At 70.6% G+C, this 55,990-nt stretch carries 54 protein-coding genes (1 of these 54 running past the window's edge); 30 read left to right on the forward strand and 24 right to left on the reverse strand.

The window, feature by feature from the left end:
• Positions 1 to 188: 188 nt before the first annotated feature.
• The 7 genes from ACIHCX_RS00720 to ACIHCX_RS00750 all read left to right on the forward strand — a co-directional run bounded on the left by ACIHCX_RS00720 (position 189) and on the right by ACIHCX_RS00750 (position 8,535).
• On the forward strand, positions 189 to 542 hold the full coding sequence (locus ACIHCX_RS00720) for a histidine triad nucleotide-binding protein (RefSeq protein ID WP_400025263.1): 354 nt from the start codon (positions 189 to 191) through the stop codon (positions 540 to 542).
• Positions 543 to 548: 6 nt separating this feature from the next.
• Entirely contained in the window at positions 549 to 1,454 is a 906-nt protein-coding gene (locus ACIHCX_RS00725) for a ribonuclease Z (RefSeq protein ID WP_400025264.1), read from the forward strand.
• A 20-nt stretch (positions 1,455 to 1,474) separates the two neighbouring features.
• Entirely contained in the window at positions 1,475 to 2,467 is a 993-nt protein-coding gene (locus ACIHCX_RS00730) for an adenosine deaminase (RefSeq protein WP_400025266.1), read from the forward strand.
• Positions 2,468 to 2,661: 194 nt separating this feature from the next.
• Positions 2,662 to 3,627 carry a 5-dehydro-4-deoxyglucarate dehydratase gene (locus ACIHCX_RS00735; protein ID WP_400026554.1) on the forward strand — a complete coding sequence of 322 codons (966 nt, stop codon included), beginning with the start codon at positions 2,662 to 2,664 and terminating at the stop codon, positions 3,625 to 3,627.
• Positions 3,624 to 4,913 carry a glucarate dehydratase family protein gene (locus ACIHCX_RS00740; RefSeq protein WP_400025267.1) on the forward strand — a complete coding sequence of 430 codons (1,290 nt, stop codon included), beginning with the start codon at positions 3,624 to 3,626 and terminating at the stop codon, positions 4,911 to 4,913. Before ACIHCX_RS00735 ends, ACIHCX_RS00740 begins: the two co-directional genes overlap by 4 nt.
• 168 nt (positions 4,914 to 5,081) lie before the next feature.
• A complete protein-coding gene (locus tag ACIHCX_RS00745) occupies positions 5,082 to 6,203 on the forward strand; it encodes a carbohydrate kinase family protein (protein ID WP_400026556.1) in 1,122 nt (373 codons plus the stop codon).
• A 226-nt stretch (positions 6,204 to 6,429) separates the two neighbouring features.
• The gene (locus tag ACIHCX_RS00750) at positions 6,430 to 8,535 is read left to right on the forward strand and encodes a glycoside hydrolase family 31 protein (RefSeq protein WP_400025268.1); all 2,106 of its coding nucleotides are present in this window, start codon (positions 6,430 to 6,432) and stop codon (positions 8,533 to 8,535) included.
• 57 nt (positions 8,536 to 8,592) lie between these two features.
• Here the strand turns inward: ACIHCX_RS00750 and era are convergent, their stop codons facing one another.
• The 9 genes from era to ACIHCX_RS00795 form a co-directional block, all read right to left on the reverse strand.
• Positions 8,593 to 9,546 (reverse strand): GTPase Era, encoded by a 954-nt coding sequence (gene era / locus ACIHCX_RS00755; RefSeq protein WP_400025270.1) that lies wholly within the window; start codon positions 9,544 to 9,546, stop codon positions 8,593 to 8,595.
• Between the two features lie 143 nt (positions 9,547 to 9,689).
• The gene (locus ACIHCX_RS00760; RefSeq protein ID WP_400025272.1) at positions 9,690 to 11,378 is read right to left on the reverse strand and encodes an LCP family protein; all 1,689 of its coding nucleotides are present in this window, start codon (positions 11,376 to 11,378) and stop codon (positions 9,690 to 9,692) included.
• Positions 11,379 to 11,673: 295 nt separating this feature from the next.
• Positions 11,674 to 12,036 (reverse strand): cytidine deaminase, encoded by a 363-nt coding sequence (locus ACIHCX_RS00765; RefSeq protein WP_400025274.1) that lies wholly within the window; start codon positions 12,034 to 12,036, stop codon positions 11,674 to 11,676.
• Positions 12,037 to 12,169: 133 nt separating this feature from the next.
• On the reverse strand, positions 12,170 to 13,480 hold the full coding sequence (locus tag ACIHCX_RS00770; protein ID WP_400025275.1) for a hemolysin family protein: 1,311 nt from the start codon (positions 13,478 to 13,480) through the stop codon (positions 12,170 to 12,172).
• An 8-nt stretch (positions 13,481 to 13,488) separates the two neighbouring features.
• On the reverse strand, positions 13,489 to 13,986 hold the full coding sequence (ybeY, locus tag ACIHCX_RS00775; protein ID WP_400025276.1) for an rRNA maturation RNase YbeY: 498 nt from the start codon (positions 13,984 to 13,986) through the stop codon (positions 13,489 to 13,491).
• Positions 13,987 to 13,998: 12 nt separating this feature from the next.
• The gene (locus tag ACIHCX_RS00780) at positions 13,999 to 15,090 is read right to left on the reverse strand and encodes a PhoH family protein (RefSeq protein WP_400025278.1); all 1,092 of its coding nucleotides are present in this window, start codon (positions 15,088 to 15,090) and stop codon (positions 13,999 to 14,001) included.
• 144 nt (positions 15,091 to 15,234) lie between these two features.
• The gene (locus ACIHCX_RS00785) at positions 15,235 to 16,599 is read right to left on the reverse strand and encodes a GH1 family beta-glucosidase (protein WP_400025280.1); all 1,365 of its coding nucleotides are present in this window, start codon (positions 16,597 to 16,599) and stop codon (positions 15,235 to 15,237) included.
• Between the two features lie 47 nt (positions 16,600 to 16,646).
• Entirely contained in the window at positions 16,647 to 16,913 is a 267-nt protein-coding gene (locus ACIHCX_RS00790) for a protealysin inhibitor emfourin (protein WP_365775344.1), read from the reverse strand.
• A gap of 20 nt (positions 16,914 to 16,933) precedes the next feature.
• Positions 16,934 to 18,007, reverse strand: coding sequence for a M4 family metallopeptidase (locus ACIHCX_RS00795; RefSeq protein WP_400025282.1), 1,074 nt, complete (start codon positions 18,005 to 18,007; stop codon positions 16,934 to 16,936).
• Between the two features lie 310 nt (positions 18,008 to 18,317).
• Between ACIHCX_RS00795 and leuA the strand changes: the two genes are divergently transcribed.
• From leuA to ACIHCX_RS00815, 4 genes are all read left to right on the forward strand, one after another.
• Entirely contained in the window at positions 18,318 to 20,039 is a 1,722-nt protein-coding gene (gene leuA / locus ACIHCX_RS00800) for a 2-isopropylmalate synthase (protein ID WP_400025284.1), read from the forward strand.
• Positions 20,040 to 20,234: 195 nt separating this feature from the next.
• Positions 20,235 to 20,933: a TerB family tellurite resistance protein gene (locus ACIHCX_RS00805; RefSeq protein WP_400025286.1), complete on the forward strand. Its 699-nt coding sequence runs from the start codon at positions 20,235 to 20,237 to the stop codon at positions 20,931 to 20,933.
• 499 nt (positions 20,934 to 21,432) lie between these two features.
• On the forward strand, positions 21,433 to 21,759 hold the full coding sequence (locus ACIHCX_RS00810) for a helix-turn-helix domain-containing protein (RefSeq protein WP_400025288.1): 327 nt from the start codon (positions 21,433 to 21,435) through the stop codon (positions 21,757 to 21,759).
• A gap of 82 nt (positions 21,760 to 21,841) precedes the next feature.
• Positions 21,842 to 22,339 carry a protein phosphatase gene (locus tag ACIHCX_RS00815; protein ID WP_400025289.1) on the forward strand — a complete coding sequence of 166 codons (498 nt, stop codon included), beginning with the start codon at positions 21,842 to 21,844 and terminating at the stop codon, positions 22,337 to 22,339.
• On the opposite strand, the gene ACIHCX_RS00820 is transcribed toward ACIHCX_RS00815, so the two are convergent.
• Together ACIHCX_RS00820 and ACIHCX_RS00825 are read right to left on the reverse strand one after the other, a co-directional pair.
• Entirely contained in the window at positions 22,314 to 22,511 is a 198-nt protein-coding gene (locus ACIHCX_RS00820) for a DUF397 domain-containing protein (RefSeq protein ID WP_400025291.1), read from the reverse strand. The two genes, ACIHCX_RS00815 and ACIHCX_RS00820, sit on opposite strands and share 26 nt — an antisense overlap.
• A complete protein-coding gene (locus ACIHCX_RS00825; RefSeq protein ID WP_400025292.1) occupies positions 22,493 to 23,326 on the reverse strand; it encodes a helix-turn-helix domain-containing protein in 834 nt (277 codons plus the stop codon). Before ACIHCX_RS00825 ends, ACIHCX_RS00820 begins: the two co-directional genes overlap by 19 nt.
• Positions 23,327 to 23,434: 108 nt before the next feature.
• On the opposite strand from ACIHCX_RS00825, the gene ACIHCX_RS00830 reads away from it, so the two are divergent.
• Positions 23,435 to 24,397 carry an FAD-dependent oxidoreductase gene (locus ACIHCX_RS00830; RefSeq protein ID WP_400025294.1) on the forward strand — a complete coding sequence of 321 codons (963 nt, stop codon included), beginning with the start codon at positions 23,435 to 23,437 and terminating at the stop codon, positions 24,395 to 24,397.
• On the opposite strand, the gene ACIHCX_RS00835 is transcribed toward ACIHCX_RS00830, so the two are convergent.
• Entirely contained in the window at positions 24,387 to 25,604 is a 1,218-nt protein-coding gene (locus ACIHCX_RS00835) for a GNAT family N-acetyltransferase (protein ID WP_400025296.1), read from the reverse strand. The genes ACIHCX_RS00830 and ACIHCX_RS00835 overlap by 11 nt on opposite strands.
• A 197-nt stretch (positions 25,605 to 25,801) precedes the next feature.
• Here ACIHCX_RS00835 and ACIHCX_RS00840 point away from each other — a divergent pair, with 197 nt between their 5' ends.
• Positions 25,802 to 26,017: a hypothetical protein gene (locus ACIHCX_RS00840; RefSeq protein WP_400025298.1), complete on the forward strand. Its 216-nt coding sequence runs from the start codon at positions 25,802 to 25,804 to the stop codon at positions 26,015 to 26,017.
• On the forward strand, positions 26,014 to 26,238 hold the full coding sequence (locus ACIHCX_RS00845; protein WP_400026618.1) for a hypothetical protein: 225 nt from the start codon (positions 26,014 to 26,016) through the stop codon (positions 26,236 to 26,238). The genes ACIHCX_RS00840 and ACIHCX_RS00845 overlap by 4 nt, the downstream gene beginning before the upstream one ends.
• 9 nt (positions 26,239 to 26,247) lie before the next feature.
• Here ACIHCX_RS00845 and bla read toward each other — a convergent pair whose 3' ends face one another.
• The gene (gene bla, locus ACIHCX_RS00850) at positions 26,248 to 27,123 is read right to left on the reverse strand and encodes a class A beta-lactamase (RefSeq protein WP_400026558.1); all 876 of its coding nucleotides are present in this window, start codon (positions 27,121 to 27,123) and stop codon (positions 26,248 to 26,250) included.
• 182 nt (positions 27,124 to 27,305) lie between these two features.
• On the opposite strand from bla, the gene recO reads away from it, so the two are divergent.
• The 3 genes from recO to ACIHCX_RS00865 all read left to right on the forward strand — a co-directional run bounded on the left by recO (position 27,306) and on the right by ACIHCX_RS00865 (position 29,530).
• The gene (gene recO, locus ACIHCX_RS00855) at positions 27,306 to 28,052 is read left to right on the forward strand and encodes a DNA repair protein RecO (RefSeq protein ID WP_400025300.1); all 747 of its coding nucleotides are present in this window, start codon (positions 27,306 to 27,308) and stop codon (positions 28,050 to 28,052) included.
• 32 nt (positions 28,053 to 28,084) lie between these two features.
• Entirely contained in the window at positions 28,085 to 28,918 is an 834-nt protein-coding gene (locus ACIHCX_RS00860; protein ID WP_400025302.1) for an isoprenyl transferase, read from the forward strand.
• A 72-nt stretch (positions 28,919 to 28,990) separates the two neighbouring features.
• On the forward strand, positions 28,991 to 29,530 hold the full coding sequence (locus ACIHCX_RS00865) for a YcxB family protein (protein ID WP_400025304.1): 540 nt from the start codon (positions 28,991 to 28,993) through the stop codon (positions 29,528 to 29,530).
• Positions 29,531 to 29,536: 6 nt separating this feature from the next.
• On the opposite strand, the gene ACIHCX_RS00870 is transcribed toward ACIHCX_RS00865, so the two are convergent.
• Genes ACIHCX_RS00870 through ACIHCX_RS00885 form a run of 4 tightly spaced genes read right to left on the reverse strand, consistent with a single transcriptional unit; the run spans position 29,537 to position 32,677 of the window.
• On the reverse strand, positions 29,537 to 29,953 hold the full coding sequence (locus ACIHCX_RS00870; protein WP_400025306.1) for a Fur family transcriptional regulator: 417 nt from the start codon (positions 29,951 to 29,953) through the stop codon (positions 29,537 to 29,539).
• A 59-nt stretch (positions 29,954 to 30,012) separates the two neighbouring features.
• A complete protein-coding gene (locus tag ACIHCX_RS00875; RefSeq protein WP_400025307.1) occupies positions 30,013 to 30,915 on the reverse strand; it encodes a metal ABC transporter permease in 903 nt (300 codons plus the stop codon).
• Positions 30,915 to 31,697, reverse strand: coding sequence for a metal ABC transporter ATP-binding protein (locus ACIHCX_RS00880; RefSeq protein WP_400025309.1), 783 nt, complete (start codon positions 31,695 to 31,697; stop codon positions 30,915 to 30,917). Before ACIHCX_RS00880 ends, ACIHCX_RS00875 begins: the two co-directional genes overlap by 1 nt.
• Positions 31,698 to 31,714: 17 nt before the next feature.
• Positions 31,715 to 32,677, reverse strand: a complete 963-nt coding sequence (locus ACIHCX_RS00885; protein WP_400025311.1) for a metal ABC transporter substrate-binding protein — start codon at positions 32,675 to 32,677, stop codon at positions 31,715 to 31,717.
• Between the two features lie 173 nt (positions 32,678 to 32,850).
• On the opposite strand from ACIHCX_RS00885, the gene ACIHCX_RS00890 reads away from it, so the two are divergent.
• Complete coding sequence (locus tag ACIHCX_RS00890; RefSeq protein WP_400025313.1) at positions 32,851 to 34,233, forward strand: glycine--tRNA ligase; 1,383 nt, start codon at positions 32,851 to 32,853, stop codon at positions 34,231 to 34,233.
• A gap of 106 nt (positions 34,234 to 34,339) precedes the next feature.
• Here the strand turns inward: ACIHCX_RS00890 and ACIHCX_RS00895 are convergent, their stop codons facing one another.
• Complete coding sequence (locus ACIHCX_RS00895) at positions 34,340 to 35,392, reverse strand: chitinase (protein ID WP_400025314.1); 1,053 nt, start codon at positions 35,390 to 35,392, stop codon at positions 34,340 to 34,342.
• Between the two features lie 233 nt (positions 35,393 to 35,625).
• On the opposite strand from ACIHCX_RS00895, the gene ACIHCX_RS00900 reads away from it, so the two are divergent.
• Positions 35,626 to 36,642 (forward strand): aldo/keto reductase, encoded by a 1,017-nt coding sequence (locus ACIHCX_RS00900; RefSeq protein ID WP_400025316.1) that lies wholly within the window; start codon positions 35,626 to 35,628, stop codon positions 36,640 to 36,642.
• Positions 36,643 to 36,668: 26 nt separating this feature from the next.
• Positions 36,669 to 37,259, forward strand: a complete 591-nt coding sequence (locus tag ACIHCX_RS00905) for a TetR/AcrR family transcriptional regulator (RefSeq protein WP_400025318.1) — start codon at positions 36,669 to 36,671, stop codon at positions 37,257 to 37,259.
• 19 nt (positions 37,260 to 37,278) lie between these two features.
• Here ACIHCX_RS00905 and ACIHCX_RS00910 read toward each other — a convergent pair whose 3' ends face one another.
• Positions 37,279 to 37,698 carry a hypothetical protein gene (locus ACIHCX_RS00910; protein ID WP_400025320.1) on the reverse strand — a complete coding sequence of 140 codons (420 nt, stop codon included), beginning with the start codon at positions 37,696 to 37,698 and terminating at the stop codon, positions 37,279 to 37,281.
• A gap of 377 nt (positions 37,699 to 38,075) precedes the next feature.
• On the reverse strand, positions 38,076 to 39,521 hold the full coding sequence (locus ACIHCX_RS00915) for an MFS transporter (protein ID WP_400025322.1): 1,446 nt from the start codon (positions 39,519 to 39,521) through the stop codon (positions 38,076 to 38,078).
• A 118-nt stretch (positions 39,522 to 39,639) separates the two neighbouring features.
• On the opposite strand from ACIHCX_RS00915, the gene dusB reads away from it, so the two are divergent.
• Positions 39,640 to 40,779 (forward strand): tRNA dihydrouridine synthase DusB, encoded by a 1,140-nt coding sequence (dusB, locus tag ACIHCX_RS00920; RefSeq protein WP_400025324.1) that lies wholly within the window; start codon positions 39,640 to 39,642, stop codon positions 40,777 to 40,779.
• A gap of 130 nt (positions 40,780 to 40,909) precedes the next feature.
• Here the strand turns inward: dusB and ACIHCX_RS00925 are convergent, their stop codons facing one another.
• On the reverse strand, positions 40,910 to 42,541 hold the full coding sequence (locus tag ACIHCX_RS00925) for a CDP-alcohol phosphatidyltransferase (protein WP_400025325.1): 1,632 nt from the start codon (positions 42,539 to 42,541) through the stop codon (positions 40,910 to 40,912).
• A 1,043-nt stretch (positions 42,542 to 43,584) separates the two neighbouring features.
• On the opposite strand from ACIHCX_RS00925, the gene ppdK reads away from it, so the two are divergent.
• From ppdK to ACIHCX_RS00950, 5 genes are all read left to right on the forward strand, one after another.
• Positions 43,585 to 46,332: a pyruvate, phosphate dikinase gene (ppdK, locus tag ACIHCX_RS00930; protein ID WP_400025327.1), complete on the forward strand. Its 2,748-nt coding sequence runs from the start codon at positions 43,585 to 43,587 to the stop codon at positions 46,330 to 46,332.
• Between the two features lie 297 nt (positions 46,333 to 46,629).
• Positions 46,630 to 46,977 (forward strand): hypothetical protein, encoded by a 348-nt coding sequence (locus ACIHCX_RS00935; RefSeq protein ID WP_400025329.1) that lies wholly within the window; start codon positions 46,630 to 46,632, stop codon positions 46,975 to 46,977.
• A 642-nt stretch (positions 46,978 to 47,619) separates the two neighbouring features.
• Positions 47,620 to 48,072: a hypothetical protein gene (locus ACIHCX_RS00940; protein ID WP_400025331.1), complete on the forward strand. Its 453-nt coding sequence runs from the start codon at positions 47,620 to 47,622 to the stop codon at positions 48,070 to 48,072.
• A gap of 286 nt (positions 48,073 to 48,358) precedes the next feature.
• The gene (locus ACIHCX_RS00945) at positions 48,359 to 48,562 is read left to right on the forward strand and encodes a hypothetical protein (RefSeq protein ID WP_400025333.1); all 204 of its coding nucleotides are present in this window, start codon (positions 48,359 to 48,361) and stop codon (positions 48,560 to 48,562) included.
• 661 nt (positions 48,563 to 49,223) lie between these two features.
• Entirely contained in the window at positions 49,224 to 49,829 is a 606-nt protein-coding gene (locus ACIHCX_RS00950) for a dihydrofolate reductase family protein (RefSeq protein WP_400025335.1), read from the forward strand.
• Between the two features lie 328 nt (positions 49,830 to 50,157).
• Here the strand turns inward: ACIHCX_RS00950 and ACIHCX_RS00955 are convergent, their stop codons facing one another.
• Positions 50,158 to 50,829: a hypothetical protein gene (locus ACIHCX_RS00955; RefSeq protein ID WP_400025337.1), complete on the reverse strand. Its 672-nt coding sequence runs from the start codon at positions 50,827 to 50,829 to the stop codon at positions 50,158 to 50,160.
• Positions 50,830 to 51,073: 244 nt separating this feature from the next.
• On the opposite strand from ACIHCX_RS00955, the gene ACIHCX_RS00960 reads away from it, so the two are divergent.
• From ACIHCX_RS00960 to ACIHCX_RS00970, 3 genes are all read left to right on the forward strand, one after another.
• Positions 51,074 to 51,190, forward strand: a complete 117-nt coding sequence (locus ACIHCX_RS00960; RefSeq protein WP_400025339.1) for an integrase — start codon at positions 51,074 to 51,076, stop codon at positions 51,188 to 51,190.
• A 146-nt stretch (positions 51,191 to 51,336) separates the two neighbouring features.
• Entirely contained in the window at positions 51,337 to 52,260 is a 924-nt protein-coding gene (locus tag ACIHCX_RS00965) for an oxidoreductase (RefSeq protein ID WP_400025341.1), read from the forward strand.
• A gap of 117 nt (positions 52,261 to 52,377) precedes the next feature.
• A complete protein-coding gene (locus ACIHCX_RS00970; RefSeq protein ID WP_400025343.1) occupies positions 52,378 to 53,160 on the forward strand; it encodes a sulfite exporter TauE/SafE family protein in 783 nt (260 codons plus the stop codon).
• 35 nt (positions 53,161 to 53,195) lie between these two features.
• On the opposite strand, the gene ACIHCX_RS00975 is transcribed toward ACIHCX_RS00970, so the two are convergent.
• The gene (locus ACIHCX_RS00975; RefSeq protein ID WP_400025345.1) at positions 53,196 to 53,813 is read right to left on the reverse strand and encodes a class F sortase; all 618 of its coding nucleotides are present in this window, start codon (positions 53,811 to 53,813) and stop codon (positions 53,196 to 53,198) included.
• Positions 53,814 to 53,989: 176 nt separating this feature from the next.
• The gene (locus tag ACIHCX_RS00980; protein ID WP_400025347.1) at positions 53,990 to 54,538 is read right to left on the reverse strand and encodes a hypothetical protein; all 549 of its coding nucleotides are present in this window, start codon (positions 54,536 to 54,538) and stop codon (positions 53,990 to 53,992) included.
• Between the two features lie 726 nt (positions 54,539 to 55,264).
• On the opposite strand from ACIHCX_RS00980, the gene ACIHCX_RS00985 reads away from it, so the two are divergent.
• On the forward strand, positions 55,265 to 55,990 hold the 5' portion of the coding sequence (locus ACIHCX_RS00985; protein ID WP_400025349.1) for a ferric reductase-like transmembrane domain-containing protein. It continues 21 nt past the right edge of the window; the window shows 726 of its 747 coding nt (coding positions 1–726); it begins with the start codon at positions 55,265 to 55,267; its stop codon lies off the right edge, out of view.

Here is a 55,990-nt window from a genome sequence, read left to right on the forward strand (position 1 = left end):
GCCGTTTTGCGCTGCTCTGCCGCCCCCGGGGGGGGGGGGGCCCGCCGCCGGCCCCCCCCCCCCCCCCGGCGCCGCGCGGGGGCGGGGGGGGGGGGGGGGGGCGGCCCCCCCCCCCCCCACCCCGCTGGGTCTCGCCGCCCTGGATACCATGCCCCCGTACTCGACCAACCCGGCGTGAGGAGCACCGCATGGCAGGGGAACCCCAGGGCGACTGCCTGTTCTGCAAGATCGTCGCGGGACAGGTCCCGGCCACGATCGTCCGCGAGACGGAGACGACCGTCGCCTTCCGCGACATCAACCCCCAGGCGCCGACCCATGTCCTGGTGATCCCCAAGGCGCACTACAAGGACGCCGCCGCCCTCGCCGCCGAGGCCCCCGGGCTCGCCGCGGACGTCCTGCGCGAGACGCAGGCGATCGCCGACGAGGACAAGCTGGACAGCTACCGCATCGTGTTCAACACCGGTTCCGGCGCGGGCCAGACCGTCTGGCACGCCCATGCCCACGTGCTCGGCGGCCGCGGCCTCCAGTGGCCCCCCGGATAGCCCGCCGTGTCCGCCCGTGAACTGGTCGTCCTCGGTACCGCCAGCCAGGTGCCCACCCGGCACCGCAACCACAACGGCTATCTGCTGCGCTGGGACGGCGAGGGCATCCTGTTCGACCCCGGCGAGGGCACGCAACGCCAGATGCTGCGCGCCGGGGTCGCGGCGCACGACCTGAACCGGATCTGCGTCACCCACTTCCACGGCGACCACAGCCTCGGCCTGGCCGGGGTGATCCAGCGGATCAACCTCGACCAGGTGCCGCACGGGATCACCGCCCACTACCCGCGCTCCGGCAAGCGCTTCTTCGACCGCCTGCGGTACGCCACCGCCTACCGCGAGACGGTCGAGCTCACCGAGGCCCCGGTCGACGCGGACGGCGTCCTCGCGACCACCCCGGCGTACACCCTCGAGGCCCGCCGGCTCTCCCACCCGGTGGAGTCCTTCGGCTACCGGCTCGTCGAGCCGGACGGGCGCCGCATGCTGCCCGAGCGGCTCGCCGCGCACGGGATCAAGGGCCCGGACGTGGGCCGCCTCCAGCGCGAGGGCTCCCTGGACGGGGTGCCGCTGGAGGCCGTCAGCGAGGTGCGGCGCGGACAGCGGTTCGCGTTCGTCATGGACACCCGGCTGTGCGAGGGCGTGCACGCGCTCGCCGAGGGCTGCGACCTGCTGGTCATCGAGTCGACCTTCCTCGACGAGGACGAGCGACTCGCCGTCGAGTACGGCCACCTGACGGCCGGGCAGGCGGCGCGGGTGGCGCGGGACGCGGGCGTGCGGCATCTGGTGCTCACCCACTTCAGCCAGCGCTACACCGAGTCCGGGGACTTCGAGCGGCAGGCGCGGGCGGCCGGGTTCGACGGCGAGCTGACCGTGGCGTACGACCTGCTCAGGGTGTCGGTTCCGAAACGGCGCTGACCAGGTCGTACGATGCTCTGATGCCCCTGCCGAAAGCCGAACTGCACCTGCACATCGAAGGCACCCTGGAGCCCGAGCTGGCTTTCCGGCTGGCCGCGCGCAACGGTGTCGAGCTGCCGTACGCGGACACCGACGCGCTCGGCAAGGCCTACCGGTTCGAGGACCTCCAGTCCTTCCTGAACCTGTACTACGAACTCATGGCCGTCCTGCGCACCGAGCAGGACTTCGAGGACCTGGCCGACGCCTATCTCGCGCGTGCCGCCGCGCAGGGTGTGCGGCACGCGGAGATCTTCTTCGACCCGCAGGCCCACCTGGCCCGGGGCGTCGGCATGGGCACGGTCGTCGAGGGGCTGTGGCGGGCGCTGGCGCGCAGCCAGGAGCGGCACGGCGTGTCCACCCACCTGATCATGTGCTTCCTGCGCGACGAGTCCGCCGAGTCGGCCATGGAGACGCTCGACGCCGCCAAGCCGTACCTCGACCGGATCGTGGGCGTCGGCCTGGACTCGGCCGAGGTGGGGCACCCGCCGGCGAAGTTCCGCGAGGTGTACGAGGCCGCCGCCGCCCTCGGGCTGCGCCGGGTGGCGCACGCCGGGGAGGAGGGCCCGCCGGAGTACATCAGGCAGGCCCTCGACGCGCTCGGCGTCGAGCGCGTCGACCACGGGCTGCGCTGCATGGAGGACCCGGAGCTGGTCGCCCGCCTGGTGCGCGACCGGATCCCGCTGACCCTGTGCCCCCTGTCGAACGTCCGCCTCCGCGCGGTCGACACCCTGGCCGACCACCCGCTGCCCGCCATGCTGGACGCCGGCCTGCTGTGCACGGTCAACTCCGACGACCCGGCCTACTTCGGCGGCTACGTCGGCGAGAACTTCCACGCCGTACGCGACGCCCTGGGGCTGAGCAAGGACCGGCTGCGCGAACTGGCCCGCAACTCCTTTCTCGCCTCCTTCCTGGAACACGACGAGGAGCGGCGCCGGCGGTACCTCGCCGAGGTCGAGGCGTACGAGTTCCCGTAGGTCCCCGCCGAACCCGTCACCCCCGCATGCGCCGGGCGCCCCGTGCGCCCGGCGCATGCGCGCTTTCCGGCCGCACACCGCGGCGCACGGGCGGGTTTCGCGGGGCCAACGACGTTCCCACGCAGGCCCGTTGACGCGGCATGTTCGCGTTTCTAAACTCCGTTCCCATACATGGATGGCGTCTATGTGGGGAGCTGGCCAAGGTGAGTCCGGAGACGAACACCGCGGGTCCGTCCGATGTGGTGCGCAGACTGCGGGACGGGATGGCGGGCGGCGTGCTGTCCTTCCCGCTGACCGCCTTCCACGACGACGGCTCGCTCGACCCCGACGGCAGCCGCGCCTACCTGGCGGCCCAGCTCGCCACCGCACCCGGCGCCGTCTTCCCGGCCTGCGGCACCGGCGAGTTCTTCTCCCTGGACGAGGACGAGTACCGCCAGGTCGTCTCGATCGCCGTCGAGGAGGCGGCGGGCCGGGTGCCCGTGGTGGCGGGCGCCGGGTACGGCTGGGCGCAGGCCGCACGGTTCGCGCGGATCGCCGAGGAGGCCGGCGCCGACGCGCTGCTCGTCCTGCCGCACTACCTCGTCACCGCCCCGCAGGACGGTCTGGCCGCCCAGCTCGAACAGCTCGCGGCCCGCACCCGGCTGCCGCTCATCGCCTACCAGCGCGAACAGGTGGCGTACCGCCTGGAGACGTTCCGGCGCATCGCGCGGATCCCCTCGCTCATCGGCCTCAAGGACGGCCGCAGCGACCTCGACGCCCTCCAGCGGCTCACCCTCGCCGCCCCCGAGGGCTTCCTGTTCTTCAACGGCGCCCCCACCGCCGAGATGCAGGCCCGCGCCTACGCCGCCGTCGGCGTCCGCGCCTACTCCTCCGCCGTCCACGCCTTCGCCCCGGAGATCGCCAACGCCTTCTTCGCCGCGCTGCGGTCCGGCGACGGCGGCTCCGCCGACAAGCTGCTGCGCGACTTCTACGTCCCCTTCGTCGAACTGCGCGACCGGGCACCCGGATACTCCGTGTCCCTGGTGAAGGCGGCCGCCCGGCTGCGCGGGCGCCCCGTCGGACCCGTACGGGCCCCGCTCACCGACCCCTCACCCGCCGACCTGGCCGACCTGAGGGAACTGCTGTCCGCCGGACTCGACATGGTGGGAGCCGCCCTGTGACCCGCGACCTCACCGTCACCGAGGTACGGCTGACCCCGATCCTGGTCGCCGACCCGCCGCTGCTGAACACCCAGGGCGTCCACCAGCCGTACACGCCCCGCCTGATCGTGGAGGTGGTGACGGCCGACGGGATCACCGGATACGGCGAGACCTACGGCGACACCAAGTACCTGGAGCTGGCCCGCCCGCTCGCCGACCGGCTGACGGGACACCGGATCACCGATCTGAACGCCCTGTTCGCCCTCGACGTCGCCGTGGACGCCTCCCGGGTGGAGAACGCCGTGGACGTCGGCGGGCTGCGCGGCGTCCAGACCGCCGACAAACTGCGCCTGTCCGTCCTGTCCGGCTTCGAGGTCGCCTGCCTGGACGCCCTCGGCAAGGCGCTCGGCCTGCCCGTGCACGCGCTGCTCGGCGGCAAGGTGCGGGACTCCGTGGAGTACAGCGCCTACCTCTTCTACAAGTGGGCCGCGCATCCGGACGGCGTCGCCTGCGAGAAGGACGACTGGGGCGCCGCCCTCGACCCGGCGGGGGTGGTGGAGCAGGCGCGCAGGTTCACCGAGCGCCACGGCTTCACCTCCTTCAAGCTCAAGGGCGGCGTCTTCCCGCCCCAGGAGGAGATCGCCGCCGTACGGGCCCTGGCGGAGGCCTTCCCGGGACACCCGCTGCGCCTGGACCCCAACGGGGCCTGGTCGGTGGAGACCTCGCTGGAGGTGGCCCGGGAACTCGGGGACGTCCTGGAGTACCTGGAGGACCCCACCCTCGGCACCCCGGCCATGGCCGAGGTGGCGGCCCGCGCCGGTGTGCCGTTGGCCACCAACATGTGCGTGACGACCTTCGCCGAGATCAAGGAGGCGTTCACCTCGAACGCGGTCCAGGTGCTGCTCTCCGACCACCACTACTGGGGCGGCCTGCGCAACACCCAGCACCTGGCGGCCCTGTGCGCCGCCTTCGGCGTCGGCGTGTCCATGCACTCCAACACCCACCTGGGGATCAGCCTGGCCGCGATGACCCACGTGGCGTCCACCGTGCCCGGCCTCCACCACGCCTGCGACAGCCACTATCCCTGGCAGTCGGAGGACGTCCTGACCGAACGGCTCACCTTCGACGGCGGCCGGATCACCGTCCCCGACGCCCCCGGGCTCGGCGTCGAACTCGACCGGGACAGGCTGGCCTTCCTGCACCGCCGCTGGGCCGAGGACGACGGCCGCCTGCGGGACCGGGACGACGCGGCGGCGATGCGCGTCGCCGAACCGGGCTGGACCGCGCCGCCGACCCCCCGCTGGTAGACGCGGCCGCGCTCCCCGGCGCGAGCGCCGACGCGTCGTCGGCGCTCTGGTGCACACTGGCCGGACCAGCACCACGTCAGGGAGCGCACCGTGACCGCGTCCAACACGTCCGCCGGAACGGGACCGGAGGGCCGGGAGCACCCGGAGGACCCGGAGGGCCGGGAGTACATCGTCGGGGCACCGCACGTCCACGTCGAACCCCCGGTCGACCCGCTGGCCGGACTGCGCTCGGCGGACGACCCGCCCTGGGACGTGTACCTCACGGGCACCGTCTTCCTCGACATCGTCTTCACCGGACTCGAATCCGCCCCGGTGCGCGGGACCGAGTCCTGGGCACGCGGGATGGGGTCGAGCCCCGGCGGGGTGGCCAACATGGCGACCGCGCTGGCCCGCCTGGGACTGCGGACGTCCCTGGCGGCGGCCTTCGGCGACGACCACTACGGCGACTACTGCTGGGACGCGCTGGAACAGGGCGAGGGCATCGACCTGTCTCCGTCCGGCACCGTGCCAGGCTGGCACTCCCCGGTCACCGTCTCCATGGCCTACGAGGGCGAGCGCACCATGGTCTCGCACGGCCACGAGCCGCCCCCGGAGGCCGTGTTCCTCCAGGAGGGCGTCCCGGAGTGCCGGCCCCGCGCGCGGGCCGCCGTGGCCTCCCTGACACCGGGCCGGCGCTCCCCGTGGATCGCCCAGGCCGCGGGCGAGGGCACGCGCGTCTTCGGGGACGTCGGCTGGGACGACACCGGCGCCTGGGACCTGGCGGGCCTGGCCGACCTGGAGCACTGCGAGGCGTTCCTGCCCAACGCCGAGGAGGCGATGCGCTACACGGGCACGGACTGCCCGCGCGCCGCCGCGCACGCGCTCACCGCGTTCGTACCGCTCGCGGTGGTCACCCTCGGCGCCGAGGGCGCCTTCGCGGTCGACCGGCGCACGGGGGAGAGCGCCGAGGTGCCCGCCATCGCGGTGGAGGCTTTGGACCCGACCGGCGCGGGCGACGTCTTCGTGGCCGGCTTCGTCACCGGCACCCTGGCCGGCTGGCCGCTGGCCGACCGCCTCGCCTTCGCCGGCCTCACCGCCGCCCTGTCGGTGCAGGAGTTCGGCGGCTCCCTGTCGGCCCCCGGCTGGTCCGAGATCGCCGCCTGGTGGCGCCGGGTCCAGTCGGTCGAGGGCCAGGACCCGGCGGCCCTGCGGCGGTACGCGTTCCTGGAGGACCTGGTACCCGAGGTGAGCGTCGAGCCGTGGCCGCGGCGCCGGGCCGTGCCGACCATCGGCTTCCGTCGGCCGGCGTGACCGGCGCGACGATCGCGCGTCGAGGCGTCCACCGCGGCGCGTTCTGTGCGTTCAGTGCGTCCAGCGCATTCGGCGGATCTGGTGGATCCGGCTGATTCCGCCACGGCGTTCCGGCCGGGAACGGTCGTTGACAGGCGACGTCCGCCGCCCGATCATCGGCCCGACCGAGCACGGTGGGGCAAGCGGCCACCGGGCTCCCGACTCCCTTCGGCGAAGGACACGCGTCGTGCGCAGACCATCACGCAGACTCGGAGTGCTCCTCGCCGTTTCCGGCCTTGTCCTCGCGCTGCCCGTCGCGTTGACCGCGCCGGAACCGGCCCAGGCGCGGACACGGACCGGGACCGCGGCCGGCCGTCACGCGCCCCGTCTCACCCACTCGGCGGACCGGCTCACCCTGACCGTACCGGCGGACCGCACCACTCCCGGATACACATTACGGGTGACGAGGAATCAACTCGGCTTGACGACGGGACGTTCGGGCGGCACGGTCCTCGCCACCGCGGGCGGCGCCACCGGCGCACTGCGCTTCCAGACCGCCGGCGGCTGGCAGCACGCCACCCGCGTCACCGACTGGACCTGGAAGAACGGCACGCTCACCGTCACCGCCGCCACGACGGCGCCCGGCGCCACCGTACGGGCCCGTATCACCCCGGCCGCCGACCGCTACCGGCTCGACTGGCAGGTCCTCGGCACCGCACCCGAGCGCCTCGGCCTCGCCTACGACCTGTCGTCCGCCGGCCACTGGTACGGCCACGGCGAGACCCGGACCCCGCACGGCGGACCCGCCACCGACCAGCCCTGGCCGCTCGACAGCGGGCAGGTCGCCGACCCGGCCTTCGGGCCCGCCTCCTACTACATGGTCGACCCGTTCTGGTACACGTCCTCGGCGGCCGGACTGCACGTGGACACCGGGCGCGTCATGAACGTGGCCGTCAACCAGGACGAGGACGGCCTCGGCCGCTTCGACATCGAGTCCGCGGGCCCCTACAAGGCCACGGTCTTCGTCGAGTCCACGCCGCTGGAGGTCTACCGCGACTACGTCGGCGTCGTGGGCAGGCCGGACAAGAGCGACGCCACCCGGCGGCAGTTCGCCGAGCCGGTGTGGAACTCGTGGGCGCAGTTCTACACCCACGTCGACCAGGCGCGGCTCCTCGGCTACGCCCAGGACCTGCACGACCACGGGATCACCGGGCACACGCTCCAGCTCGACGACCGGTGGGAGTCCGACTACGGGAACCTGACCTTCGACCCGAAGGCCTACCCGGACCCCGGGGCGATGTCCCGCCGGATCCACGACCTCGGCTTCGACTTCGGCCTCTGGGTGACGCTGTGGATCAACCTGGACTCCGACCAGTACCGGTACGCCGCCGACCACGGCTATCTGCTCGGCGCCGCCACCGATCCCGCCGAGCCGTGCCGGGTCACCTGGTGGAACGGCACCGCCGGCATCGTCGACCTCGCCAACCCGGAGGCCAGGGCCTGGTACGAGGGCCGGCTCCGGGGCCTGATGCGCACCTACGGCGTCGACGGGCTGAAGTTCGACACCCGCTTCTTCGACGAGCGGTGCGTTCCGCGTGCCGGCCACCAGCCCACCGACTACCAGCGCCTGGGCGCGCAGCTCGCCGACGAGTTCGACCTCCAGGGCGTCGGCATCCGCGTCCACTGGGACACCACCGCGCACCGGGCCGGGTTCGTCACCCGTCAGCTGGACAAGGGCACCGGCTGGGACTCCCTGCGGGCCGCCGTGACGCAGAACCTCGCCCTCTCCACCATCGGCTACCCCTTCGTCACCACCGACATGATCGGCGGCTCCGGCGGTCAGCCCGCCCCCACCAAGCAGGTCCTGGTCCGCTGGGCCCAGGCCGCGTCGCTGATGCCGCTCATGTACGCCTCCACGTCCCCCGTCGAGACCGTCGACGTGACGACCGGCGGGAAGGTGGTGTACGACGCGCAGACCGCCGTCCTGTACCGCGAGGCCATCGCCCGCCACGGCCGTCTCGCGTCCTACCTCGGCGACCAGGTCCGGCACACGCTGAGCACCGGCGACCCCATCATGCGCCCGCTCTTCTTCGACTTCCCGCACGACGGGCAGGCGTACACGATCACCGACGAGTGGATGCTGGGCCCCGCGGTCCTGGCGGCCCCGCAACTGGCCGACGCCGTCAGCCGATCCGTCCACCTTCCCGCGGGCACCTGGTACGACGTGGCCCGCGCCCGAACCCTGCACGGCCCGCAGACCATCCCGGCCTACCCCACCCCCCTGAACGCCATCCCGGTCTTCGTCAACCTGAAGGCGAAGGACGCGAAGAAGGTCCTACGAGCCCTGCGCTGACCCCTACAGGAAAGCGGGGTCCGAGCTCCGAGAGGGACCCCGCGGCGAACCGAGCCGTCAGAAGCCGAGGCGGCGCAACTGCTTGGGGTCCCGCTGCCAGTCCTTGGCGACCTTCACATGAAGGTCGAGGAACACCGGCGTCCCCAGCAACGCCTCGATGTGCTTGCGGGACTTGATCCCGACCTCCTTCAGCCGCTTGCCCTTGGGGCCGATGATGATCCCCTTCTGGCTCGGCCGCTCGATGAACACGTTGGCGTGGATGTCGAGAAGCGGCCGGTCCGCCGGGCGGTCCTCGCGGGGCAGCATCTCCTCCACCACGACCGCGATGGAGTGGGGCAGCTCGTCCCGCACCCCCTCCAGCGCCGCCTCCCGGATCAGCTCGGCCACCATGACCTGCTCGGGCTCGTCCGTGAGATCGCCCTCGGGGTAGAGCGCGGGCCCCTCCGGCAGCAGCGGGACGAGCAGATCGGCCAGCAGGTCCACCTGCTGGTTCGCCGTCGCCGACACCGGCACGATCTCCGCCCAGGTGATTCCCAGCTCCTCGCCCAGCCGGTCGATCGCGATCAGCTGCTCGGCGAGCGTCTTGGAGTCCACCAGGTCCGTCTTGGTGACGATCGCGACCTTGGGCGTCTTCTTGATCCCGGCCAGCTCCTTCGCGATGAACCGGTCACCGGGCCCGAGCTTCTGGTCGGCCGGCAGGCAGAAGCCGATCACGTCGACCTCGGCCCACGTGGTCCGCACGACGTCGTTCAGCCGTTCCCCCAGCAGCGTGCGCGGCTTGTGCAGCCCCGGTGTGTCCACCAGGATCAGCTGCGCGTCCGGGCGGTGGACGATGCCCCGCACGGTGTGCCGCGTCGTCTGCGGCCGGTTCGAGGTGATCGCCACCTTCTGCCCGACCAGAGCGTTCGTGAGGGTGGACTTGCCCGCGTTGGGACGGCCCACGAAGCAGGCGAAGCCCGCCCGGTGGACAGTCTCTGCCGGCTGCTCGGATGACTGGGTACGAACGCTCATGGCGCCCATTCTCCCTGATCGACAAGGCCCGTCTGTACCACCGGCGGCACGGGCCGCCCGGGCCGAGGACCCGGCCGGGGCGGCCCGTGCTCAGTCGGCGAGGCCCAGCCCTGGGCAGCCACGACGTGGCCATATCGGCCGGGCTACTTCTCGCACATCTTCTCGTCGGCCCGGGACTGTTTCACGTCGACCTTCTTCGGCGGGGCGATGGGGACACCCGCCTTCTTGAAGTCGGGGCCGAGGGTGAGCGTCATCGCCTCCGTCTCGGCGGCGTCCGTCGTGCCGAGCTTGAGGGCCGAGGCGGGCAGGCCCATCAGGTCGGCGAGCTTGCGGGCCTGATCGGCCTGGTTCGGCGCGTACTCCAGCCGCGTCCTGTCGACTTCGGCCGGGGCGTTGCCCTTGTTCGTGGACCTGGCCACACCCTCGCCGGTCTGCAGCCAGGCCAGGGTCTCCTGCGCGGCACCCTGCGGGCCGCCGCCGTTGAGAATGTCCACGCGTATCTCGGACGCCTCGGCCCGCGGGCCCTTGAGGAGCGCTTCCTGCTTGTCCTTGGCGTTCTTCTTTTTCTTCTTCACCTCGGTGAAGGAGACGTCGTTCTGCATCATGCTGAAGACCTTCGGGGCCTCCACCGGGTCCAGTACGACGGTGACGGGCGTGGGCTCGTCCGGGTTGTCGATCACCGGCACCGTCATCAGGGTGATGTTCTTCAGATCGATCTTGGTGAGTTCCCTGGCGAGGGTGAGCAGCTTGCTGGGGCTGCCTATGCCCTTGTCGACGGTGAGGGACTTGGTGGCCGCGTCGGCGACGTCGAGCATCTTCGACGGGCTGTCCAGCGTGTCCTCCTTCAGCTGGCGGATCATCGACGCGACGAACTTCTGCTGCATCTCGATCCGGTCCAGGTCGCTCTCGTTCTTGAGGCCGTGCCGGTTGCGGAGGAACGACAGCGCGGCCTCGCCCTGGATCGTGCTCTCCCCAGCCGGTAGATCAAGTTTGGACCCGCCGCTCACGTCCTTGATGGGCTCCGTCAGGCACACCTTGACACCGCCGACCGCCGTGGACAGCGTCTTGACCGCGTTGAAATCGAACATCATGAAGTGGTCGACCTGGAGGCCGGAGATCTTCCCGACTGTGAGCATGGTGCAGCCTGGGTCGCGGCTGTTCACCCCGTAGGACTCGTTGAATTTGGTGGTGGTCGTCGAGCCGGGGATGGCCTTGGTCGAACCGTCGGACTGTTTCGCCTCGCAGTCCGGGATCTTGACCATGAGGTCCCGGGGGATGCTCACCACGGTCGCGTTGGTGCGGTCCTCCGAGACGTGAAAGAGCAGTGTGGTGTCGGCGTGGCCGGTGACGTTGTCCCGGTTGCCGTAGCTCTCGTTGCCCTCACCGGTGCGGACATCGTTGCCGATGATCAGGATGTTGGCCGGCCCGTCCGCCAGGACCTTGTCACTGCCCACGTCACCGATGTCAACGGTGTTGATGTTGCCGGAGAGGCGGTCGTACCAGTAATACGCGAACGCCGAGCCGGCAACGAGGACCAGGCCCAGGGCACCTCCCGTCCACATCAGCGCCTTCTTCTTACCCCTCTTCTTCTGCTGCCTGCGCCGGCCAGGGCCGGACGTGTCGTCCGGAGCGGGTGCAGCACGGCGGCCGCGCTGGGCGGGGACGCGGGCGGAGGCGGCGGAACCGGGGCGGGGGGCACTGCGCGGGCGGAGTTCCTTCGGCTGCTCCGGGGAACTGTCCAGTCGCAGTTCGTATTCGCCGGTCTCCGGGTTGAGTAACCACTGGTCGGCAGGATCGGTTGCGTCCGCTTGCCCACGACTGTGTGCGTCCACGATCGTTCAAGTCCTCCGCCGGATAGCACATCGGCCGCCTGCGCCCTCAAGACGCCCTGTTGTTCGACGCGTTACGTTATCCGACCCATTCGGGGATGCGGTGACGTGGCGGCGAAATCGGCAAGGGCCGGATAGATCCCGAATCGGGCACAGCGTGCGACCTCTGCCCTTCACGACGCGAGGACGGCGTAGGCGGCGCTGGACGCCGTGGCCGGCGACGAGAGCGTGACCGGCATCCGCGTCGACGGCGGTCTGACGGCCCACCGCACCGTCCAGGAGGCCTCCGGGGCCGGCCTCAGCCGTCCTCGCCCGCCGGCAGTGTGAGCCGGACGGTGCCGTCCGGGCCGGCCAGCAGGACCGGCGTTCCGGCGCCGCCCAGGTCCCGTACGGCGGCCCGGTCCTCCGGGGCGATGCCCTCCGCCTCGCTGACCACCGCGGCCGCCTCCAAGGACGTCGCCCCGGACGCGACGGCCATCGCCACCGCCGTCCGCAGGGCGCTCAGCTTCAGTGAGGCGAGGTGCACCGACCCGGCGACATACGTACGTCCCGTCTCGTCCCGTACGGCGGCGCCCTCCGGCACACCGTTGCGGGCCCGGGCCGAACGGGCCAGGGTGACGATCTTGAGGTCCTCGGGATCAAGCGCGTTGGTCTCGGTCATGCCCCGAGCATAGGAGCCGCCCCGGTGGCCGCCGAGATCACCCCGGCGGCTGCCGGATCACCCCGGCGGCAGCGGAGCCCGGGTGCTCACGCCGGGTCGAGGCGGAGCCGGTCCGCGCGCGGCCCCTCGGGGCTCACTCCGGCTTCCGTCCCCCGTCCCCGGCGGGCGCCGCCGGGCCCACCGGCTCCGCGAGCACGGTCACGATCTTGTTCCGGCGGCCGGCCGCGGCCTCCGCGGTCAGCCGCAGCTCCCGGCCGTCGGGCAGCTCCACGACCGACGACGCGCCCGCGATGGGAACCCGGCCCAGGGCCTTGGCGAGCAGTCCGCCGACGGTCTCCACGTCCTCGTCGTCATACTCCTCCAGGCCGTACAGCTCGCCCAGGTCCGTGATGTCCAGGCGCGCGGTGACGCGGTAGCGGTCGTCGCCGAGCGCCTCCACCGGCGGCAGCTCGCGGTCGTACTCGTCGGTGATCTCGCCGACGATCTCCTCGAGGATGTCCTCGATGGTGACGATGCCGGCCGTGCCGCCGTACTCGTCGATGACGACGGCGACGTGGTTGCGTTCCTTCTGCATCTCGCGCAGCAGGTCGTCGGCGTTCTTCGTGTCCGGCACGAAGACGGCCGGACGCATCGCCGTCGACACCAGCTCGCTCTCGGCGTCCCGGTTGATGTGCGTCTTGCGGGCCAGGTCCTTCAGATAGACGATCCCGACGATGTCGTCCTCGCTCTCGCCGGTGACCGGGATCCGGGAGAAGCCGGAGCGCAGCGCCAGCGTGAGGGCCTGGCGGATGGTCTTGTAGCGCTCGATCACCACCAGGTCGGTGCGCGGCACCATGACCTCGCGCACGAGGGTGTCGCCCAGCTCGAAGACCGAGTGCACCATGCGCCGCTCCTCGTCCTCGATCAGCGACTCCTGCTCGGCCAGGTCGACCATGGCGCGCAGTTCCGCCTCGGAGGCGAACGGGCCGCGCCGGAACCCCTTGCCGGGGGTCAGCGCGTTGCCGATGAGGATCAGCAGCGACGGGATCGGGCCCAGCACCCGTGCGAGCGGCACCAGCACGTACGCCGCGGCGGTCGCCGTGTTCAGCGGGTGCTGGCGGCCGATGGTGCGCGGGGAGACCCCGACGGCCACGTACGAGACGAGCACCATGACCGCGATGGCGATCACCAGTGCCTGGCCCGTGCCGGAGAACGCCTCCAGGCAGGCGTAGGTGATCAGCGCCGCCGCCGCCATCTCGCACGTCACGCGCACCAGCAGCGCCAGGTTGAGGTAGCGGGTCGGGTCGGCGGCGACCTGGGCCAGCTTGGCGCTGCCGCGGCGGCCCGACTTCACGGCCTCCTCGGCACGGAAGCTGGACACCCGTGCCAGGCCCGCCTCCGCGCAGGCGGCGAGCCAGGCGACGACGACGAGCGCGATCGCGCCGACGACGATCTGAGGGCTCATGGGCGGGCTTACGAGACGGTGGGTGCCGGGGACGGGCCGCGCAGGCCACGCTCCGCGCGCCAGCCGTCCACGATCGCTGCCTGAAGACCGAACATCTCGACCTTCTCGTCCGGCTCCTCGTGGTCGTAGCCGAGCAGGTGCAGCACGCCGTGGACGGTGAGCAGCTGGAGCTCCTCGTCCATGGAGTGCTGCGTCGGGGCCTCGGCCCCCTGCTTCGCGGCGACCTCGGGACACAGCACGATGTCCCCGAGGAGGCCCTGCGGGGGCTCTTCGTCGTCCTTGGACGGCGGCCGCAGCTCGTCCATCGGGAAGGACATGACGTCCGTGGGCCCCGGCAGGTCCATCCACTGGACGTGCAGCTGCTCCATGGCGTCGGCGTCCACGACGATCACCGAGAGCTCGGAGAGCGGGTGGATGCGCATGCGGGTGAGTGCGTAGCGGGCGATGTCGAGGATCGCCCGCTCGTCGACCTCGGTTCCCGACTCGTTGTTGACGTCGATCGACATGGTGGTGCTGGTCTACTTCCCCTTGTGCCCGTGTCCGTGCGCGTGCCCGGTCCTGCTGTGGCCGCCGGTCCTGGCCGCGCCGTTCTCGGTGCCGTTCCTGCTGTCGTACTTCTCGTACGCGTCGACGATACGGCCCACGAGCTTGTGCCGTACGACGTCGTGCGACGACAGACGGGAGAAGTGGACGTCCTCGACCCCCTCCAGGATCTCCTGCACCTGCCGCAGCCCGGACTTCTGGCCGTTGGGCAGGTCCACCTGGGTGACGTCACCCGTGATGACGATCTTCGAGTCGAAGCCGAGCCGGGTGAGGAACATCTTCATCTGCTCGGGGCTGGTGTTCTGGGCCTCGTCCAGGATGATGAAGGCGTCGTTGAGGGTGCGGCCGCGCATGTAGGCGAGCGGCGCGACCTCGATCGTGCCCGCCGCCATCAGACGCGGGATGGAGTCCGGGTCGAGCATGTCGTGCAGCGCGTCGTACAGCGGGCGCAGGTACGGGTCGATCTTCTCGTAGAGCGTGCCGGGCAGGAAGCCCAGGCGCTCGCCGGCCTCGACCGCCGGGCGGGTCAGGATGATGCGGTTGACCTGCTTGGACTGCAGGGCCTGCACCGCCTTGGCCATGGCCAGGTAGGTCTTTCCGGTGCCGGCGGGGCCGATGCCGAAGACGACCGTGTGCTTGTCGATCGCGTCGACGTACCGCTTCTGGTTGAGCGTCTTGGGGCGGATCGTGCGGCCGCGCGAGGACAGGATGTTCTGGGTCAGGACCTCGGCGGGGGTCTCGTGGCCGTCGCTCTCGCCGTTCTCGCTCGCCTTGAGCATGGCGATGGAGCGTTCCACTGCGTCCTCCGTCATCGGCTGCCCGGTGCGGAGCACCAGCATCATCTCGTCGAACACGCGCTGGACCAGGGCGACGTCCGCCGGGTCGCCGACCGCGCTGATCTCGTTGCCCCGGACATGGATGTCGGCCCCCGGGAAGGCCTTCTCGATCACGCGCAGGAGAGAGTCGCCGGACCCCAGGACGGTCACCATGGGGTGCTGGGCGGGGACGGTGAACTGTGCTCTGGCCTGCCCCTGCGCGGGGGTCTTGGCTGCGGGTGTCTGAGTCATGGGCCGGCGCTGAAGGCCTGCGGTTCCTCCTCGTCACGGCCGCACAAGTGAGCGCGGCCTCGCGCTTCCAGGGTACGACGGGGGCGCGACAACACCGTAGGACTTTTCGACGACCCCGACGACCTGGACGGTCCCCGGGTGGGATCAGTCCGGTGCGGGGGGTGGGGCGGGCGCCGGTGCCGGGGTCCGCTGGGTTCGGAGCAGGTTCTGGAACCAGTGGTAGGACGCCTTCGGGGTGCGCTTCAGGGTCTCGTAGTCGACGTGCACCAGGCCGAAGCGGCGGGCGAGGCCTTCCGCCCACTCCCAGTTGTCCAGGAGCGACCACACGAAGTAGCCGCGTACGTCCACGCCCGCCTCCAGGGCCTGGTGCAGGGCGCGGACGTGTCCGTCCAGGTAGGCGATGCGGTCCTGGTCGTCGAGGCCCTCGTAGGAGCAACCGTTCTCGGTGATGACGACGGGCGGGAGCCGGTCGCCGTAGCGGTCGCGGAAGCCGGTCAGCAGCTCGGTCAGCCCCTCCGGGACCACCGGCCAGCCGAAGTCCGTGACCGGCCGGCCCTCGATCTCCCGTACCGAGAAGGGAAGTTCGGCGGGCAGCGTGACACCGCCGAACTCGACCTCCGTGCCGCGCGGAGCGCCCACCCGCGTCGGGGCGTAGTAGTTGACGCCGTACCAGTCCAGCGGCTCCGCGATGACCTCCAGATCCGCGTCGACGCCCCCGGAGCCGCCCGGCATCAGCTCGCCCAGCCCCTCGGGGTACCGGCCGAGCAGCAGCGGGTCGGCGAACAGGCGGTGCAGCAGCAGGTCGTAGAAGCCGGCCGCCTCGACGTCCGCCTGCTCCCCGGACGCCGGCCAGACGGGCCCGTGCGAGTTGGCGATGCCGATGTCCGCGGCGCCGGCCGCGCGCAGCGCCCGGACCGCCAGGCCGTGGGCGAGCAGTTGGTGGTGGGCGGCCGGGAGTGCGTCGAACAGCAGCCGCCTGCCCGGCGCGTGCACGCCCAGGGCATGGCCGAGCAGGGTGTGCTCGGCGGGCTCGTTGAGCGTGATCCACTTCGTCACGCGGTCGCCCAGGCGCCCGGCGACCACCGACACGTGGTCGGCGAACCGCGCGGCCGTGTCCCGCTCCAGCCAGTCCAGCCGGGCCGGCAGGTCCCAGTGGAAGAGGGTCGGGACGGGGCGGACGCCGGCCGCGCACAGTTCGTCGACCAGGCGGTCGTAGAAGTCCAGGCCGCCGGGGGAGTTCACCCGGGGCCAGGAGACGGAGAAGCGGTACGCGTCGACGCCGAGGCCGGCCAGCAGCGCCACGTCCTCGCGGTGGCGGTGGTAGTGGTCGCAGGCCACCGCCGCCGTCGAGCCGTCCTTGACCCGCCCCGGCTCGGCCGAGAACGTGTCCCACACGGACGGCTCGCGCAGGTCGGCGGCCCCCTCGATCTGGTGGGCCGAGGTGGACACGCCCCACAGGAAGCCGTCCGGGAACCGGGGCATCGGGTTCGTCGCCATGGGCGGGATCATCCTTACTGTCGGTAACGGAAGTCAACGCCCGGGCGGGAAAAAGGGCCTCACGCGCCCTCCTTGAGCACGCGGGAGATGAGCTCGCGCTGCTCCCCGGTCAGCCGGGGATCGGCCGCGTACACCGTCCGGCCGTCCACGGTGATCTCGTAGCTGAAGCCGTCGGGCACCCCGGCCGGCGGGGCGGCCCTGCCGGCGGCCAGCGCCCGCTCGGCGAGCTCCCGCCACTGCGGGGCGTCGGGCCGCCCCGAGACGTCCACCTCGGCGCGGCGCTCGATGCCCGCGAACCCTCCCGTGCGCCTCACTCGAATCCGCATGGTCCGTGTCTAGTACGGAACTACAGCGTCCGCACCCCCACCTGCTCCCAGGCCTTCTGTACGGCCTCGAATTCGCCGCCGTCCGCGCCGTACCGCTCCCGCGCGGCCCGCACGGTGAGCGTGGCGAAGTCCGCGAACTGCGCGTCCGCGTGCAACGCGCCGCCCGTCAGCACGTCGTACCAGAGCTGCCCCGCCTTCTCCCAGGCGTGGCCGCCGAGCGTCGTGGCGACCAGGTAGAAGGCGTGGTTGGGGATGCCGGAGTTGATGTGGACGCCGCCGTTGTCGCTGCCGGTGTGGACGTACTGGTCCATGGTGGCCGGCTGCGGGTCCTTGCCGAGCACGTCGTCGTCGTACGCCGTGCCGGGGGCCTTCATGGAGCGCAGCGCGGTGCCGTGGACGCCCGGGGCGAGCAGTCCGGCCCCGATCAGCCAGTCGGCCTCGGTGGCGGTCTGGCCGAGCGTGTACTGCTTGATCAGCGAGCCGAAGACGTCGGAGACCGACTCGTTGAGTGCGCCGGACTGCCCGAAGTAGGCCAGGTTGGCGGAGTGCTGGGTGACGCCGTGGGTCAACTCGTGGCCGATGACGTCCACCGGGATGGTGAAGTCCAGGAAGACCTCACCGTCCCCGTCGCCGAACACCATCTGCTCGCCGTTCCAGAAGGCGTTGTTGTACTTCTCGTCGTAGTGGACGGTCGCGTCCAGCGGCAGGCCGGCGCCGTCGATCGAGTCGCGCCGGTAGGCCGTGAGGTACAGCTCGAAGGTGGCGCCGAGGCCGGCGTAGGCGCGGTTGACCGTGGCGTCCTGGCCTGGCTCCTCGCCCTCGCCGCGGACCTTGCCGCCGGGCAGGTCGGTGCCGTGCCGGGCGTCGTAGACGGTGCGGTGCGGCTGCCCGTCCCGACTGCCCGCGGGCGCGGCGACGGCGGGTGCGCCGATGACGGTGGTCAGCCGCCGCCGGGTGCGCTCGAAGGCGTCGCGTTCCAGGGTCCGGCGGGCGGGTCGGGCGAGCGCGGGGTCCTCGTTGCGTGCGAGGCGGTCGAGGACGTGCGGCGGCACGATGGTGCAGAAGACGGGCTCGAAGCCCCCGGTGGTCGTCATACCCGGCACCCTTGCACTGTGTGGTCGCACTGTCACCACCCGCAACCATGGCGGCGGGAATGTGTCGCGTGACATCGCGCACTTTTTGTCCCGTTTGTCCCTTCGATTTCGCATACTGGGACGGGACCGCGCACCCGGCGCGGCTCGGCTAGGCTGCACAGCATCATGCGTTTCGGGCTGCTTCTCCTTAGCTGCCGCGGCGAGGGCCTGTAGTCGAGGCCGACCCCCTCCCCGCGGAGTTCGGCGTTGCGCCGTCGGCCGTTCTCCGGCACCCGCGGACCCGCGGACTTTTCGAGGAGCCCACGCAACCATGGCCAACCGCCAGCAGCCCAGTTCCATGCCGACCCACAAGTACGGCCGCTACGAGCAGGTCGACATCCCCGACCGCACCTGGCCCGACCGCCGGATCACCGTCGCCCCCCGCTGGCTCTCCACCGACCTGCGCGACGGCAACCAGGCCCTGATCGACCCGATGTCGCCCGAGCGCAAGCGCCGGATGTTCGACCAGCTCGTCGCGATGGGCTACAAGGAGATCGAGGTCGGCTTCCCGGCCTCCGGCCAGACCGACTTCGACTTCGTGCGCTCGATCATCGAGGAGGAGGGCGCGATCCCCGAGGACGTCACGATCTCCGTACTGACCCAGGCCCGTGAGGACCTGATCGAGCGGACCGTGGAGTCCCTGAAGGGCGCCCGGCGCGCCACCGTCCACCTCTACAACGCCACCGCCCCGGTCTTCCGCCGGGTCGTCTTCCGCGGCTCCCGGGACGAGATCAAGCAGATCGCCGTCGACGGCACCCGCCTGGTGGTGGAGTACGCCGAGAAACTGCTGGGCCCCGAGACGGAGTTCGGCTACCAGTACAGCCCGGAGATCTTCACCGACACCGAGCTGGACTTCGCGCTGGAGGTCTGCGAGGCGGTCATGGACGTGTACCAGCCGGGCCCGGGCCGCGAGATCATCCTCAACCTGCCCGCCACGGTGGAGCGTTCGACGCCGTCCACGCACGCGGACCGCTTCGAGTGGATGCACCGCAACCTGTCCCGCCGCGAGTACGTCTGCCTGTCCGTCCACCCGCACAACGACCGCGGTACGGCCGTCGCCGCCGCCGAGCTGGCGCTGATGGCCGGCGCCGACCGCGTCGAGGGCTGCCTGTTCGGGCAGGGCGAGCGCACCGGCAACGTCGACCTGGTCACCCTGGGCATGAACATGTTCTCGCAGGGCGTCGACCCGCAGATCGACTTCTCCGACATCGACGAGATCCGCCGTACGTGGGAGTACTGCAACCAGATGGAGGTCCACCCGCGCCACCCGTACGTGGGCGACCTGGTCTACACGTCCTTCTCCGGCTCCCACCAGGACGCCATCAAGAAGGGCTTCGACGCCATGGAGGCCGACGCGAAGGCCAACGGCGTCACGGTCGACGACATCGAGTGGGCGGTGCCGTACCTGCCCATCGACCCCAAGGACGTCGGCCGTTCCTACGAGGCCGTCATCCGCGTCAACTCGCAGTCCGGCAAGGGCGGTGTCGCCTACGTCCTGAAGAACGACCACAAGCTGGACCTGCCGCGCCGGATGCAGATCGAGTTCTCGAAGATCATCCAGGCGAAGACGGACGCCGAGGGCGGCGAGGTCACGCCGAAGGAGATCTGGGCGGCCTTCCAGGACGAGTACCTGCCGAACCCGCAGAACCCCTGGGGCCGCATCCAGGTCAGGACCGGCCAGTCGACGACGGACACCGACGGCGTCGACACCCTCACGGTCGAGGCCACCGTCGACGGCGAGGACACCGTCCTCACCGGCTCCGGCAACGGTCCGATCTCGGCCTTCTTCGACGCCCTGCACTCCATCGGCGTCGACGTACGCCTGCTGGACTACCAGGAGCACACGATGAGCGAGGGCGCCTCCGCCCAGGCCGCCTCGTACATCGAATGCGCGATCGACGACAAGGTTCTGTGGGGGATCGGTATCGACGCGAACACGACACGTGCGTCGCTGAAGGCGGTCGTCTCGGCCGTCAACCGCGCGGCGCGCTGACCGCTCTGACCGGCGCTTTCGGGGCCCCGGCCGCCTGCTGAGGCGGTCGGGGCCCCGTCGTGTGCCCGGTGAGTATCGGCCAGTCTCCGGTACAGGTCACGGAAAGGTCTCCTCCGGGGTGCTGACTACACCTCGACAATGTGGCTAACATCACGCCAGTGCGGCGATGTTGCCGTGCGGTTACGGAGGTGGGACGTGCTGCCAGTACGGGGACGAAACGGCCGTGTCACCAGGCTTGCCCGGCTGCTGGGCACCCGCACCGCGTGGACGCCGGTCGGCGACGGCGCGTTCTTCTGCCCCGACTGCGGCGGGGACCGCAACTACCAGCGCCTGACGGGGCGCCGGCGCTTCACCGTCCTCGGCGTACCGGTGCTGCCGCGCGGCACGACCGGGCCGGTCGTCGAGTGCGCCGCGTGCGCCGGCCACTTCGGCACGGACGTCCTGGACCACCCGACGACCACCCGCTTCTCCGCGATGCTCCGCGACGCCGTGCATACCGTCGCCCTGGCGGTGCTCTCCGCGGGCGGAACCGGCTCCCGTACGGCCCTGGAGACCGCCGCGGTCACGGTCCGCGCGGCCGGCCTGGCCGACTGCACCGAGGAGCAGCTGGCCGCCCTGGTCGAGGCGCTGGCCGCGGACACCGGACGCGCGTACGGCGACCAGCCGTGCGGCGCGGGCCTGGCCATAGAGCTGCACGAGGCACTCGACCCGCTCGCCCCGCACCTGGCCCCCGCGGGCCGGGAGTCGATCCTCCTCCAGGCCGCCCGCATCGCCCTGGCCGACGGCCCCTACACCCCCGCCGAACACGACACCCTCGGCACCGTCGGCGCGGCCCTGACCATCCACACGGACGAGGTGACCCGCCTCCTGACGGAGGCCCGCACACCGTCGTGACACGTCAGGGCCGGGATCGTCGGACAGACGCATCCGGTCCACGCCGCAGCGCCAGCGCCAGCGCCAGCGCCAGCGCCCGCGCCCGCCTGACAACGGACCCCGATGCCCCGCCATCCCCCCCCCCGCCCCGCGATATCCCCCCGTTCGAGTGAAGATCTCGCAGGTGCGTCCACATCACGGACCGACGTGAAGTTTAGTTGCTGCTAAACTCGTGGAAAGGGTCAAGGTGTGGAAGAACACTGGGACATCTACCTGACGGCCGAGGTGGATCAGTGGTTGCACGATCTGGAGAAGATCGACTCCGAGACGTACGTGCTCGTGAACCAGGCCATCTGGGTTCTTGCCTGCCATGGTCCCGCCGAGGGCCGTCCACTGGTCGACCGAATCAAAGGATCGGTCCTGCACAATCTCAAGGAATTGCGTCCTGGTTCGACTGGGCGAAGTGAGGTGCGGGTTCTTATACGGAATACCTGGCTGATCGGAAGAAGGAGTCGGGGAAGTGAGCGGATACACCGCGTGGTCGGCCACCGGCGGGCACCGCGAGCGGGCGGAGGAACTGGCAGGCGGTCGAGATGAGTTTCTTCGAGGAGCCCAGAACCTGCTGGCTGAAGCGCGGGCTTGGCGGCTGGTCGAGATGCGCCAGGAACGTGGGTACACCCAGGCGCAGGTGGCCGAGCGCATGGGCGTGACCAAGGGTCGCGTCTCGCAGATCGAGAGCGGTCAGGTTTCCGGAACGGACGTCGTGGCCCGTTACATCGAGGCGCTGGGAGGCAGCCTCGTGATGGTCGCGGTTTTCGCCGACGGAGAGCTGCGCAAGGTGGGTTGAATTGATTCGAGACCGCGCATCCGGATCCGGCTTGTACAGTCGCCGTGCCGCGACGGACAAGTCGGAAGGGGATGCGGGACCCGTGGACGGGGAGCATGAGCAGTGCGCCGGACGTGAGGAGCCGTGGGACGAGCGGGCCGCGGGTGTGCTGCGGTTGCCGTCCGGCCGGCTGGTACGCGGGAGAGGGCTGAGACGAGCCCTCGATCCGGGCGCGCCACTCCCGTCGTACGGCGTCTACCTCCTCGGCAAGCAGCCCCCGGACGTCCCCTGGGAGTCCCGCTGGCTGCGCTGGCCCGACTTCCGGCTCCCGGCCGATCGCGCCGCCGCCCGCGCGGTCCTCGCCGAGGCGTGGCGTCGAGCCGCGACAGAGCGCGTCGACGTCGCCTGCGCGGGCGGCCGCGGCCGTACCGGTACGGCGCTGGCGTGCCTCGCGGTCCTCGACGGTGTACCGGCGGGGGAGGCCGTGGCGTATGTGCGCGCCCACTACGACCGGCACGCCGTGGAGACCCCGTGGCAGAAGCGGTACGTACGGAACTTCCCGCCGATGCGGGGTGTCAGCTCCGACGGAGGCCGTCGATGAAGTCGGCCCAGGCGCAGGCCCCCACCACCAGCACGGCACCGCCGGGCACCTTGCTGTCCCGGACGGGGACGACGCCGGGGACACCGTCGGCGACCTCGACGCAGTTGCCGCCGTTGCCGTCGCTGTAGCTGCTCTTGCGCCAGCGGGCGTTGCTCAGGTCGTACTCGCGCATCGTCTGAAGTCCTCCGCCGCCGATTCGATCAGGGCCAGGGACGCCTGTGGCGACAGTGCGGCGGCCCTGATCTGATCGTATGCCGCCCGGGCACGCTTGACCACGGCCGGATCGTCCAGGAGGTTCCCCGAATACACCGCTTCTGTATAGGCCGTTGGCGGAGCGTCGTCGAATTCCATGAGGCGCAGGTCTCCGGTCATGACGGGGTATGCTCCCGCCGCATACGGCAGTGCCTGCACCACTACCGTCCGCTCCCGTGCCAGTCGCGTGATGTGCTCCAACTGCTCCGCCATGGCCGCAGGTCCGCCGACCGGGATGCGCAGCACGTTCTCGTGCAGGACCACCCAGTACAAGGGGCGTGTGGCGTCCTTGAGGATGCGGGCGCGCTCCATGCGGCCGGACACCTTCTCCTCGATGTACTCGTCCACCGCGAACGGGTTCATCGCCACGGTGACAGCCCATGCGTACGCCCTCGTCTGCAGTAGCCCTGGCACCAGAGCGGGGGCGAATTCGTGGATCTCTGTCGCCAGCTTCTCCAGCTCCGCCGCCCTCGCGAAATACTCCGCGTACCGCGGATCATCGATCAGCTTCCTGCACAACCGCTCGAAAATACCGTCGGTTTGCAGTACCTCGTCGATCCGCTGGGCCACGTCCAACTGCGGTTTTCTGATCGCCTGCTCGAACTGGCCGATATAGCCGCCGGAGACGAAGACCCGCGCCCCCAGTTCCACCTGCGTCAGCTCGGCGTTCTCCCTGCGTCGCTTCAGTTCCGCGCCGAAGAACTCCCAGGCCGCCTGACGTGAACCGTTGGCCATCACCGACTCCCTTGTGCTGCCCCGCCCTCGCAGGGCCCGAAAGTCTTCCGAGTGTAGGTGCGGAGGGTTACCTTGGAGATGCGAAGCGTGAAAGAAGGAGGGTGAGCATTGCCCGCCGACGTAGTGGTGATCGGCGCCGGAGTCTCGGGGCTCACCACGGCCGTGTGCCTGGCGGAGTCCGGCATGGACGTACGCGTGGACACCGACCGGGCCCCCGGTGAGACGACCTCGGCGGCCGCGGGTGCGATGTGGGACCCGTATCTGGTCGAGCCCGCTCATCGGGTCGAGGCCTGGAGCCGGGTGACCCTGTCGGTGCTGAAGGCGCTCAGCGCCGACGCGGACACCGGGGTCCGGGTGCTGGACGGCACCCACGAGTCCACGGTCCCCTGCCCCATGCCGGCGTGGGGCAGCCTGGTCGAGGCGAGCGTCTGCGCGCCCGGCGAACTGCGCCCGGGTTTCGTGACCGGGTGGCGCTACCGTGCTCCCGTGGTCGACATGCCCCGGTATCTGCACTACCTCGCCCGTCGCTTCGAGCGGGCGGGCGGTCACCTCCGGCGGCACCGTTACGGGACGCTCGAAGAAGCGCTGGGCGAGGCGCCGGTCGTCGTCAACTGCTCAGGTGTGGGAGCCCGTTCGCTCGCGGCGGACCCGGCGGTCGAGGCGGTGCGCGGCCAACTGGTGGTGGTGGAGAATCCGGGGCTCCGGTCGTTCTTCGCCGACGACACCCCGGGCGCGGAGGAACTGATCTACATCTACCCCCACTCCGATGCCGTGGTCCTGGGCGGAACAGCCGGGTCCGGGAACTGGGACCTGCGCCCCGACGCGGCCGCGGCACGCGAGATCGTACGACGCTGCGTCGCGGTCGAGCCGTCCCTCGCGGGCGCCCGGATCCTGGGGCACCGGGTCGGGCTGCGGCCCGTGCGGTCGGAGGTCCGGCTCGCGGAGGAAGCACGCGAGGGCACGCTGCTCGTGCACAACTACGGTCATGGTGGAGCGGGAGTGACCCTGTCGTGGGGATGCGCCCGCGAGGTCGCCGAGCGGATCGGCAGAGCAGGGGAACTCACCTTCTGATCTGCCACTGACGGCGCTCCGTGATGCCCTTCTCCGCACCTCTGCGCGCCAGGTACAGCCAGGTCCTGGCCGCCAGCGTGACGGTCAGGCCGGCGGTCCACGGCCAACTGGTGGTCTTCGTCGAGACCAGTACCGCACCGACCGTCGGGGAGAGGGCGGTGAGCACCAGCAGGGCCCTCTCGGTCCGACTCCGCCGGAACCTGTGGGCGATGGAGAACTCGGAGTGCTCGTACCAGGCGATCGCGGCGCTGAGCACGGCCGCCAGGACCAGGGTCGTCCAGGGATCGCTGCTGACTTGGGCGTAGGTGACGGGCAGCGAGATCAGGAACGGCAGTACCCCGCCGTACTCCGACAGTACGTTCCCCCATTTCATGATCCTGCCGAACGAGTTCGAACGGATCCGGGCCAACTCGCCGGAGGCGCTCGCGTACACGATCAGGGAGAGCGTGGTGCTGAAGGTCGCCCCGATGAGCAGCAGCCGGACGTCGTCGGGAAACCGCTCCGACGAGAAGGCGAAGCCCAGGAGGAAGGTCACGGCGGCGAGCACGGAACCCGAGAAGGCGATGCCCGAGGCGGCCTCCCCGGACTGGAGGGTCGCCGGGTCGTCCTGCTCGAACCGGGCGATCTCGAAAGCGGGTTCACCGGACAGGGAGACCAGGGCGGTCACGGCGTGGTCGGGCGGAGCCAGGGACTCCACGAGCTGCTCCCGGGCGCTCACCTGGACGAGGTGACGTGCGTCCGGATCGATGTACTCCACCCGGAACTTGTACTGGTAGTGGACGACGAGCGGATCGTCGGCGCCGCCGGTGCGCATGACCCGGGTGCCGATGAAACCGCACGCCAGCAAGAGGCCCGTCACCGGCGACTGCTCGGTGCTCGCCAGGGCGGAGACCAGGGGCGGTTCGCCCGAGCGCCGCGGAACCCCTTGCACCGTCTCGGTCAGGAGCCGCGAGGCCATGCCCTGGCGGCGCATATCGTCCCGGACCGCTATCACCGACAGGCGCACATGTCCCGGTGACGGCATCTCCACGGCTATGCAGCCCACCAACTCCTCGGCGGACTCGGCCACTCGGACCAGACTGCGTTCGAGTGCCTCGGCGAGGAGCGCCCGCGACGGTATGGACGCGGTCGCGCACGTACCGGTCAACAGGGTCCGGATCCGGGGCAGATCGGCTGGGCGCGCCAGACGGGTAGACCATGCAGCCATGTCCATGGGGTCCGTTCAGCCGGTCGGAGTGTGGGGGGATCCTACAGATCGCGACTGGCTGTGCGTTCTCGAACTCCCTGAGGTGCGGCAGCCCCTTGTGCTACCTCGCTCTTGTAGGGCTCGAAACTCTTCCGAGTGCGGGCGCGGAGCGTCACCGTTGAGATGCGAAGCGTGAACGACGGAAGGGGAAGTACACAGTGGCAGCACGGAACCCGGTTCACTCGGCGGCCTGCGTGCAGGAGGCGGAGGACATCCTCGCGGAGTTGCGGACCGTACTCGAAAAGGCGGGAGTCGCCCTCCCCTCGCTGCGGCTCGACCCCGCCGGGCTCGCGCGTGAGGCTCCCTGTCCGCTCGTCGAGCTGGGGCGCTGCTCGGTGGAGACGGCCGCCCGGCTCGCCGCGGTGCTGCGGTGAGTGCGGTCCGGCCGCCGGTCGGCTCGTACGTCACGGACACCGGCACCGGCCGGGTCGGTGTGGTCATGGGCCACGAGGGGCCGTACGTACAGCTGCGCCCCCTGGGCGGCGGGAGGGAGTGGGACTGCCCGCCGGAGCGGGTGCGCGCCGCGACCCCGGCCGAGCGGCTCAGCGCCGCGACGGCGTACGCGAACGCCCGCAGTCGCGGCGAGGTGCCCTGACCGCCGTGCCTATCCCAGGGCCCGAGCCACCGCGGCGGCGGCCCGCGCCACGAGGGCGTCGTCGTACGGGGCGTCCTGGGCAGGCTTGGTCGACAGGACGGCCAGGACCACGGGGGAGCCGGACTCGGTCCACGCGACGCCGACGTCGTTGGCGGTGCCGTGGGAACCGGAGCCCGTCTTGTCCGCGACCGTCCAGGCCGGTGGCAGGCCCTCGCGGAAGCGCTTCGCGCTGGTGGTGTTGTTCAGCAGCCAGTGCGTCAGCAGTCGGCGGTCGCGACGGTTCAGCGCGTCCCCGAGGACGAGACGGGCGTAGGTGCGGCCGATCGCGCGCGGGCTCGTGGTGTCCGTGCGCCGCCAGGGCTCGGCGGTGTTGAGGTCCGGCTCCCAGCGGTCCAGGCGCGTCACCGGGTCGCCGAGCGAACGGGCGAAACGGGTGATGGCCGTCGGGCCGCCGAGCTCGCGCAGGAGCAGGTTGCCGGCGGTGTTGTCGCTGTAGCGGATGGCGACGTCGGCGAGTTCGGCGATGGTCATGCCCGTGGCCAGGTGCGCGCGCGTCTGCTCGGAGCCCTCCGACACCAGGTCGGCCTCGGTGTAGTGGATGCGGCGCGAGAGGACCTCGCCGTGGCGGTCCAGGTCCCGCAGGACCGCTGCCGCCGCCAGGGTCTTGAACACCGAGCACATCGGGAAGCGTTCGTCGGCGCGGTACCGGACGGTCCGGCCGGTGGCGGGGTGGTGGGCGAAGACGCCCAGCCGCGCGCCGTGGCTCTGTTCCAGGGCGCGCAGCCGCGCGGTGGTGTCGTCGGCCTCCGGCAGGGCGTACGCGGGCGTGGCCGTGGTGACGGCCGCCGTCGCCGCGGCGAGAGCGGAGACGGCGGTGGTGGTCAGGACGGCACGTCGGGTCGGGGCGGCCTTCTTCGGGGCTCGGATGGCACTCTCCTTCGGTCGGTCCGGTCCGGGCGGAACGCTCTCCACAGTGACGGGCCGGAGCCCGTCGCGGTTGCGCCACGCCGGAAGCCGGGCCGGAGGTGCGGTCTCACCCACGGCGCACGTGGGCGAGAATGGACGCCATGAGCCTGTTCCGCGACGACGGCATCGTGCTGCGCACCCAGAAGCTGGGTGAGGCGGACCGGATCATCACGCTGCTCACCCGCGGCCACGGGCGGGTACGCGCCGTGGCGCGAGGCGTGCGGCGGACCAAGTCCAAGTTCGGGGCCAGGCTGGAGCCGTTCTCGCACGTGGACGTGCAGTTCTTCGCGCGGGGGAGCGAGCTGGTCGGGCGCGGGCTGCCGCTGTGCACGCAGAGCGAGACCATCGCCCCCTACGGCGGCGGGATCGTGACCGACTACGCCCGCTACACCGCCGGGACGGCCATGCTGGAGACCGCCGAGCGGTTCACCGACCACGAGGGCGAGCCGGCCGTCCAGCAGTACCTGCTGCTCGTGGGCGGCCTGCGCACCCTCGCCCGGGGCGAGCACGCCCCGCACCTCGTGCTCGACGCCTTCCTGCTGCGCTCGCTGGCCGTCAACGGCTACGCGCCCAGCTTCGGCGACTGCGCCCGGTGCGGGATGCCCGGCCCGAACCGCTTCTTCTCGGTGGCCTCCGGCGGCTCCGTCTGCGCCGACTGCCGGGTGCCCGGCAGTGTCGTACCCTCGCCGCAGACGCTGGAACTGCTCGGCGCGCTGCTCACGGGGGACTGGGAGACGGCCGACGCCTGCGAGCCGCGGCATGTCAGGGAGGGCAGCGGACTGGTGTCCGCCTATCTCCACTGGCACCTGGAGCGCGGGCTGCGCTCACTCCGGTACGTGGAACAGTAGTACGCACAAAGACCTAGGGAGACGAGAAGCACATGGTCGTACGCGGGATCCTTGGGCGTCGGCGCCGCGAGTACACGGCGCCCGAACCGCATCCGTCCGGTGCCCGCGCGCCGAAGCTCCCCGGCGAGCTGGTCCCCGAGCACGTGGCGATCGTCATGGACGGGAACGGACGCTGGGCCAAGGAGCGCGGGCTGCCCCGCACCGAGGGGCACAAGGTCGGCGCCGAGCGGGTGCTGGACGTGTTGCAGGGCGCGATCGAGATCGGCGTCGAGAACATCTCCCTGTACGCCTTCTCCACCGAGAACTGGAAGCGCTCGCCCGAGGAGGTGCGCTTCCTGATGAACTTCAACCGCGACTTCATCCGCAAGAGCCGCGACCAGCTCGACGGGCTGGGCATCCGGGTGCGCTGGGTGGGCCGTATGCCCAAGCTGTGGAAGTCCGTCGCCCAGGAGCTCCAGGTCGCCCAGGAGCAGACCAAGGACAACGACCTGCTCACGCTGTACTTCTGCATGAACTACGGCGGCCGGGCCGAACTCGCGGACGCGGCCAAGGCGCTCGCGGAGGACGTCAGGGCCGGTCGGCTCGACCCGGCCAAGGTCACCGAGAAGACGATCCAGAAGTACCTGTACTACCCGGACATGCCGGACGTCGACCTGTTCCTGCGCCCGAGCGGTGAGCAGCGCACGTCCAACTACCTGCTCTGGCAGAGCGCGTACGCGGAGATGGTCTTCCAGGACGTCCTGTGGCCCGACTTCGACCGCCGCGACCTGTGGCGGGCCTGCGTCGAGTTCGCCTCCCGCGACCGCCGCTTCGGCGGCGCCATCCCGAACGAGGAGCTGCTGGCCATGGAGGGCAGGCAGGAGTAGTCCCCGGGCCACGCCGCTGTCACCCGCGGTGGTTACGATCACGGCTCGTCACCATGATCCTGGGGAGGGGCCGTGACCGAACAGACGGTGGAGCAGCGCGAGGCCGAGGTCGTGCTGGAGTACGAGTACCGGCAGGACGAGCTGACGGACGCCGTGCGGCTGATGCTGCGCAAGCGCGGCCGGGCCGGCATCCTCTACCGCCCGGTCTTCCTGGTCTGCGTCGGGCTGCTGGGGGCCGCGGTGTTCGCGTTGGGCGTGCTCCAGGACGACGTCGTCTTCTTCGTCTTCGGGGGGATGTTCGTCTTCTGGCCGGTGCTGATGGCCCGGGTGCCCGGGATAACGGCCCGGCAGCTGCTGAGGGCCAACCAGCACCACGGCGTGATGCGCGTGACCGTGGGCGAGCAGGGGGTGCGGACGGTGAGCACCCATGCCGACATACGCCTGGGATGGGCCAACTACGGCAGCTATGCCGAGACCGACCGCTGCTTTGTGCTCCGCAGCCCCGACCGCATCGGGGCCTGCGCCGCGGTGCTGGTCAAGCGGGGCGCGCACACCCCTGAGGACGTGGACAGGCTGCGGGCCCTGCTGGACCGCAGCCTGTCCCGGGTCTGAGTCCGCTCAGCCCTGCGCCGCCGCGCACTCCGCGCAGGTGCCGAAGATCTCCACCGTGTGGGCGACGTTGACGTAGCCGTGCTCCGCGGCGACCGCCTCCGCCCACTTCTCCACCAACGGACCCTCGACCTCGACCGCCTTGCCGCAGATGCGGCACACGAGGTGGTGGTGGTGTTCGCCGGTGGAGCAGCGGCGGTAGACCGACTCGCCGTCGGAGGTGCGCAGGACGTCGACCTCGCCCGCGTCGGCGAGGGACTGGAGGGTGCGGTAGACCGTCGTCAGGCCCACCGAGTCCCCCTTGTGTTTGAGCATGTCGTGGAGCTCCTGCGCGCTGCGGAACTCGTCGACCTCGTCGAGGGCCGCCGCGACTGCGGCACGCTGCCGGGTGGCGCGGCCCTTCACGGGCGGTCCAGCGGTGGTCACCGGTCGGCCTCCTCACGTCTCGCCTGTGGGCCATTGTGCCAGTTGTGGCCCGCGGACGGTCAGGCGCCGGTTGCGTCACCGGCCGCCCGGGTGGCCGGAATCGCGCACTCGGCGGGGTCCCCGGCGGGCTGCGCCGCGGCGAGTGCCCGCGCGCGTCGCCGGGCCAGCGGCGCGGCCAGCGCGGTGAGCGCGATGAACGCCGCGATGGTGAGCAGCACGATCGTCGCGCCGGGCGGCACGTCCTGGTAGTACGAGGTGACCGTGCCGCCGATCGTCACGCTCACCCCGATGGCGACGGCGATCGCGAAGGTCGCGGCGAAGCTGCGGGTGAGCTGCTGGGCGGCGGCCACCGGGACCACCATCAGCGCGCTGACCAGCAGCAGCCCCACCACGCGCATCGCGACCGTCACCGTCACCGCCGCCGTGACCGCCGTCAGCAGGTTCAGGGCGCGCACCGGCAGCCCGGTCACCCGCGCGAACTCCTCGTCCTGGCTGACCGCGAACAGCTGGCGGCGCAGGCCCAGGGTGACCAGGACGACGAAGGCGGCCAGCAGGCAGATCGCGGTGACGTCGGACTGCGAGACCGTGGAGAGCGAGCCGAACAGGTACGACGTCAGGTTGGCGTTGGAGCCGCCGGGGGCGAGGTTGATGAACATGACGCCGCCCGCCATGCCGCCGTAGAAGAGCATCGCGAGGGCGATGTCGCCGCGGGTGCGGCCGTACCAGCGGATCAGCTCCATCAGGATCGCGCCCAGCACGGAGACGGCCGTCGCCATCCACACCGGGGAGGTGGACAGCAGGAAGCCCAGGCCGACGCCGGTCATGGCCACGTGGCCGATGCCGTCGCCCATCAGGGCCTGGCGGCGCTGGACGAGGTAGATGCCGACGGCGGGGGCGGTGATGCCGACCAGGACGGCGGCGAGCAGGGCCCGCTGCATGAAGGCGTAGTTCAACAGGTCCATCAGCTCAGCAGTCCCGTGCGGATCGGATCGGCGCCCGAGGCGTCGTGCGGGTGTACGTGGTCGTGGCCGGGCAGGGCATGCTGGCCGACGGCCTTCGGGGGCGGGCCGTCGTGCAGGACGCAGCCGTCGCGCAGCACCACCGCCCGGTCGATCAGCGGCTCCAGGGGGCCCAGCTCGTGCAGCACGAGCAGCACCGTCGTACCGGCCGCCACCTGCTCCCTCAGCGTGCCCGCCAGCACCTCCTGGCTGGCCAGGTCGACGCCGGCCATCGGCTCGTCCATGATCAGCAGCTCGGGCGCGGCGGCGAGCGCGCGGGCGATCAGCACGCGCTGGTGCTGACCGCCGGAGAGGGCGTTCACGGAGTCCTTCGCGCGGTCCGCCATGCCGACCAGCTCCAGGGCGTGCCGCACGGCCGCGTGGTCGGCCTTGCGGAAGATCCCGAAGCGGGTGCGGGAGAGCCGGCCCGAGGAGACGATCTCGGTGACCGTCGCCGGGACGCCGCCCGCGGCGGTCGTGCGCTGCGGTACGTAACCGACGCGCGCCCAGTCGCGGAAGCGGCGCCGGGGTGTGCCGAACAGCTCGATCTCGCCGGCGCTCACCGGCACCTGGCCGATGACGCTGCGCACGGCCGTCGACTTGCCGGAGCCGTTGGCACCGAGCAGGGCGACGACCTCGCCGCGGCGCACGGTGAGGTCGATGCCGCGCAGGACGGGGCGCGAGCCCAGGTCGGCGCGCACACCGCGCAGGGATATGACGGACTCGGGCTCGCTCCTGACGTCCATGGCGTCCTCCGTAGGGGTCACTTGGTGCCCAGGGCCGTCTGCAGCGCCTTGAGGTTGGCGTCCATGACCTGGAAGTAGTCGGTGCCGCGGGACCGGTCGGTGATGCCCTCGAGCGGGTCGAGGACGTCCGTCTTCAGGTTCGCGTCCTTGGCGATGGTCTTCGCGGTCTTGTCGCTGACCAGCGTCTCGTAGAAGACCGTGGTGACCCCGTCGGCCTTCGCCATCTTCTCCAGGTCCCTCACCCGGGCGGCGCTGGGCTCGGAGTCCGGGTCGAGGCCGTTGATGGCCTCCTCGGTCAGGCCGTAACGCTCGGCGAGGTAGCCGAAGGCGGCGTGGGTGGTGATGAACACCTTGCTCCCGGTGTTCTTCAGCCCGGTCTCGAACCGGGTGTTGAGCGCGTCGAGCTTCTTGACCAGGGCCTCGGTGTTCTTGCGGTAGTCGGCCGCGTGGTCCGGGTCGCCCTTCTCGAAGGCCTTGCCGACGCCCTCGGCGACCTGCGCGTAGCGCACCGGGTCGAGCCAGATGTGCGGGTCCAGGCCGCCGGCCTCCTCGCCGGGGTGGTCGTCGTGGGCGGCGGCGTGGCCGCCCACCTCGTTGCCGTGCTCCTCCAGCGTGGTCAGGGAGGCCGCGTCGATCTTCGTCCTGATCGAGGACTGGGCGACGGCCTTGTCCACGGAGGGCTGGAGGTTCTTGAGGTAGAGCACCGCGTCGGACCTCTCGAGCCGCGCGGTCTGCTGGGCGCTGATCTCCAGGTCGTGCGGCTCCTGGCCGGGCTCGGTGAGACTGGTGACGTGCACGTGGCTCCCGCCGATCTGCTCGGCGAGGAAGGCCATCGGGTAGAACGACGCGACGACGTCGTACGTGCCGTTGCCCCCTCCTGCGGCCGTGTCGGAGGAGGAACAGGCGGAGAGGGCTCCGAGGCCGAGGGTCGTGGCCGCCAGCGCGGCGGAACCAGATATGAGGCGTCGTCGTACGTTCATGACAGTCATTTTCAACGAAGATGGAAACCGTTGTCAACAAACCTCGTGGGAGACCCGAAAAGGGCCGTTACCCGGCACCGATTTGGTCGAGGGGGAGCCACCGCCGGTACCCTGAAGCATTCGCTCGTGAAGCGTCTCGCTTCGTCGCCCGTCGTCGTAATGAAGAGAGCACCGTGGCCGCCGACAAGATCGACACCATCGTCAGCCTGAGCAAGCGCCGTGGCTTCGTATTCCCCTGCAGTGAGATCTACGGTGGCCAGCGTGCCGCCTGGGATTACGGGCCCCTGGGTGTCGAGCTCAAGGAGAACCTCAAGCGTCAGTGGTGGCGCTACATGGTGACGTCCCGCGAGGACGTGGTCGGCATCGACTCGTCCGTGATCCTGGCGCCCGAGGTCTGGGTCGCCTCCGGTCACGTCGCCACCTTCACGGACCCGCTGACGGAGTGCACCTCCTGCCACAAGCGGTTCCGCGCCGACCACCTGGAAGAGGCCTACGAGGAGAAGAAGGGCCGCGCCCCGGAGAACGGCCTCGCGGACGTCAACTGCCCCAACTGCGGCAACAAGGGCCAGTTCACCGAGCCCAAGCAGTTCTCGGGCCTGCTCTCCACCCACCTCGGCCCGACCCAGGACTCCGGCTCCGTCGCCTACCTGCGTCCCGAGACCGCCCAGGGCATCTTCACCAACTTCGCCCAGGTGCAGACCACCTCGCGCCGCAAGCCGCCGTTCGGCATCGCCCAGATGGGCAAGTCCTTCCGCAACGAGATCACGCCGGGCAACTTCATCTTCCGCACCCGCGAGTTCGAGCAGATGGAGATGGAGTTCTTCGTCAAGCCGGGCGAGGACGAGAAGTGGCAGGAGTACTGGATGGAGCAGCGCTGGAGCTGGTACACCGGTCTGGGCCTGCGTGAGGAGAACATGCGCTGGTACGACCACCCGAAGGAGAAGCTCTCCCACTACTCCAAGCGCACCGCCGACATCGAGTACCGCTTCCAGTTCGGCGGCAGCGAGTGGGGCGAGCTCGAGGGTGTCGCCAACCGCACCGACTACGACCTCTCCTCCCACGCCAAGGCCTCCGGCCAGGACCTCTCCTACTTCGACCAGGAGGCCGGCGAGCGCTGGACGCCGTACGTCATCGAGCCGGCGGCCGGTGTCGGCCGGGCGATGCTCGCCTTCCTGCTCGACGCCTACGTCGAGGACGAGGCGCCCAACGCCAAGGGCAAGATGGAGAAGCGCACGGTGCTGCGCCTGGACCACCGCCTGGCTCCGGTGAAGGTCGCGGTGCTGCCCCTGTCGCGCAACCCGGAGCTGTCGCCCAAGGCCAAGGGCCTGGCCCAGGCCCTGCGCCAGAACTGGAACATCGAGTTCGACGACGCCGGCGCGATCGGCCGCCGCTACCGCCGCCAGGACGAGATCGGCACGCCGTACTGCGTCACGGTCGACTTCGACACCCTCGAGGACAACGCGGTCACCGTCCGCGAGCGCGACACCATGAAGCAGGAGCGCGTCTCCCTCGACCAGATCGAGGGCTACCTGGCCGGCCGTCTCGTCGGCTGCTGACCCGGTAACCCGGCAGTACCCCAGCGCCGGACGGCCGCCGAGTGTCCCACTCGGCGGCCGTCCGGCGCTCGCCGTTGCTCAACGGCTGTTCCTCAGCGACCGTTGCTCAACGGCCTTGCAGCGCCTTCACGTTGTCGCCGAAGGTCCAGTTCTGCGACCCGTCCCAGTTGATCGACCAGGTCATCAGGCCCTTCAGGCTCGTGCCGTAGTGGCTCCAGGCCTCGGAGACCAGCGCGGGCGCCATGTGGCCGCCGCCCGCGCCGGGCTGGGCGGGCAGGCCCGGGACCTGCTTGTCGTAGGGGACCGTGATCGTCGTGCCCTGCACCACCAGGCCGCTCGCGAGGCAGTCGGTCTGGGCGGTGAAGCCGGCCACGGTGCCCGCCGCGTAGGAGTCGCCGGAGCAGCCGTACATGCTGCCGTTGTAGTACTGCATGTTCAGCCACCACAGGCGGCCGTTGTCGGCGTACTTCTTGACGATCGGCAGGTACGCGCCCCAGATCGAGCCGTAGGTGACGCTGCCGCCGGTGACGTAGGCGGTCTCCGGGGCCATCGTCAGGCCGAAGTTCGACGGCATCTGCGCGAGGATCCCGTCGATGATCCGGATCAGGTTGGCCTGGGACGGGGACAGCTCGTTGATGTTCCCGCTGCCGGTCAGGCCCGTCTCGATGTCGATGTCGATGCCGTCGAAGTTGTACTCCTTCAGGAGCGGGACGATCGTCGCGACGAACCGGTCCGCCACGGCCGACGAGCTGAGGTCGATACCGGCCGTCGCGCCGCCGATGGACAGCAGGATCGTCTGCCCGGACGCCTTGGCCGCACACATCTCCGCGGGCGTCGCCACCTTCACGCCCGCGTCCATGCCGTCCTCCCACAGGGCCGTCCCGTCGGAGCGGATGACCGGGAAGGCCGCGTTGATCACGTTGTAGCCGTGTGCGGCGATGCGCGAGTCGGTGATCGGTGTCCAGCCGAAGGGCGGATGGACACCGTTGGCGGAGCCGTCCCAGTTCTCCCAGTAGCCCTGGAGGACCTTGCCGGTGGGCCTGGACTTGACAGCGCAGGTGTCGGCGGCCGAGGCAGTGGGGGCCAGGGCGACGGAGAGCTGGGTGAGACAGGCGGTGGCCAGAGCGGCGGCGAGCAGACGCAGTCTGCGGCGGATCATGCGGAGCCTCCCGGTGGGGGTGCGGTGAGGTGTCGTAGGCATGACAGTGCTCGTGGTCCAGACCTCTCGTCAATAGGTCTGGACCAAATCGACCGGCGGCTGCGTCGGTGGAGGGCAGGTGGAGCGGCGGGTGACAGATGACAACTGACAGATATTGAAATCTGTCAGTTGTCATGCGAAGCTCTGTGCGGGTACCCGTACACCCCGCCCTCCGAGCCACCCAAGGAGCCCCCATGGACACCCACCGCCTCGGAACCACCGGACCCCAGGTCTCCGCCCTCGGCCTCGGCTGCATGGGCATGTCCGCGCTGTACGGCGAGGCGGACCGGACCGAGTCCGTCGCCACCGTGCACGCCGCCCTCGAAGCGGGCGTGACCCTGCTCGACACCGGCGACTTCTACGCCATGGGCCACAACGAGATGCTGGTCGGCGAGGCCCTGCGCACCGCCCCCGCGGCCCGCCGCGAACAGGCCCTGCTCAGCGTGAAGTTCGGCGCCCTGCGCGACCCGGACGGCAACTGGGCCGGCTACGACGGCCGTCCGGCCGCCGTGAAGAACTTCGCCGCCTACTCCCTCCAGCGCCTCGGCGTCGACCACATCGACGTCTACCGGATCGCCCGGGTCGACCCGGACGTGCCGATCGAGGAGACGGTCGGCGCCATCGCGGAACTCGTCGAGAAGGGACACGTCCGGCACATCGGCCTCAGCGAGGTCGGCGCCGACACGATCCGCCGGGCCGCCGCCACCGCGCCGATCTCGGACCTCCAGATCGAGTACTCGCTCGTCTCCCGCGGCGTCGAGGACCGGATCCTGCCCACCACCCGCGAACTCGGCATCGCCGTCACGGCCTACGGCGTGCTCTCGCGCGGTCTGATCTCCGGGCACTTCGCCCGTGACCGCAAGCTCGCCGCGCACGACTTCCGGGCCCATTCGCCCCGCTTCCAGGGCGAGAACCTCCAGCACAACCTGGACCTCGTCGAGGCCCTGCGCAAGGTCGCCGAGGGCAAGGGCGTCACGGTCGCGCAGGCCGCCATCGCCTGGGTGCTCTCCCAGGGCCCGCGGCACGACACGGTCATCGTCCCGCTGATCGGGGCCCGCACCCGGGAGCGGCTGGCGGAGGCGCTGGGCGCGACCGCCGTCACGCTGGAGGAGGCCGACCTCACGGCCATCGAGGAGGCCGTCCCGGCGGACGCGGCAGCCGGCGCGCGCTACCCCGAGGCGCAGATGGCCCACCTGGACAGCGAACACTGACCAGGGCGCCGGGTACGGTCTAGGGCATGCACCCCACCACCGAGACCCTGACCGCCGAGCGCATCCTCGAGGCGACCGAGGAGGTGCTGCGCCGCCACGGGCCGGCCAAGGCCACCGTGGTGGACGTGGCCCGCGCGCTCGGTGTCAGCCACGGCAGTGTCTACCGGCACTTCCGTACGAAGGCGGCGCTGCGCGAGGCGGTGACCAAGCGGTGGCTGGACCGCACGTCCGAGGCGCTGGCCGGCATCGCCGCCGAGCAGCGGGCCCCGGAGGCCCGGCTGCGCGACTGGCTGCGGGGGCTGTTCGAGGCCAAGCGCCGCAAGGCGGGCGACGACCCCGAACTGTTCGCCACGTACTCGGTGCTCACCGGGGAGAACGGGGTGGCGGTCGCCGAGCACATCGACGACCTGACCGGCCAGTTGACCCGGATCGTCCGGGACGGCGTCGCGGCCGGTGTCTTCACGGCCGCCGACCCGGCCGTCGCGGCCCGGGCCCTGTTTCATGCCACCGGCCGCTTCCACGATCCGGGTCATGCCCGGGAGTGGAAGCGGCCGGCGATCGAGGAGGAGTTCGAGGCGGTGCTCGAACTGGTGCTGGGCGGGCTACGAGCCCGTTAGCACCGTGTCACCTCCCGGGTCAGGTCACGTTCACGGTGACCGTCTCGGAGCGCGTGTCTCCGTGCACCACGCGCAGCTGCTGCTTGCCCTTGGCCGCGAGCTTGGTGGACACCGTGTAGGTGTCGCCCTTCTTGACCTCGGTGGTCGTGCGCAGCGCGGTCCACTTGCCGTTCTCCATGCGCTCGACGGTCAGCTTGGTGCCGGTCGCCAGGTTCGCGGTGCGCCCGGTGAGCGTGATGCTCTCACCGGCCCGGACCGCGTCGTGGCTGGACCTGGCCGTGATCGACGCGGCCCTGGTCGGCATCGTGGTGTGCATGCGGGTCTGCTTCGGGCTCGGGCTGGTCGCGGCGAAGGCGGCGGCCGATCCGGCCGACACCAGAGCGGCGGACAGGACGCCCGCGGCGACACCACGGGCACAGTGGCGGAGGGTGAGATGCATGGTGGCCTCCCGTTGAATGGTTCCCCCCTGCGTCGCGCCGGGCCCTCAGGGCTCGGCGCGCTTCTCCAGATTTGCCGCTGAGCGCTCGCGCGGCGACTCGGGAGGAGTAACGCGGGGCTGGGAGCGGGCGGTGCTTTGATGAGAAGCCGCAGCTCAGCGGCCATGATCGCGCTTACCTCTTTCTTACCAAGCGGACCGGAGGCGACCCGCTCCGCAGCGATCGTCACGGCCTGGAAACGCCCGCACACGTCACGTGAGCACTTCCGTGGCCTTCTCGGCGCGGGCCGCCGGACCCCTTTCCGCAGGTCAGGGGGCTTAGGTAGGTCAGGAGGCCCAGCAGGTCAGACGTCTCAGACGTCTCAGACGTCTCAGGCGCCTCAGGCGCCGATGTCCGCCGCCTCCCGCACCTCCTGCTCCTGGAGCCGTTCGGCCGTGCGCCGGGCGGTCCCCCTGGCCCACCGGCCGCTGGTGACCGCGCCCAGTGCCAGCACCACGGCGCCGCACACCACCAGCACCCACCATCCGGCCCGGGCCGCCGGGACGAACGCGTCCCGGTAGGGCGAGGAGCCGATCCCGGCGGCCAGCAGCGCGCCGACCACCGCGACCCCGAGGGTCTGCCCGAGCTGGCGGCTGGTGGAGGCGACGGCCGCGGCGACGCCGGCCTGGGCGCGCGGCATGCCGGAGACGGCCGTGTTGGTGATGGGCGCGTTGACGAAGCCGAAGCCGATGCCGAACAGGACGTACCCGATGACGAGGGTCAGGTCGGAGGTCTCGGCCTCGAAGGCCGCGAACAGCACCGCGCCCGCGGTCATCGTGATCCCCGCGATCAGCAGGGGCAGACGCGGCCCCCGGCTGCCGACCAGGCGCCCGGACAGCGGTGCGCACAGGAAGGTCGGCGCCGCCAGCGGCAGCATCCACAGGCCCGCGTGCAGCGCGTCCAGGCCGCGCACGTTCTGCAGGTACAGCGTGGACAGGAACAGGAAGCCGCCGAGGGCCGCGAACGCGCTGATCGCGATGACGGTGGCCCCACTGAACGGCGCCGAGCGGAAGAAGCGCAGGTCGATGAGGGGTTCGGCGCGGCGCGGCTCGTACCACAGCAGGGCGAGCAGAGCCGCCGCCGCGGCGACGGCGAACGGCACGACGGTGGCGAGGCCGGACTCCGGGGCCTCGATGATCGCGTACGTCAGCGCGCCGAACAGGACGATGACCAGCAGCTGGCCGACGGGGTCGGTCCTGCGGGCCCTGGGCGCCCGCGACCTGGGCACGAAGCGCAGGGTGAGCAGCAGCGCCGCCGCGCAGATCGGCAGGTTGATCCAGAAGATCGAACGCCAGCCGACCGACTCCACCAGCAGCCCGCCCACCAGCGGCCCCGCGGCCATGGACAGGCCGACCACCGCGCCCCACGCCCCGATCGCGCGGGCCCGCTCACGCGGGTCGGTGAAGGTGTTGGTGATGATCGACATGGCGACCGGGTTGAGCATCGAGCCGCCGACCGCCTGCACCATGCGGAAGACGACCAGCAGCTCCAGGTTCGGCGCGAGGGAGCACAGCAGTGAGCCGACGCCGAAGACGACCAGGCCGGCCATGAAGACGCCCTTGCGGCCGATCCGGTCGGCCGTGGAGCCGGCGAGCATCAGCAGCGAGGCCAGCACCAGCGTGTACGCGTCGATGGTCCACTGAAGGCCGGAGGTGCTCGCGTGCAACTCGCGCTGCATCGAGGGCAGGGCGACGTTCAGAACGGTGTTGTCCAGGCTCACGATCAGCAGGCTCATGCAGCAGATCGCGAGAACCAGAAGCCGTCGTCGGGGGCTGAGCTCGGGCATGCGTTCCATGGTACGGGATTTCAATAGTGCGGTTAACTAATGACTATTACATGATCCGTGCCGATTCGCGTACATGATCCGTGCCGATACGGGCCGGCCGATACGCGACAATGGGGGAATGCCCATGCCCGATTCCCCCCTCCAGATCGGCCCGCACACCGTCTGGCCGCCCGTGGTGCTGGCCCCCATGGCCGGGATCACCAACGCACCCTTCCGCACCCTGTGCCGGGAGTTCAGCCAGGGCAAGGGCCTGTACGTCAGCGAGATGATCACGACCCGGGCGCTGGTCGAGCGCAACGACAAGACCATGCAGCTCATCAGGTTCGACGCGAGCGAGCGCCCGCGCTCGATCCAGCTGTACGGCGTGGACCCGGCCACCGTCGGCAAGGCCGTCCGCATGATCGCGGAGGAGGACCTCGCCGACCACATCGACCTCAACTTCGGCTGCCCGGTGCCCAAGGTGACCCGCAAGGGCGGCGGCTCGGCCCTCCCCTACAAGCGCAACCTGCTGCGGGCGATCCTGCGCGAGGCCGTCAGCGGGGCCGGCGACCTGCCGGTCACGATGAAGATGCGCAAGGGCATCGACGACGACCACCTCACCCACCTCGACGCCGGACGGATCGCGGTCGAGGAGGGCGTGACGGCGATCGCGCTGCACGGCCGCACGGCCGCCCAGCACTACGGCGGCACGGCGGACTGGGACGCCATCGCGCGCCTGAAGGAGCACGTGCCCGAGATCCCGGTGCTCGGCAACGGCGACATCTGGTCGGCCGACGACGCGCTGCGGATGGTGCGGGAAACCGGCTGCGACGGCGTGGTCGTGGGCCGCGGCTGCCTCGGCCGGCCGTGGCTGTTCGCCGATCTGGTGGCGGCCTTCGAGGGGCGCCAGGACCTGGCCCGCCCGTCCCTGCGCGAGGTCGCCGACGTCATGGTCCGGCACGCCACCCTGCTCGGCGAGTGGATCGGCGACGAGTCGCGCGGTGTGATCGACTTCCGCAAGCACGTCGCCTGGTACCTCAAGGGCTTCGCGGTCGGCTCCGAGATGCGCAAGCGGCTGGCGATCACCTCCTCCCTCGAGGAGCTGCGCGCCGGTCTCGACGAGCTGGACCTCGACCAGCCCTGGCCCGCCGGCGCCGACGGGCCCCGCGGCCGCACCTCCGGCAACAACCGGGTGGTGCTGCCGGACGGCTGGCTGAAGGACCCCTACGACTGCGCGGGCGTGGGCGAGGACGCCGAACTGGACACCTCCGGCGGCTGACGCGTCCCGACCGTGGTGCCGGTGATGCCAGTGGCGCCGGTGGTGCCGGCAGGTCCCGGCCTGCCGGTTGGTGCCGGCGGGCCGGGACCGACGCGGCGGTCCGGCAGGCAGGGACCGACGCGGCGGTCGGTCAGCCCTTCGACGGGTGCGGCGTGGAGCCGTACGCCGTCAGGAAGCGGTCGCGGAAGGAACTCATCTTCCACACCGGGGCGTCGTGGTCGGGGCGCAGGCCCTCGGTCCAGCCCCAGTCGTCGATCCTGTCGAGGACCTTCGGGTCCTTGGCGATGATCGCGCACGGCACGTCCCGGCTGGCGTGGTCGCCGCTGACCCGGGCGATGGGCTGGTGGTCGCCGAGGACCACGAGCACGGTGTCGTCCTTGCCGTAGCGCTCCAGCCACTGGGTCAGGGCGGTCACCGAGTACTCGACCGACTTGCCGTACTCCTCGCGGGAGCGGGTGGAACTGGTGAGGACGTCCGCGGGTTTCTTGCCGGCCGCCTCGATGCCCTTGAACACCGAACCGTCACCGAGCTGGTCCCAGCCGACCATCTCCGGCACCGGCGCCCAGGGCTGGTGGCTGGAGGTCAGGATGACGAACGAGGTCAGCGGCTTGTCGCGCTTCCTGCCGTGCTCCAGGCGCTGGAAGGCCTCCAGCGCGTACTGGTCGGGCATGGTCGACCAGCTGAACTTGGGCCCCGCGTAGCCCATCTGGAAGGCGTTGTAGACCTTGTCCAGGCCGTACCACTTCGCCTCCGGCCAGCCCTTCTGCACGCCTGGCATGATGCCGACCGTGTCCCAGGCCCCGGTCTTCTTGAACGCCTCGGTCAGAGTGAGGCGGTCGCCGGTGGACACGGTGCGGTAGCGGTTCTGGTTGTCGACCCACAGGCCCGACATGAACGTGGAGTGGCCGAGCCAGCTGCCGCCGCCGTACGTCGCCGACGTCAGCCAGCCGCTCCTGGCGTGGAAGCCCGCCTCGGCCAGGGCCCGCGTACTGGAGTCGAGGGTCCTGTTGACGCCCGGCGCCGTGATCGGGTCCTCGATCGCGGTGCGGCCGTAGCTCTCGATGAACGTGAAGATCATGTCCTTGCCGCGCAGGTCCGGCACGAGCTGGCTGCCCGGGGTGGCGCCGAAGGGGTCGGCCTGCGCCGTCCTCGCGAACTCCCGCTCGTCGCGGAGCGTGGAGCGCAGTGCCTGCTCGTGGTACCTGACCATGACGACCGTGTGCTCGGAGGCCACCGGGACGCCGGCGACCTGGACGTTCAGGGCCGAGCACGTCATCCACACCACGCTGGCGAGCAGCAGCCCGCGCGTCGAGCGGGCCCTGTCGCGGCCCAGGAAGTCGCCGAGGCGCACGACCGCGAGGGCCGTCAGGGCGAGCACCGCCAGGACGAGGAGGCCGACGCCGATCGCGGCGAGCAACGCCGTCGTCCGGCCGAGGGTGTCCGCGAGGTACGACTGGGCGTCGTCCAGCAGCTCCCAGTCGAGGACCAGGTCGAAGCTGCGGCCCAGGTACTCGTTGAACTCGATGTCCGTCAGGTTCAGCACGGTCAGTACGCCGAGCGCCAGCCCGCCGAGCACCGCCACGGCCACCCGCGGCCGGCGCGGCAGCACGAGCAGCACGGCCGCCAGGAGCAGCCCCTCCACCGGCAGCCGCGTGAACGCCGCGACCTGGAACTGCGCCTGCTTGTTCGGCAACAGGAGCGCGACGGCGACCAGCAGGAGCGCGAGCAGAGTGACCCCGTGGGACAGCCTCCGCGCGGCCACGGGGTGCGCCCCCTTCCATCCGCACCAGGCCCGGCGCACGGCCCGCGGCCGTATCGCCCGCAGGACCCGGAGGGGGAACACCGGGGAGGCGACGGGCCCTGCGGGCGATACGGCGGGTTCGGCGGCTTGGGAGGGTGCCGTGGACTCAGCCGTCGCCGGCGTCGCCTGCGGGGTGTCGTCCACCGGGGAAGTGGTCGGGGCGGGGATGTCTCCGGTGCGGGGCGTGGCCGTCGTTGCCCCCGGCCTGCGCGCGGCGGGAATGGACACCGCGGGCCGGGCTGGTGTGGCAGCGGGCGCCTCGGCCTCCGGCTCCGCGTGCTCGCCCGTGCTCGGCTCCGAGCTCGCCCCCGGCTCCGCGCTCGTCCCCGGCTCCGCGCTCGTCCCCGGCTCCGTGTCGGCCCCCGGCTCCGCCGGGGGCGGAACGGAGGCCTTGGGTTCGTGTCCGTGCGACGCCGGTTGTCCGGCCGAGTCCGATGGTGCACCCGATGACGGGCTTGTATCCGTGTGCTGAGGCACCCGAAGGTCCTTCCGTGCGCGGCGTCGCTGAGGAGGCGGACCACGCCGGGGCCCGCCGCACTCCCGTACGGGAAGGGCCTCACCCGTGTTCACCGGTGCCGGGCAAACACCCGGCAAACCGAGCCCTGCCCACGCGGCCGGGAGCCGTCCGCATGGTGAAATTCCGGCGCCTGTGGCAGCGTGATTCTCGCCACCCTTGATAAGGGTTGCGCTCAGATGAGCGGATCATGGGCGGCTGCACTTCTCCAAAGGGTGGCACTCAGTGCCAGGTGTTGATCGTTCATCGATCGAAATCAGACGTGCCGGGAGCCGCTCATGTGAGCGAGGTGAGCGTGTCTACGAGCGTTGATTCGTTCAAGAAGTGAAAACATCTGCACCCGACGGCTTGCCAAGCCTTGACTTTCGATCCGGTGGCGGACGACTGGTTACGGGCGCATGACCCACGAGTGGACGTACCCATAGGCCTTTGATCTGGGTATGTTCCTCGCCGTCAGGGCAGCCACCGCGTCCTCGAGGAGTCGAGACCCGTGTCGGAAAACAAAGATCTCCAGGTAGCCGATCGCGGCAACAGTGTTGAGGGCGTGAAGTTCGTCTACGACTTCACCGAGGGCAACAAGGACCTCAAGGACCTCCTCGGCGGCAAGGGCGCGAACCTGGCCGAGATGACGAACCTGGGTCTTCCGGTCCCGCCGGGCTTCACGATCACCACCGAGGCCTGCAAGGTCTACCTCGACAGCGGCGAGGAGCCCGCGGCACTCCGTGACGAGGTGAGCGCGCACCTCGACGCGCTCGAGCAGAAGATGGGCAAGAAGCTCGGCCAGGCCGACGACCCCCTGCTGGTCTCCGTCCGCTCCGGCGCCAAGTTCTCCATGCCCGGCATGATGGACACCGTCCTGAACATCGGCCTGTCCGACACGTCCGTCCAGGGCCTGGCCAAGCAGGCCGGCGACGACCGGTTCGCCTGGGACTCCTACCGCCGCCTCATCCAGATGTTCGGCAAGACCGTCCTCGGCGTCGACGGCGAACTCTTCGAGGACGCCCTCGACAAGGCCAAGGAGACCAAGAAGGTCACGGTCGACACCGAACTCGGGGCCGCCGACCTGAAGAAGCTGGTCACCACCTTCAAGAAGATCGTCAAGAAGGAGGCCGGCCGGGACTTCCCGCAGGACCCGCGCGAGCAGATGGACCTCGCCATCAAGGCGGTCTTCGACTCCTGGAACGGCGAGCGCGCCAAGCTCTACCGCCGTCAGGAGCGCATCCCGCACGACCTCGGCACCGCCGTCAACATCTGCTCCATGGTGTTCGGCAACCTCGGCCCCGACTCCGGCACCGGCGTCGCCTTCACCCGCGACCCCGCCTCCGGCCAGCAGGGCGTCTACGGCGACTACCTCCAGAACGCGCAGGGCGAGGACGTGGTCGCGGGCATCCGCAACACCGTCCCGCTGGCCGAGCTGGAGCGGATCGACAAGGCGTCGTACGACCGGCTGATGCAGATCATGGAGACGCTGGAGAACCACTACAAGGATCTCTGCGACATCGAGTTCACCATCGAGCGCGGCCAGCTGTGGATGCTCCAGACCCGCGTCGGCAAGCGCACCGCCGGTGCCGCGTTCCGCATCGCCACCCAGCTCGTCGACCAGGGCCTGATCGACGAGGCCGAGGCCCTGAAGCGGGTCAACGGAGCCCAGCTCGCGCAGCTGATGTTCCCGCGGTTCGACGAGGAGGCCAAGGTCGAGCAGGTCGCCCGCGGCATCGCCGCCTCCCCGGGCGCGGCGGTCGGCAAGGCGGTCTTCGACTCGTACACCGCCGTCAAGTGGTCCCGCTCGGGCGAGAAGGTCATCCTGGTCCGCCGCGAGACCAACCCCGACGACCTGGACGGCATGATCGCGGCCGAGGGCATCCTGACCTCCCGCGGCGGCAAGACCTCCCACGCGGCCGTGGTCGCCCGCGGCATGGGCAAGACGTGCGTCTGTGGCGCCGAGGACCTGGAGGTCGACACCAAGCGCCGCCGGATGACGGTCCCCGGCGGGCACGTCGTCGAGGAGGGCGACGTGATCTCCATCGACGGCTCCACGGGCAAGGTGTACCTGGGCGAGGTCCCGGTCGTCCCGTCCCCGGTCGTCGAGTACTTCGAGGGCCGGATGCACCCGGGCGCCGACGACGCGGACGAACTCGTCGAGGCGGTTCACCGGATGATGGCCTTCGCCGACCGCAAGCGCCGCCTGCGCGTCCGTGCCAACGCCGACAACGCCGAGGACGCGCTGCGCGCCCGCCGCTTCGGCGCCCAGGGCATCGGCCTGTGCCGCACCGAGCACATGTTCCTCGGCGACCGCCGCGAGCTGGTGGAGCGGCTGATCCTGGCCGACACCCAGGCCGAGCGCGAGGAGTCCCTCAAGCAGCTCCTCCCGCTCCAGAGGCAGGACTTCGTGGAGCTGTTCGAGGCCATGGACGGCCTGCCGGTCACCGTCCGCCTGCTCGACCCGCCGCTGCACGAGTTCCTGCCCGACATCACCGAGCTGTCGGTGCGCGTGGCGCTCGCCGAGTCCCGCCAGGAGCCGCACGAGAACGAGCTGCGCCTGCTCCAGGCCGTGCACCGCCTGCACGAGCAGAACCCGATGCTCGGACTGCGCGGCGTACGCCTCGGCCTGGTCGTCCCCGGCCTGTTCACCATGCAGGTCCGCGCCATCGCCGAGGCGGCCGCCGAACGCCGGGCCGCCAAGGGCGACCCGCGTGCCGAGATCATGATCCCGCTGGTCGGCACCGTCCAGGAGCTGGAGATCGTCCGCGAGGAGGCCGACCAGGTCATCGCCGAGGTGGAGGCGGCGACCGGCACGCGGCTCAAGCTGGCGATCGGCACGATGATCGAGCTGCCGCGCGCCGCGCTGACCGCGGCCCAGATCGCCGAGGCGGCGGAGTTCTTCTCCTTCGGCACGAACGACCTGACCCAGACGGTGTGGGGCTTCAGCCGCGACGACGTCGAGGCGTCGTTCTTCACCGCCTACCTGGAGAAGGGCATCTTCGGGGTGTCGCCGTTCGAGACGATCGACAGGGACGGCGTCGGCTCCCTGGTGAAGTCCGCCGTCGAGGCCGGCCGAGCCACCCGCCCGGGCCTCAAGCTCGGTGTCTGCGGCGAGCACGGCGGCGACCCCGAGTCCGTCCACTTCTTCCACGAGGTGGGCCTGGACTACGTCTCCTGCTCCCCCTTCCGCATCCCGGTGGCACGCCTGGAGGCCGGCCGGGCCTCGGTCGAGGCGGAGGGCAGCGACCACCGGTAACCGGTGACAGACCCCGGAGTCCTCGTCGTGGTCCCCGACCCTCACTACCGATTGCGACGAGGACTCCGGTCCACGAAAGGAGAGGGGCGGCATCCCGTGCGGGGGTGCCGCCCCTTCCAAATGGTGTTTGCTTGCGTTGGTCGCCGTTGAGCCCGACCGAAGCCGTTGTGCCCTCGTTGTGCCCTCACGATGCGGCTGAGTCACGTGCTCCCTTGCAGGCGGTCACTCCCGAACGTGCGCTGTGGAGTACGGACCCCGTACCGTTCCCGGCGATGCCGTTGTGCGGGAGGGGCGAGCATGGGGCGCGGGTGGGGTTGGCTGGGCATCACCGTGGGCGCGGCCGCGGTGCTGGGGCTGCTGGCGATACCGAACGGCAGTGGGGGCAACTCGTACGGCGGCGCCCTATGCGCGTCGGTGATCGGGGGGCCGGACGGTGATCAGCCCATTGCCACGGCCTTGGGCGGGGTCGACGAGGCGGACACCAAGGAGGCCATCCGTACCGCCCTGCTGGATTGCGAACGCCGTCGCGGCAGCCGCCTCGGCTGGGCCCTGGCGGTGGCCACCCCCACGGCCATGCTTCTCGGCGGCCTCCTGGCCACCCTCCCGCCCCGGGGCCGCCGGGCGGCGAAGCCGGGCTACCGCTGATCCACGGCTTCCGTTTCCGTTCGCACCGCGCCGAGGGCGGAGCGGTACCGGCCCCGGGCGATGCCCTTGTGGCGGGGGGCTGTTGCTACGTCACCGATAGCCAGGTGATCTGTCACAGGCACTAATGGTTCGATGTCCTCAGGCATGCAGAGTCTGTAAATCCCCCGCGGGCGACAGACCCTCTGCAAGGCGCCACAGCGAGTCCCCCATGAGTCCCCCCGCAGCGCCAGGGCGAAGGAAACCCGTAGGCCGCAGCAGACATACGGAGCCCGCTGGAAGACTGCCGGCGGCTGGGCGCTGGCAGCGGATGGGCCTTTCCCTTGCACTTGCCAGTGGGGAGGATCAGGGCGGGCTGGATCTGCTCGACGGTCTAGATGTCGACTTGCGGACGGACTAGCGTCTACAAGTGAAGCCGCAATGGGGGCACGCCCCGTCCAGCGAGTCTCCTCAGCGGGGCCCGTGGTCGCAGCGCCCGCCCGTGGAACCTGGGCGGGCGGGATGGCGGCGTCGGAGCCCGGGACGTGCTTCTCATCAATCCAGCGGCGACGCTTACGACCGCGCCGCTCCATCTCATTCGGCGGGCGCGGCCATCAGTCTTGCGCGGTTTCGTTGCGCGAGGCGATGGAAGGAAAGGTATTACTCATGCGAGCACAGCGCATTAAGCGCCTCTTCGCGGTGTCCGCGGCCGGTGTTGTCATGGCCGGCGGCGCGGCGATCGGCGCGGCGGGGACCGCTTCGGCGCATGACTTGAGCTACGACCAGGGTCACCATTCCGGTTACAGCAGCGACTACGGCGACCCCGGCGGCGACCACGGCGGCCACGGCGGCCAAGGCCGCAGCCACGGCGGCTACGGCCGCGGTCACGGCGGTCAAGGCGGTCACGGCGGCGGCTACGGCCGCGGTCATGGCGGTCAAGGCGGTCACGGCGGCGGCTACGGCCGCGGTCATGGCGGTCAAGGCGGTCACGGCGGCGGCTACGGCCGCGGTCATGGCGGTCAAGGCGGTCACGGCGGCGGCTACGGGCGCGGCCACGGCGGTCAAGGCAGCCAAGGCGGTCACGGCGGCCAAAAGCACATCCACGTGCACATTCACTGATGGAGGATCGACCACTTGGGCCCAGGTCAAGTCCTGGGCCTTCAACATTCCGCATTCAAGGGAAAACGCTCAACCAAGCCGGGTCTACCACGAAGTGGTGAAGGCTTAGACCACCCGTCCGGCCGGGGTGGTCTCTTCGTTCTAGGGCCTGTCCGACGGGTCGCGTCACCGACCCTGCACCCGCCAGCACTGTCACCCGAATGGCGCAACATGACGGGCCACCCCCATGGGTGAGGATCAAGCTGGCTAGTGGCCCAGCCGAGGCAATCCGTGAAAGGGGAACCACATGCGCATTCGACGAATCCTCGCCGCCGTCTTCGCCACGGCAGCCCTCGCCGGGCTCGGCCTCACAGGCGCCGCCACCGCCACCGCACAGGGTGGCGGTGGCTTCACCACCCCTTCTCAGTGCAGGGAGGGCGGCGGACAGCCCTATCTGCACAACACCGTCAAATGCTGGGGCGGTAAGTACGACGGGCTGACTGTCGACTAGACCCCACAAGACGCCCCGCGGCCACGCGCCGCGGGGCGTCCCGCGCGAGCGTAGCCGGGAGAGTCGCAGGGACTGTGCCGGCCCGTCTGGCACGCTAGAGGCCTGGAGCAGGTAGGAAGCTCACCCGCCATGGTTCGAGGCGCAGGTGCGGGCTGTTGGGGCTACGGACAACGTGTGGACGGCACGTAGGCGTCTGGGCGCGAGCGCTGAAAGTGGGCTGGCTGTGGTTCGGGCCGTCCGAGGGTGGCCAGAAGAGCCGTCCGCTGATCGTGTCGGGGACCGGTATGGCGCGCGGAGGACGGGTGTGGCTCACGGTGCGACGCCATAGGCACGACGGCGCGGAGGGGGAGGGCGGAAGGCGTCGTGGTGAGCCAGGGCGGCTTCAAGTTCCGGGATCGCGTAGATCGTCGGGGCCGTTCGAGGGTAGGGCTGAGCTGGGGCTTTGACAGAACTCAAACCGCCGTTCCCAATCGCGTGGAGATCATTACCCGACTGCATGCATAGTGCAATCATGTAGGTTTCCGGCCCTCCGAAGCAGTGCCGCTCCGCCGACGTGATCGGCTGCAGTGTCATGGGTTTTCTCGTTACTCCACAGCGCGGCCGATGAGTTTGTGGCTCCCGGCCGGTCCAAGCTCGTGACACCCCAGGAAAGGACACCGCCATGTCGGAGCTTCTCGTCGACTTCATCACCTCCCTCGACGGCCACGCATCGGGAGAGGGATGGCCCGGGTTCTGGGGCCTCGAAGGCAAGGAGTACCTCGCATGGCTCGGCGAGCAGCCCGAGGCCACCTACCTGATGGGAGCGAACACCTACCGCCTGATGTCGGGCTTCGCCGCAGGCGAGGTCCCGAATGGCCAAGACGAGTTCAGGCCCGAAGAAGAGGCGTCCGTCGACGAGCTCACGCAAGCGTCCAAGATGGTGTTTTCCTCCTCACTCGAGGAGCCACTGGCGTGGGCCAACTCCACGCTCGTCCGCGACGACGCCGTCGAGGCGGTCCGCGCCATGAAGTCGAGTGGCTCGGGGCTCCTCAGTACGATCGGCAGCCTCACCCTGTGCCGGTCCCTGCTACGAGCCGGACTCGTCGACCGCTTCCGGGTCGTGATGTTCCCGGTGATCACCGGGGCAACGGGCGAAGAACGCATCTACGACGGCTATCCGGACGTTGCCCTCGAGATGATCGAGCACCGCACCTTCGACGGCCGCATCCAGCTGGTCGAGTACAAGCCCCGCGTGCTCGAGCACCCGCCGCTCGGCGTCCCTGCGTGACGTCGCCCCGTCCGCCGGTATAGACGGCCGCCAGGCCGGCGGACGGGGGGCGCGGAGCAAGACCTCATAGGGGGCGAACGGCCAACGTCAGGACGCCCGGTCCATCGTTGTTGTGCGGCGGGAGTTGACGACGCAGCAGAACAGGCATGGAGCCAGTGATCATGTTGGTGTCGAAGCCAGCTGATCACGAAGAGGTACGCGTTCACCGGCCGGCCGGTGCTGTACGAACGGTCGTAGGGGGACTCATCGATCGATGCGGCAATCCATCGGACATTGTCGGGTGGAAGCGCTCCGGGGCCGGAGCCGCGCTGCTCATGTGAGCCCTTGGCTATGTTCTGAACAGCTGCCCGTAATCAGCCACTTGAGTGAGCACGCCTGACCGTCGCAACACGTCCCAGAGTGCCGCCTGATTCGCGGTGATCACAGGCAGACCACGATCCTCCTCCAGCGCCTCGATCACACCGATCGAGCGGAATCCGTTCCCGGCGATGAAAATGCCCTCCGCCTCGGAAGGTACGTTCCTACGCACCCACTCGTAAATCTCGGCAGGAAATGCGATCGAACCCAGGTTCGGATGCGGGACCTCTTGAGAGGGATGCAGATGGCTCGCATGAACCACATCGAATCCGTGTTCGTGGAAATAGTCCGCGCCTTTCTGATCCAGCTCGTCACTGAAAAACGGCGCATGAACCAACGCGATCCGCCCCGCTCCCAACGCGCGAAAAGCAGCAACCGCCGAGGCTGCAGGCATGCGGACGGGAATTCCGTTCGAACGTTCCTCAAGGCGAGCCACGAGCTCTTGTTCTCCGGGCTTGCCGACGAGATAGCTGCCAGTTGTGAAGGCGAAGACGATTGCCTGGAGCGGCAAGCGCGACAGTTGCGCCGTCGCGTTGTCAGGGCCAGGAGCGTCGGCGTATGTTTTGAGTCCGCTAAAAGGCACGCGCGCAGCGTGGATAGAAACGCCTTCGGGAGCCATGGTCGAGAACTCGGACTCGATCACGGTATTGTCATCGTGAGTCAGCACCCCGATCCGTGCACGCCATCCCAACCCGTCGGGCTTCCAAGCGCTTACGTCCCTACGCATGCACACAACCCTTCCTCGTTATAACCCGCTCTGGCATTCAAGGTGACATTCGCGCCGATTAAACGCGTAGATGCGAACCTGCCTATCCGAGTCTTGCGCCCGGGTCACGGATTCGCGAGTCGAGTTGCGGCAGTGCGCCTACACACATCTGCTGGTGTGGATGAGGCTCGGTCACGCCAAGCCGTCGATCACGCTCAACGTCTACACGCATGTGTGGGAGGCGGAGGAAGACCGGACCGCCGACATGATGGAGGCCGCGCTGAGCGATGTGCCCTGAGAGTGCCCTGTGAGGGGCGGCAGACCCCGAATCCCCTGTACAGGCGATTGGTCTTGCACCCCGTGCGGGGGTGCCGACCCCCTCCTACGTTGGATCCACGGTGGACCACAGGTGCCCGCCGTCCCACCGCCACCAGGGAGCCGTCCATGCCCGGCTGGAACACACGCGACATGCCCGACCAGAGCGGCCGTACGGCCGTCGTCACCGGGGCCAACAGCGGGCTCGGTCTCGTCACCGCGCGGGAACTGGCGCGCAGGGGCGCCCGGGTGGTGCTGGCGTGCCGGACGGCGCGGGGGAGTGGGGCAGCCGATCGGGTGAGGCGTGCGGCGCCGGGGGCCGAGGTCGAGTTCGCGCGGCTGGATCTCGGGGACCTGGGATCCGTGCGGGAGTTCGCGGAGTGGTACCCGTACCAGCGGCTCGATCTGCTCGTCGACAACGCCGGGGTGATGGCGCCGCCGTACGGGACGACGGCGGACGGGTTCGAGACCCAGTTCGGGGTCAACCACCTGGGGCACTTCGCTCTCACCGGGCTGCTGCTGCCCCGGCTGCTCGACACCCCGGGCGCCCGCGTCGTGACCGTCTCCAGCGTGCTGCACGCCCTGGCCAACGTCGATCCGCGCGACCTCAACAGCGCGCGCCGCTACCGGCGTTGGATCGCCTACGCCCGCTCCAAGACCGCGAACCTGCTCTTCACGCACGAGTTGGCCCGCAGGCTCGCGGCCACCGGGTCCGACGTGGTCGCGACCGCCGCCCACCCCGGCTACGCCGCCACCAACCTCCAGACCGCGGGGCCCCGGGCGGAGGGCCGCCGGACGGCCGAACGGCTCATGGAGGCCGGCAACCGGGTCCTCGCCCAGCCGGCCGAGGCGGGCGCCCTGCCCACGCTGTACGCGGCGACCTCCCCCGGCGTGCGCCCCGACTCCTTCCACGGTCCGTCCTTCGCCATGTGGCGCGGCGCCCCGGCCCCGTCCTGGCGGGCACCCTGGACCCTCGACGACCGGGGCGGCCGGCTGCTCTGGGAGGCCTCCGAGCGACTCACCGGGGTGTCGTACGACGCCCTGGAGGACTGAGCCCGAGCCTGAGCAGGCCGTTCGGGCCACAGACCGTCGGGCCTCGCAGGACCCCCGGACCTCAAAAGACCCTCAGATGCATGGACCACCCACGCATCCCTGCCTAGGGTCGCGATCATGCCCGACATATCGCTGACCGTGGTCGTCCTGCTGTGCCTCGCCGCCTTCGCGGCCGGGTGGATCGATGCCGTGGTCGGCGGGGGCGGGCTCCTGCTGCTGCCGGCGCTGCTGCTGGGCCTGCCCGGCGGCACCCCGGCCGCGGTCGCGCTCGGCACCAACAAGGCGGTCGCCATCACCGGCACGGCCGGTGCGGCCGTGACCTACGTCCGCCGGGCACCCGTGGACGTCCGCACCGCCGTCCGTATCGGGCTGGCCGCGCTCGCCGGGTCCTCGGCGGGGGCGTTCTTCGCGGCCGGGATGAGCACCGACGTGCTCAAGCCGGTGATCATGGTGGTGCTGCTCGGGGTGGGCGCCTTCGTGATCCTGCGTCCCTCGTTCGGCACCGCCCCGGCGCCCGGTCCCGCCACCCGCCGCCGGATCCTCGCGGCGATCGGCCTCGCGGGCCTCGGCATCGGCTTCTACGACGGCCTCATCGGCCCCGGCACCGGCACATTCCTCGTCCTGGCGCTGACCGCCGTACTCCACCTGGACCTGGTGACCGCCTCCGCCACCGCCAAGATCGTCAACTGCTGCACCAACGCGGGAGCCCTGGCCACCTTCGCCTGGCAGGGCGCGATCCTGTGGCAACTGGCCGCCGTCCTGGCCGTGTTCAACCTGGCGGGCGGTGCCCTGGGCGCGCACACCGCGCTGAAGAAGGGCAGCGGCTTCGTCCGGATCGTGCTGCTGACGGTGGTGTTCGCGCTGGTGGCGAACATGGCCTACCAGCAGTGGGTGGCCTAGGGCCTCTCCAGCCGGGGCGTGCCGTGCCCTGGCGCTCAGCGGCTGCCGGTCAGATGGGCGAAGACGACCACGTTGCCCTGGTAGCCGGTGGACTTCGAGTAGCCACCGCCGCAGGTGATGACGCGCAGCTCCGGGCGCTTGGCGGGGCCGTAGACCTTCTCGTCGGGGAAGTCCTTGGACTCGTAGACCTCGATGGCGTCCACGGTGAAGACGGCGACCCCGCCGTCCCGGCGGTCGATCTCCACGGTGCTGCCCTTCTTCAGGGCGCCGAGGTTGTAGAAGACGGCGGGCCCCTGGGCGTTGTCGACGTGGCCGGCGACGATCGCGGTGCCCCGCTCGCCGGGGGTGGTGCCGGCCTCGTACCAGCCGGCCAGGTTCTTCTTGTCGGCGGGAGGGACGTCGAGGCTGCCGGACTTCGTCAGACCGAGGCCGGTCAGGGGGGCGTCGATCCGGATGGAGGGGATGCGGATCCGCAGGGGCGGGGACGGCGGCAGCGCCGAGGCGGCGCCGGCTTCGTCACCGGGGTCGAACACGCCCTGCGCCGCACCGGGCTGGGGCGGGGCGTGGGTCTCGACGGCGCTGTGCAGCAGCCAGGCGCCGGAGAAGAAGGCGACCACGGTGACGGTCGCTATCGCGGTGTTGCCTATGCGCATACGGACGACCCCTTTCGGAACCCCGCGGGATTCCTTTCGGCCCCCCTTGCGGCCCCTCCGACCCCCTTGCGGCCCCCGACCCCCTCCGACCTCCTCCCCCTCCGGGCCCGAGGGGCGTCGCGCCCGGAGGGGGAGGGGGCGTGCGGCACCGGCGGACGGACAGCGGAGGATGCCCGTCAGATCCCGTCGCCTCTCGCCCGGCGATGCAGGAGCCAGGTACCGCCCGCGGCGGCGACGGCGAGAGCCGCCACACCGGCCGCGGTCCGCAGGGGGTCGCCGTCCAGCGCGCCGCCCACCCCCGTCTTCACACTTCCCCGGGGCTCCACCTGCCCCTGCGCGGCCATCAGCGAGACGACCAGGTCGCCCTTGACCTCCCGGTCGCCCTCGGCGCACTGCGCGACGATCTCGTAGGTCCCCGGCTGCGCGCTCTCCGGCACCCGGAACCGCCCGACCGCCTCGCCCGCGCGCGAGCCGGGCGCCAGCGTGAAGGGACCCGCGCCGACCGCGCTGGCGTCTCCCGCCGCGGACGCCTTCTTGCCGCACCCCGAGGTGTTCACCGTGACCTGCCCGCCCGGCTCGACCGAGTACGGACTCACCTCCAGACTGCCGCCGGTCGCGCCGTACGCGGGCGCGGCCAGACCGCCCACGGCGGCCACGGCGGCCACGGCGAGCACGGCTCCGGCCATGGCGCTGGCCGGCGGACGGGCGGCGGCGGTACGTCGCATCGGTGCTCCTCCGGGCTCTGCTGGGGGGCCACGGCCCGCGACACCCGGGTGTGCCGCTGTCGGCCGTGTCCCTGCCCTTTCGAGGTAACGGGCACACCACCGCTCCCGCTTGCTGAAGGCGCGTCAGAAATAGGATGAACGGGTGCCAAAACACCCGTCCCGCGTGGGCTCGAGCCGCACGTTTCGGCAGGTCAAGGCCCCTTTGCTGACAGAACATCGAAGACCACCCGGAAGGGCGCGGGGCGCGGGGGTGAATGAGGGCGGGCGGACGGAAAGGGGCCATGTTCGAACCATGGGGATCTTTGCTCCCGAATCCGCACATACACCCTATGGTGTGGCGTTCGCCATAGACCGCTCGTCGCCGCCGCGCCCACAGTGGGCGATGACCGTATTCACCGTCGGCGTTCACCGGCGGCGGACGCCCGCTGCCGAGGATTCAGAGGGAATTCAGAGGTTGCCTGTCGCGCGGCGCCGCCTTCGGCTGGAGCGTGAGGGTTTAGTGGCATTTCACCAGCGCGTCTCACGCTCGGTGAACATCTCGCGGTCGACGTGATGGTGTAGCGTCTGCCGCCGAGCGAAGGGCCCGACCGTGAACCGACCACCGGTTGCCCCGCTCTCGGGGGACGTTTGCGCTAATTCTGCAGGAATGCGCATTCAGGCTCGACAGCAACCCGCCGGGTTATCTGTCCTGCCCCTTTATGGACGTCTATGTAGGGAGCTCGCAGTATGGGCACGCAGGTGCCGTCAGTCGGCCGCGGACGGAATGTCGCCGCGGTCGGGACAGTGCTCGCCCTTGTACTGACCGTGACTGTCGGCTGTTGCCTGACGGCGCCGGGCGCCTGGGCGGCCGAACCGCCGATCCCCGGGTCCCCGCTGGACGCGTACAACCACCATGTCCCCTACGACGTGGGCGTGCACAAGATCGCGCGCCTGGCGGCCATCATCGCCTACGTGCTGATGGTCGCGACCGTCGTGCTCGGGGTGATGCTGCGGCTGCGGTTCATGCAGCAGGCCGTCAACCGGTCCACCTTCTACGGCGCGCACATGACGCTGGCGTTGTCCGCGACGATCTTCGGCGGCATGCATGGTCTGACGTTCCTCTACCAGCCGATCTGGCAGATCGGCTGGACACAGCTGACCGTGCCGTTCGTCGGCGGGGTTCAGCGCCTGCCAGTCGGATTCGGCATTCTCGGCACCGAGTTGGCCATCGCGGTGGCCTGCTCGCTCTGGCTGCAGCGGCGTCTGGGATACCACCGCTGGTTGAAGTTCCACCAGCTCGCCTATGCGGCCTTCGCGCTGCTCTGGCTGCACATATTCCTCGTCCACCCCGAGCCGCGGCACCTCAACCCGGTGTCGGTCGGCATCGCGGCGGGTGCCGGAACCGTTCTTCTGGCCTTGCTGATCCGCATCTTCCCGTCGCGTTCCCGACTGCGGCAGCACGCGTTCCCGAGC

The organism is Streptomyces sp. NPDC052043, assembly GCF_044548235.1.
GTDB lineage: Bacteria > Actinomycetota > Actinomycetes > Streptomycetales > Streptomycetaceae > Streptomyces.

Coding starts and splice junctions, on each gene's coding strand:
- ACIHCX_RS00720 (WP_400025263.1), top strand. CDS start 189: ATGGCAGGGGAACCCCAGGGCGACTGCCTGTTCTGCAAGATCGTCGCG.
- ACIHCX_RS00730 (WP_400025266.1), top strand. CDS start 1,475: ATGCCCCTGCCGAAAGCCGAACTGCACCTGCACATCGAAGGCACCCTG.
- era (WP_400025270.1), bottom strand. CDS start 9,546: ATGAGCGTTCGTACCCAGTCATCCGAGCAGCCGGCAGAGACTGTCCAC.
- ACIHCX_RS00765 (WP_400025274.1), bottom strand. CDS start 12,036: ATGACCGAGACCAACGCGCTTGATCCCGAGGACCTCAAGATCGTCACC.
- ACIHCX_RS00770 (WP_400025275.1), bottom strand. CDS start 13,480: ATGAGCCCTCAGATCGTCGTCGGCGCGATCGCGCTCGTCGTCGTCGCC.
- ybeY (WP_400025276.1), bottom strand. CDS start 13,986: ATGTCGATCGACGTCAACAACGAGTCGGGAACCGAGGTCGACGAGCGG.
- ACIHCX_RS00780 (WP_400025278.1), bottom strand. CDS start 15,090: ATGACTCAGACACCCGCAGCCAAGACCCCCGCGCAGGGGCAGGCCAGA.
- ACIHCX_RS00785 (WP_400025280.1), bottom strand. CDS start 16,599: ATGATCCCGCCCATGGCGACGAACCCGATGCCCCGGTTCCCGGACGGC.
- ACIHCX_RS00790 (WP_365775344.1), bottom strand. CDS start 16,913: ATGCGGATTCGAGTGAGGCGCACGGGAGGGTTCGCGGGCATCGAGCGC.
- ACIHCX_RS00795 (WP_400025282.1), bottom strand. CDS start 18,007: ATGACGACCACCGGGGGCTTCGAGCCCGTCTTCTGCACCATCGTGCCG.
- leuA (WP_400025284.1), top strand. CDS start 18,318: ATGGCCAACCGCCAGCAGCCCAGTTCCATGCCGACCCACAAGTACGGC.
- ACIHCX_RS00820 (WP_400025291.1), bottom strand. CDS start 22,511: ATGCGCGAGTACGACCTGAGCAACGCCCGCTGGCGCAAGAGCAGCTAC.
- ACIHCX_RS00825 (WP_400025292.1), bottom strand. CDS start 23,326: ATGGCCAACGGTTCACGTCAGGCGGCCTGGGAGTTCTTCGGCGCGGAA.
- ACIHCX_RS00835 (WP_400025296.1), bottom strand. CDS start 25,604: ATGGCTGCATGGTCTACCCGTCTGGCGCGCCCAGCCGATCTGCCCCGG.
- recO (WP_400025300.1), top strand. CDS start 27,306: ATGAGCCTGTTCCGCGACGACGGCATCGTGCTGCGCACCCAGAAGCTG.
- ACIHCX_RS00860 (WP_400025302.1), top strand. CDS start 28,085: ATGGTCGTACGCGGGATCCTTGGGCGTCGGCGCCGCGAGTACACGGCG.
- ACIHCX_RS00875 (WP_400025307.1), bottom strand. CDS start 30,915: ATGGACCTGTTGAACTACGCCTTCATGCAGCGGGCCCTGCTCGCCGCC.
- ACIHCX_RS00880 (WP_400025309.1), bottom strand. CDS start 31,697: ATGGACGTCAGGAGCGAGCCCGAGTCCGTCATATCCCTGCGCGGTGTG.
- ACIHCX_RS00885 (WP_400025311.1), bottom strand. CDS start 32,677: ATGAACGTACGACGACGCCTCATATCTGGTTCCGCCGCGCTGGCGGCC.
- ACIHCX_RS00895 (WP_400025314.1), bottom strand. CDS start 35,392: ATGATCCGCCGCAGACTGCGTCTGCTCGCCGCCGCTCTGGCCACCGCC.
- ACIHCX_RS00900 (WP_400025316.1), top strand. CDS start 35,626: ATGGACACCCACCGCCTCGGAACCACCGGACCCCAGGTCTCCGCCCTC.
- ACIHCX_RS00905 (WP_400025318.1), top strand. CDS start 36,669: ATGCACCCCACCACCGAGACCCTGACCGCCGAGCGCATCCTCGAGGCG.
- ACIHCX_RS00910 (WP_400025320.1), bottom strand. CDS start 37,698: ATGCATCTCACCCTCCGCCACTGTGCCCGTGGTGTCGCCGCGGGCGTC.
- ACIHCX_RS00915 (WP_400025322.1), bottom strand. CDS start 39,521: ATGCCCGAGCTCAGCCCCCGACGACGGCTTCTGGTTCTCGCGATCTGC.
- dusB (WP_400025324.1), top strand. CDS start 39,640: ATGCCCATGCCCGATTCCCCCCTCCAGATCGGCCCGCACACCGTCTGG.
- ACIHCX_RS00935 (WP_400025329.1), top strand. CDS start 46,630: ATGGGGCGCGGGTGGGGTTGGCTGGGCATCACCGTGGGCGCGGCCGCG.
- ACIHCX_RS00940 (WP_400025331.1), top strand. CDS start 47,620: ATGCGAGCACAGCGCATTAAGCGCCTCTTCGCGGTGTCCGCGGCCGGT.
- ACIHCX_RS00945 (WP_400025333.1), top strand. CDS start 48,359: ATGCGCATTCGACGAATCCTCGCCGCCGTCTTCGCCACGGCAGCCCTC.
- ACIHCX_RS00950 (WP_400025335.1), top strand. CDS start 49,224: ATGTCGGAGCTTCTCGTCGACTTCATCACCTCCCTCGACGGCCACGCA.
- ACIHCX_RS00960 (WP_400025339.1), top strand. CDS start 51,074: ATGAGGCTCGGTCACGCCAAGCCGTCGATCACGCTCAACGTCTACACG.
- ACIHCX_RS00965 (WP_400025341.1), top strand. CDS start 51,337: ATGCCCGGCTGGAACACACGCGACATGCCCGACCAGAGCGGCCGTACG.
- ACIHCX_RS00970 (WP_400025343.1), top strand. CDS start 52,378: ATGCCCGACATATCGCTGACCGTGGTCGTCCTGCTGTGCCTCGCCGCC.
- ACIHCX_RS00975 (WP_400025345.1), bottom strand. CDS start 53,813: ATGCGCATAGGCAACACCGCGATAGCGACCGTCACCGTGGTCGCCTTC.
- ACIHCX_RS00980 (WP_400025347.1), bottom strand. CDS start 54,538: ATGCGACGTACCGCCGCCGCCCGTCCGCCGGCCAGCGCCATGGCCGGA.